The following is a 57,671-nucleotide window of genomic DNA, read 5'->3' as shown; positions in this document are numbered from 1 at the left end:
GCTCGATTCCGCCGGTATCAATCATGGTAAAATCCTTGTCCAGCCAATTTACATCCGCATATATCCTGTCACGTGTGATGCCCGGTGTATCCTTTACAATAGAAATCATCTCACCTGCCAGGGCATTGAATAATGTAGATTTACCGACATTTGGCCTTCCTACAATCGCTACTACTGGTTTACTCATATTTATCTGCTGCCTTTCTATCTTCTCAAATCTCAATTTATTTCAATATTATTCATTCATTACTTTCCAAGTTTACCATATTTCCAATTAAAATGGTAGAGATTTTTCAGGTCCTGCAATCGCATACTTGAATTTATTCTGGAAAAATGATATAACCATATGTGTAAAAGAACTGAAGTTTCCAGCTGCTCAAACTTCGTTAAACATAGGAGAAAAACATGTCAAACATCAATTTATTAGAAAACACTCTTCCTGTCGCCCCACTGAAAATCATAGCCATGGAAAGCTGCAGGGCTCTGGGTGAGAAGGTCAATGACTATATTGTATCTTTCCGTGAAAATACAATATGTGAAATTAAGTCCCCTTCCCCTCTTTACGTTAACTACGAGTCCAGAAATTATCTGGTGGACTGCAGTTGTCCCAGGTTTGGTTCCGGTGAGGGAAAGGGAATTCTCAAAGAGACAATCCGTGGAACAGATTTGTTCGTTATGACGGATGTGTGTAATTATAGTTTAACCTATTCTCTGAATGGACATACCAACCATATGTCACCTGATGACCATTATCAGGATCTCAAACGTATCATCTCCGCTGCCACAGGTAAAGCTCGGCGCATCAACGTTATCATGCCTTTTCTGTACGAAAGCCGCCAGCACAAGCGTACCAAGAGAGAATCTCTGGATTGTGCACTGGCGCTGGAAGAATTAAAAGACATGGGCGTTGCGAATATCCTCACCTTCGATGCACATGATCCGAGAGTCCAGAATGCAATTCCCTTAAGTGGATTTGACAGCTTCAATCCGCCCTACCAGTTCATGAAAGCCTTGTTCCGTGCAGTGCCGGATTTAAAAGTAGATAAAGATCATTTAATGATTGTCAGCCCTGACGAAGGTGCCATGCACCGGGCTGTTTACTTTTCTAACGTTCTCGGTGTGGACATGGGTATGTTCTACAAGCGTCGGGACTACTCCACTGTAGTGAATGGCAAAAACCCTATCGTAGCCCATGAATTTCTGGGTGATAATGTAGAAGGTAAGGATGTAATCATCGTAGATGATATGATTTCTTCCGGTGAGAGCATGCTGGATGTTGCCAGACAGCTCAAAGAATTCCATGTGAAGCGGGTCTTCGTATGTACCACTTTCGGACTATTCACGGATGGTTTTAACAAATTCGATGAATATTACGAAAAAGGATATATAGACCGGGTTGTGACAACGAATCTCACCTACCTTCCTCCCACATTATATGAAAAACCGTATTTTGTAAAAGCGGACATGAGTAAGTTCCTGGCCCTGATCATTGACTCTCTAAATCATGATACAAGTATCGGTGCAGTTATGAATCCCACCGATAAGATACATGCTCTTTTGGAAAGGAAACACATGAGCCGTTAAAAATAAAAACTCCTCAATTTCAGGTCTCTTTCTGAAGCTGAGGAGTTTTTTATCTTTTATTTTATCGTCAATATAATTTTGCACTGATTAGTTTAGGCCGGAACCCTTTCTTCTCCAATGCCTCCATAATCTGATGTTTGTGCTCCGTTCCAAATGCTTCCATTGTGATTCTCAATTCCACTGCCGCATTCCTGTTTGTACTTACAAACTGATTGTGCTCCAGCTTAATAACATTGCCCTGAGCATCGGCAATGGTTGAAGCAACGCTTACCAGTTCGCCCGGTTTATCTGGTAAAAGTACCGATACAGAGAAGATACGATCCCTTTTTATCAACCCATGCTGCACAACCGAGGACATAGTAATAACATCCATATTTCCGCCGCTTAAGATACACACTACCTTCTTCCCTGTACAGTTCAGCTGCTTTAAAGCTGCAACAGAAAGAAGTCCTGAATTTTCAACGATCATTTTGTGGTTCTCTACCATATCCAGAAAGGCACCGATAAGTTCGTCGTCATCCACTAAAATAATATCATCCACATTCTCCTGCACATAAGGGAGATTCTGAGCTCCCACTGCTTTTACTGCAGTACCGTCCGCTATCGTATTGGCACTCTCAAGTTTCACTACCTTGTTTGCCTTCAAAGCCGCACTCATGCTGGCTGCCTCCGTAGGTTCCACACCGATTACTTTTATTGTCGGATTCAGCATCTTTGCCAGAGTAGCAACCCCGGTGATAAGTCCGCCTCCGCCGATTGGTGCCAGAATGTAATCCACAGTAGGAAGCTCCTGCACAATCTCCATAGCAATGGTTCCCTGCCCGGTAGCTACATCCAAGTCGTCAAAGGGGTGTACAAAAGTATATCCATGTTTCTCGGCAAGCTTATATGCATAGGCACAGGAGTCATCATACACATCCCCATAAAGAATTACCTCGGCCCCATAACTCTTGGTACGGTTCACTTTTATGAGCGGCGTCACCGTAGGCATGACAATAGTTGCTTTGCATCCAAACTTTTGAGCCGCATATGCCACACCCTGCGCGTGATTTCCGGCTGATGCGGTAATCAATCCCTTTGCCCGTTCTTCTTCAGTCAGTGTACTGATTTTGTAATATGCGCCGCGAAGTTTGTAAGCTCCGGTATGCTGCATGTTCTCCGGCTTTAAGTACACCTTTGCTCCATACATATCACTGAGATAATCACTGAATATCAGCTTGGTGGGATTGGTCACTTGTTTTACAATTTCACTGGCTTCTTCAAATTTTTCTAATGTCAGCATTTTACCCCTTCTTTCTTCTTTTGCTATTCTTCCTCGATTCCACTACTATAGAATAATGCGTTTACAAACTCTTCTGCATCAAACTTCTGCAAATCGTCAATTGCCTCTCCGACACCGATATATTTGACCGGAAGTCCCAGCTCCGACTGTATCGCCACGGCAATGCCGCCCTTTGCGGTGCCGTCCATTTTTGTCAGGATAACTCCTGTGATATCTGCCACATCATTGAACTCTTTTGCCTGTGCCAGCGCATTCTGCCCGGTAGTTGCATCCAATACTACAAGAGTCTCTTTGTAGGCTTCGGGATATTCTCTTTCAATGACACGGTTGATTTTACGCAATTCTTCCATAAGGTTCTTTTTGTTGTGCAGCCGCCCTGCTGTATCACACAAAAGAATATCTGCTTTTCGTGCCTTTGCCGCAGCTACTGCATCATATACCACCGAAGCCGGGTCTGCCCCCTCCTGTCCTCCGATCATATCAACTTCCGCACGGTTTGCCCATTCTTTCAGCTGTTCTCCCGCCGCTGCCCTGAATGTATCGGCTGCAGCCAATATTACTTTTTTGTGCTGCACATGAAACTTACCGGCCAATTTTCCAATGGTTGTTGTTTTTCCGACTCCATTGACTCCGATCACGAAAACTACGGATGTCCTGTTTTCATATTCATAGGCAGTATCACCCGTCTTCATTTGCTCCCTAATGCTGTCAATCACAAGCTGCCTGCATTCTATAGGTTCTTTAATATGCTGTTCTTTCACCTTTACCTTCAGATCATCAATAATCTCCATGGTGGTTTTTACACCCAGATCCCCCATGATCAGTATTTCTTCCAGCTCCTCATAAAATTCATCATCTATTTTAGAAAACCCAGAAAACACACTATCCATGCCGGAGACAATATGATCTCTCGTTTTCGTCAGTCCGGCCACCAGCCGCTTAAAAAACCCCTGTTTTTCTTCCATCTTCTTCCTCCTGCTTATGCCACCTGGACCTGGTCTTTTCAGGCCCTCGTGGAAAAGTACATCCTATCGACTTAGACGGGATCCTTTCACGTCTTAGTGACATGGGTGTTTCGTTATTATTTATCTAGCTCCTCTTCCAGCAAATCCACGGAGACGAGTGTAGACACACCTTTTTCCTGCATTGTAATACCGTATAGCCTGTCTGCGGCTGTCATGGTGCCTCTTCTGTGTGTAATAACAATAAATTGAGTATGCTTTGTCAGTTTGTGCAGATATTGCGCAAACCGCATTACGTTGTTATCGTCCAGAGCAGCTTCAATTTCATCCAGCAGGCAAAAGGGGGATGGCTTCAGGTTCTGGATGGCAAACAACAGAGAAATTGCTGTCAGTGCCTTTTCCCCGCCGGAAAGCTGCATCATATTCTGCAGTTTCTTTCCAGGCGGCTGTGCAATGATTCTGATTCCCGCTTCCAGTATGTCCTCGTCCTCCATAAGTTCCAGGGTTCCCTTTCCCCCTCCGAAAAGTTGTTTGAATACACTGTCGAACTCCTTGGAGATTAGAGCAAATTGTTCCTCAAACTGCTTTCTCATGGCCTCATCCAGCTCATCAATAATCTTAAGCAGTGTACCTTCAGCCTCCACAAGGTCATCATGCTGCCCTTTTAGAAACTCATAGCGCTCAGAAATGTTTTTATAATCATCGATTGCGTTGACATTTACATCACCCAGTTTCCGTATTTCGCCTTTTAATACCTGAATCTGCCGCTTGATATATGCAAGATCCATTAGATTTGTATTCCGCAGTTCCAGAGCATGATTATAAGTCAGCTCATACTCCTCCCACATATAATTAATCTGCTTTTCTGACGCTTCTTCATAAGACTCTTTCTGGCTGTTTAATCTGTAACATTCTTTATCCAGCTCTGCCATGTGTCTGGACAATTCCTCTCTTTGTCCAAGAAAGTCTTTATGCTTCTGATTCAGTATATCTCTTTGTGCCATCTGGTTCTTGATCTCTACATTGATTTCTTCAAAAAGTTCTTTTGAATTTTCAATGGTATCCCGCAAATCCTTTATTTTTACTTCCTTTTCCTTAATTTCCTCTGATGCATTTCCCTTATTGGTATCCAGATCCTTTAGTTCTGTTTCAAACTTTATGATTTCTTCCTGAATACGTTCCATATTTTCTGAAACAAATGTATTATGCTGCTCTAATCCCGCAAAAGTAAGGTGAACCTCTTCCGAATGTTTCTGTGAAATAGCTTCCTTTTCTCTGTCAGCCTCCAGACACTTCTGCAGTTCTTCAATGTGAGCGTTCAATTCTTTTTCCAGAGTCTCGGAAGTTTCCAGCTCCATATGAACAGAATCTTCATTATCAAGAAGCTCCTGCATTCTCCCTCCCAAATCTGTCTGTTCCTTCAAACAGTTCTCATAGCGTCGGGAGACTTCTCTCTGTCTGGCCTGTACCTGCTCCACGTTCATCCTTGCAGTATTTTCAACAACAGATGCATTTCTCAGCTTTTTCTGCAGTTCATCGATTGTACTGTAGCATGCAGCCCGTTTTACCTTGACCTCCTTCACTGCCTGTTCACAGTCATCCATCTCCTTCTTCAGCATCTTCACAGTCTTCTCGAACTCTTCTATTTCCCGCCGTCTGCTTAAAAGATTGCTGGAACTTTTGAATGCTCCGCCTGTCATGGAGCCTCCGGGATTCATGAGTTCCCCGTCCAGTGTCACCAGACGGAGAGACTGTCTATATTTCCGTGCAATTCGGATTCCGTTGTCAATGTGATCTACTACAAGTGTTCTGCCCAGAAGCTGGTCTGCCAGTCTCTGAAACTGTGGTTCCACATGTACAAGCTTATTCGCGGGACCGATGACTCCCTTTTCATTCATAACCTCTTTCTGCCGAATATCAGCACCCCCGTGCATACTCGTCAAGGGAAGAAATGTGGCCCGTCCAAACTTATTCTGCTTCAGATATGCAATCATACGCTTTGCAGTATCCTCATTATCTGTGACAATATTTTGTATGCTTCCTCCCAGAGCTGTTTCTATAGCAATCTCATACTCTTTATCTACCTTAATAATATCGGCCACAACACCTATAAGACCTTTTTCCCTGTCCTTGTTACTCATCACCTTACGTATGCTGTTGCCGTAACCATCGTAGCGCTCTGTAATGTTCTTTAAGGATTCCAGTCTGGAAGACTCCCGATGATACGCTGTCTGCCCAATACGCAGCTGTTCCTGTTTTTTTGACAGTTCTTGCTGAAAGTTTTCAATTTCCTTTTCATTTTCATTGATTTTTTCAGCATAGACGGCAATCTCGGATGATATCCGCTTTAGCTCACTCTCATATTCAGCCAGAAGGCTTGCCTGTTTTTCAGTCTCCCCGGACATTTCAAGAATCATCCGCCCCAGCTCTGCCTTTCTGACACTTAGCTGCTCCTGAGTGGTTGTATAATGCTGGATTTTTGCTCTGGTGGATGCCCGATTATTCAAAAGTTCTATAACTTCTGCCTTGCTTTGCTCAATCTCAGCGGTCTCGGAGGCGATTCTTGTCTGCACATGAATCAATTCTTCTTTTGCCTTTGCATTACTTTTGGAAATCTCCTCCAGTTTTGCTTTTGCTGTCGCCTGCTCAGCCACAAGCTTGTCCCTTTGATTCTGTCTAGTCTCAATTTCCACCCGAATTGTGGCAAGACGCTTGTCGTAGTGCTCGTCATTTATCCGTATAGTGTTAATTTGTTCTTTCAGAAGATCTATCTGCCCCTCCAACTGCTGCTTCAGCAGCGTGGTTTCATTTAACTGGCTTCTTGCTTTCTCAATGGAGAGCTCTATCTCATCCACCTCATGTTCAATGGCCTCATATTCGGTTTTCATATCCGCATATTTGGCATTTGCCTCTTCCAGCTCATCAGAAACAATTTTAAATTTCCCTTCCAGGTTATTTATTTGATCTTTGATGCGTTGCGTCTCCAGCAAAAACATGTTAATGTCGAACGCTTTAAGCTCTTCTTTTTTCTTTAAATACTCCTTCGCCGCCTCAGACTGCCGCTTCAGAGGTCCTATCTGTTTTTCCAGTTCTGCCAGAATATCATTGACACGGGTCAGGTTCAGCCGTTCTTCTTCCAGCTTCTTCACAGAGAGATTCTTGCGGCGCTTAAACTTTACAATTCCTGCCGCTTCATCAAAAAGCTCCCTGCGCTCTTCCGGTTTTCCACTTAAGATTTTGTCAATCTGGCCCTGTCCGATAATAGAATATCCTTCTTTCCCTATTCCGGTGTCATAAAACATCTCATTGATATCTTTCAGACGGCACCCCGCACCATTGATTAAATATTCACTTTCACCGGAACGGTAGAGTTTCCTGGTCACAGTAACCTCTTCAAATTCCACGGGCAGCTTATGGTCTGCATTGTCCAGCGTAATAGCAACTGATGCATAGCTTAAAGGTTTGCGGTTCTCCGTTCCCGAAAAAATAACATCCTGCATAGTTCCGCCTCTGAGCTGTTTAACTCGCTGCTCACCGAGAACCCAGCGCACAGCATCTGCCACATTGCTCTTTCCACTGCCGTTTGGTCCCACTATGCCTGTTATTCCATTGTGGAATTCAAACTTAATTTTATGAGCAAAGGACTTAAAGCCCTGTACTTCAATGCTTTTTAAATACATATAACACCTACTTTTCTTTTTTCAGCTCCAGTATTGCCTTATATGCCGCTTCCTGCTCGGCTGCTTTTTTTGTCCTGCCCTTTCCCAGGCCCAGACTGCGGTCTCCAACCAGAACTTCTACAAAGAAAGCCTTATTGTGATCCGGCCCCTCTTCCTTTACAAGACGATAGGAAATACCCTCATCTAGCTTCGCCTGTACGATTTCCTGCAAAATGGTCTTGCTATCAAAAAAGAGCTTTTTATTTTCCAGATCCGTCAATATAAACCGATGGATGAACTCTTTTGCATTAGTAAAACCACCGTCCAGATAAATTGCACCAATTAAAGCTTCCAGTGCATCTGATGTGATGGACTCCCTGTGTCTGCCTCCGGTAGCCTCTTCCCCTTTTCCAAGGAGCAGATAGGATCCCAGATTTATATCCCGGGCACAAAATGCCAGCGCCGGTTCACACACCATACTTGCTCTCGTCTTCGTCAGTTCTCCCTCCGATACTTTCGGGGATTCCAGATACAAATACTCGCTGGAAATTAATTCCAATACCGCATCTCCCAGAAATTCCAGTCTCTCATTACAGTAGTATTTCTCCAAATGCTTCTCATTTGTATATGAACTGTGCATCATAGCCTGTCCCAAAAGAGAAAAGTTCTGAAACTTGTATCCTATTTTTTTCTCCAGTTTTTTTAAATCTTCACTCATACACTCATCCTTTCAAAAAAGTTCCCGTGATCGGGACTTCCTCTCATTAAAATGAAAAAGCCCAAAAGGGCTTTTTCGCTTTAATATAACATTTATTCTACAGCCTTTTTTATCTGATCAACGGCGTCCTGTACTGTCGCAATTTTCTCAGCTTCGTCATTGTCAATCTCAATGTCAAATTCTTCTTCAATACCCATGATTATCTGGAAAATATCCAGTGAATCTGCTCCCAAATCATCTACAAATGTAGTATCTGGACGAATATCATCTTTCGAAACGTTCAACACATCTGCAATAATATCCTGTAATTTTTCAAACTCCATAACTTTATTCCCTTTCTTAGCTACATTAATCTTCTTTTCTTTCTTTCTCCAACCGGAGGGCAGCTTTTATCTTTTCATTTATTTGCTGCTCTTTAAAAGTGACACACTGGATGATGGAAGTGCACACCTCCTTCGCCTTGGAACTGCCATGTGTCTTAACAACCAGCCCATTCAATCCTAACAGCGGAGCGCCGCCATACTCGCTGGCATCGAAATCTTTCAGCGTGCTTTTAAGTGCCGGTTTCACAAGAAGTGCTCCTATCTTACTCCTTAGTGAACCCATCATGCCTTCTTTAACCTTACTGATTAAAGTGCCGCCCACACCCTCATATAGCTTCAGGATTACATTTCCCACAAAGGCTTCACAGACCACTACATCTACAACGCCTGCCGGAATATCTCTTGCCTCCACACTTCCCACGAAATTAATTCCCCTGCACTCTTTCAGAAGAGGAAAAGTCTCTTTTACAAGTGCATTTCCTTTTTCTTCCTCGGCACCGATATTTACAATTCCTACTGTGGGGTTCTTCTTCCCAATGATATTCTCCATGTATATGGAGCCCATATTTGCAAACTGAACCAAATGAGAGGGTCTTGCATCCACATTCGCTCCACAGTCTATCAGCAGTGACACACCCCTGGCAGTGGGTATCAGAGGTGCAAGAGGCGGTCTTTCCACTCCTTTGATCCTGCCCACCAGTACTTGGCCTCCTACCAGAATCGCGCCTGAACTTCCTGCGGATACTAATGCATCGGCTTCTCCATTCTTCACCAACTTCATAGCTACTACAATAGAGGAGTCTTTTTTCCTGCGGATTGCCATAACCGGCGGCTCTGCCGTATCAATGACTTCTGTGGCATTTACAATCTCTATCTGTTCCTCCGGGTAAGTGTATTCTGATAATGTCTTCTTCAGCAGTGCTTCCTGCCCTGTCAGCAGAATCTTAATATCGCTTCTCTGCCTGGCGGCTTCCACAGCACCCCGAACAATCTCTCCGGGTGCGTTATCACCGCCCATGGCATCTAGGGCAACTCTTGTAATATTAGACATTCTTCTTCCTCCTAACGCTACTGCATTAATTCTACTAAACATCAATACAAAAATCAATAAGAAAAAATATTATTTCCTATTTATCTACCAGCAGATTCACAGCAATATTTACTTTTATCTCCATTTGTTGTAAAACTACCGTAAATCCAATTGATTTGAAAAAAGGCTCCCCGGTTACCCGGAAAGCCTTGTCTTCTCTGCATTAGTCAACAGAAATGATTTCTTTTTTGTTGTAAGAGCCACAAGCTTTGCAAACTCTGTGGGGCATCATAAGTTCTCCACACTTGCTGCATTTTACAAGGTTGGGAGCACTCATCTTCCAATTAGCTCTTCTCTTATCTCTTCTACCTTTAGAAGATTTATTCTTTGGACAGATAGACATAGGTTACACCTCCTTAAAATTCTTAAACAAATCTCGGACAACTGACATTCTCGGGTCGGCTCCTGTGTCTTCACAGTCACAAGTACCCTGATTTAGGTTCTGACCACAAACGCTGCATATGCCCTTACAGTCTTCACTGCATAGAACTTTCGTCGGCCATCCTATCAATATCTCATTAAAGAGCAATTTGTCCACATCAAGATGATATCCATCAATAAAGTTCGACTCATCTAAATCTTCTCTCAAATCAGCATCAGAAACATTCAAATCCACGCGCTTCACAAAATCAAGTACAAATTCCTGATCCACATCCTCGGCACACCGATCGCATGGGATTCTTATATTGACTTTTGATTCTGCCTGAATCTGTAATTCCTTATCCTTTACATGAGTGACGATAATGTGCACAGGTTCACTGCATGTAATCGCGAAGGAACCTGACTTTAATTTAATCTCTTCCAATTCAAATGGCACTGTCGTCTCTATCGTCTTATGCTGTTCTGACAGAACGTCTGATAGGTTAATTAACATCCTTAACACTCCTATTCATACCTAAACTATTATATCATGTAAAATAAGATTGTCAACAAAAAATTACAGAAAGGGGTCTGACCCTTTTGCGTTTCATTTTCTGAATATTCTAACATATGCATGATTCAGATTTATTTTATAAGAGCCTCTGTTTCTCTGGCGATTGCAAGTTCCTCGTTTGTCGGAATTATAAAAACTCTTACCTTGGAGCCCGGTTTAGAAAGTTCGACTTCCTGGCCTCTTGTATTGTTGGCATCCTCATCAAACTCTATTCCAAGATATTCCAGATAGCTGCATACGGCCGCCCGGACTAAATCATCATTTTCACCGATTCCTGCTGTGAAGGCAATGACGTCCACTCCATTCATGGCTGCAACATAACTTCCTATATACTTAGCAACTCTGTATGAGAATACATCCAGAGCAATCTTTGCGCGTTGATTTCCTGCCAGGGATGCGTCCGTTAAATCCCTGAAGTCACTGGATAATCCGGAGATTCCCTGTACGCCGGATTCCTTGTTCAGCATGTTCATCAGACCATCAATATCCAGATTTTCTTTCTTTGCAATGAATTCCAGAATAGCCGGGTCGATATCACCGGAGCGAGTTCCCATCACAAGACCTTCCAATGGTGTCAGCCCCATAGATGTATCAATAGATTTACCGTTTTTCACTGCACATACGCTTGCACCGTTGCCAAGGTGGCATACGATTGTCTTCGTTTCGTCGTAGGGCTTACCCACAAGTTCTGCAGCTCTCTTGGAAACAAAGCTGTGGCTTGTTCCGTGGAAGCCGTAGCGTCTCACTTTATATTTTTCATAATATTCATATGGCAGTCCGTACATATATGCTTTTTCCGGCATTGTCTGATGGAAAGCTGTGTCAAATACTGCCACCATAGGGGTTCCCGGCATCAGTTTCTCGCATGCATTTATTCCAACTAAATTTGCAGGATTATGCAGCGGAGCCAGGTCGTTGCACTCCTCAACAGCTTTCTTTACCTCTTCTGTAATAACGACAGAGGAGGCAAACTTTTCACCGCCGTGTACCACACGGTGTCCGACGGCCCCAATCTCTTTCAAACTCTTTATTACCCCTGTCTCAGGGTTCGTCAGAGCTTCAATAACATACTGAATTGCCTCAGTATGTGAAGGCATATCCTTCTTTGTTTTTACCTTTTCTTTACCAGCTGCCTGATAAGTGAGACTCCCGTCAATTCCAATTCTCTCACAAATACCTTTTGCGAGCACTTTCTCGGATTCAGAATTAATTAACTGGAATTTTAAAGAAGAACTTCCACAATTGATTACTAAAATATTCATTTCCTTATCCCCCAATTTTACTTTATTATATTATGATAACAATTCAGAACCAAGCTCAAAAACCCGTAATTTCTTCGCTTATTTGGTTCCAAACAGTTACATATTTATGAATATGACTGAGCCTGTACAGCTGTAATGGCTATAACACCTTCGATGTCTGCTGCATTGCAGCCTCTTGATAAATCATTGACCGGAGCCGCAATTCCCTGAGTAAGTGGGCCGTAGGCTTCCGCTTTGCCAAGTCTTTGTACCAGCTTATATCCAATATTACCGGCATCCAGATCTGGGAAAATCAATACATTGGCACGTCCTTTTACTGGGCTTTCTGGTGCCTTGGATGCTGCAACCTCCGGTACAATTGCTGCGTCTGCCTGCAATTCTCCATCCAAAACTAAATCCGGTGCCATTTCTTTAGCAAGCTTTGTAGCTTCCACTACTTTATCCACATCTGCGTGTTTCGCACTTCCCTTTGTGGAATGTGACAGCATGGCAACAATTGGTTCCTTTCCTGTCAGGACCTGGAAAGATTCCGCTGAGGACAGTGCAATATTGGCCAATTTTTCGGGATCAGGATTCTGTTCCAGACCTGCATCTCCGAAAATAAATGTTCCCTCTGCACCCATATCGCAGTCAGGTACAACCATAAGGAAGAAAGCAGAAACCAGTTTTGTTCCCGGTTTTGTCTTCAGAATCTGCAGACACGGACGAAGTGTGTCCGCTGTAGAATGGCATGCACCGGATACCATACCATCTGCATCGCCCATCTTCACCATCATCACTCCGTAATACAGGTAATTGTTCAGAAGCAGTTCTTTCGCCTGCTCTTGAGTCATTCCCTTTTTTTTCCTGAGTTCTACCAGCTTGGCAATGTAGCCTTCCGTTTTTTCGCTTGTTGCAGGGTCCACCACCGCAGCGCCCGAAATGTCAAAACCCTTTCCATTCTTTTCAATTTCCTCTTGGCTTCCCACAAGAATCAGGTTCGCTACTCCCTGCTTAAGCACCGCCTCCGCTGCCTGATAAGTTCTTATGTCCTCCGTCTCCGGCAGCACAATTGTCTTCTTATCGGCCATCGCTCTTTCTTTGATTTTGTCGATAAATCCCATGACTTAAATCCACCTTTCGTTTTTTCTCACTTTTTCCATTATACCTCAAAGAATTATTGTATACAAGCCTATATAATGTGTATTTTTGTGTACAATGTTCTGTCCCATAGCTGAGTCAAGCTTATGGCTGAACTGTGCACCGCCTAAGATCTGAGATGAAATATTGCTGTCACTATATTGAAATAAACCAGAATCGTACATGTGTCCAGAATTGTGGATATCAGAGGCGCTGCCATGATTGCCGGATCCAGCCCCAGTTTTTTTGCAGCAAGGGGAAGTGTACAGCCCACAGTTTTTGCTATAACTACCACTGCAATCATGGTAATTCCAAGTGCAACAGACAACATAATACTATGATTATACATGATATAAATCCGGGTTCCGTTTACTATTGCCAATAAAGCACTTACAACCAATGCGACACGAACTTCCTTGAAAATAACCCGGAAAATATCTCTAAATTGAATTTCTCCTACAGCCAGGCCTCGAATAATCAGTGTTGAGCTTTGTGATCCACAATTTCCACCTGTCCCCATCAACATCGGAATAAAGGTAATTAGAACAGGCATGGCTGCCATAGCATTCTCGTAATGCCCCAGGAGCTCACCTGTCACGGTTGCAGAAAGCATCAGCAGCATCAGCCACAGACTCCTGTGTCTGGCATGCTGAAACACCGATGTGCCGAAATAAGAATCCTCATTGGGACTCACACCGGCCATAATGCTGATATCCTCTGTTGCCTCATCCTGCAAAACCAGCATGGCATCATCGTAAGTTACAATACCCACCAGGCAGTTCTCATGGTCTATGATTGGAATCGCAACAAGACCATACTTCTTAATCGTCTTTGCCACGTCCTCCTGGTCATCTAGGGTGGTGCCAGATAGCACATTCTCATCCATGATTTCTTCAATCAGCCTGGACTCTCCTGCTGTCAGCAGGTCTTTTACATCCACAGCACCGATCAGTTTTCTCTTTTCCGTAACATAACAGGTGTATATCGTTTCCTTATTAATACCGACCTGCCGAATTCTCAAGATTGCATCTGCCACTGTCATTTCTCTGCGCAGGCTGACATAATCCACATTCATGATACTCCCCGCGCTGTACTCCGGATATTGAAGAAGTATATTGATTTTCGTTCTGGTTTCTTCGTCCGTTGCCATCAGCAGCCGGTCCACTACATTGGCCGGCATCTCTTCCAGAACATCTACTGTGTCGTCCACATACATTTCACTCATAACCTCTTCCAGTTCAGAATCTGTCAGAGCGTTGATCAGTTCTTCACGCATGTCACTGTTCATATCCGTGAAAACTTCGGCAGCCTCCTCCTTGGCCAAAAGCCGGAAAATCAAAATTGCCTGCCTGGATCCAAAATCCTCAAGCATTTCCACAATATCGACAGGATGCATGGATTCCAGTTGTTCCTTTAGGTTTTTAAATTTGCGTTGTTCCAGAAGTTCGAGTACCATTTCTCTCTTCATTCCATGCCTCCTTCTTTGTTGTAGTTCTTATTCTTTTATAGTATAATGGTTAACAAATTGATATACAAGGAGATTCATATGAAAATTGTTGGTTTAATCGCCGAATATAATCCATTTCATAACGGCCATCAGTATCATATCGAAAAAGCAAAGGAAGTCACAGGTGCTGACACGGCCATCGTGATTATGAGCGGTGATTACGTACAAAGAGGTACGCCCGCCATCATGCCCAAATACATACGTGCCGAGATGGCTTTGAAGTGCGGAGCCGGGGCTGTATTTGAGCTTCCTGTCTGTTATTCCACCGGAAGTGCTGAATTTTTTGCCATGGGTGCCATTTCTTTCCTGGAAAGCCTGGGGATAGTAGATTCTATTTGCTTCGGGAGTGAGTCAGGGGACCTTGAGGGGCTTCAGGATGTAGCCGACATCCTGTACAAAGAGCCAAATGAATACAGAAACCTCCTGCAGGAAAATCTCAAAAAGGGCATGTCTTTCCCCTCAGCCAGACAGGATGCACTAAGCACTTATACAGGAAACCCTAACCGTGCTGCCCTGTTGGATGATCCAAATAACATTTTGAGCATCGAATATCTAAAAGCACTCAAAAGGCTGGACAGTAACATTGAGCCTTATACCATCAAGCGCCGGGGTTCTGACTACCACAATACAGAGCTGGCGTCCAATTACAGTTCCGCAACCGCCATCCGTTCCCTGCTTGCTTATTCCAGTTCTGCAATCAGTACGCACTCCGGCAGCACATTTGAGAATACACATTTTTCCGATATTTTAAGCCAGCTGGAGGATCAGGTTCCAGCCTCCTGCCTGGAACTTTTAAAAGATTACCACCGGGTCAAATATCCGGTTTATCTAAACGATTTTTCTCTCCTTATGAAATATAAGCTGCTGAACAAATCTGCCAGAGATTTGACCAATTACATGGATGTCTCTGTAGATCTGGCAAACCGAATCAGTAACCAGCTTAACAACTTTTTCAATTACAAGCAATTTTGCGAATTGCTTAAAACCAAAGAAACTACTTATACGCGTATTAACCGTGCACTTCTGCACATCATGCTGGGGATTAAAAAGAACACCGTGAAACAATACACCAAAGGCGGCTGGCACTACTATGCCCGTCTCCTGGGTTTCCGCAGAGATCGTGAAAAAATACTAAGCAATGTCGCAAAAAATGGGCGGCTTCCGCTGCTAACCAGTCTCTATGATACAGACGCAATTCCGGAGATTGGACAAAGAATGCTCTACCATGACATACTTGCCTCTAATCTGTATAAATCTGTAATCACAGATAAATTTAAGACCGTATTTGAAAACGAATACAAACAGACCATCATAAAAGTGTAACGTTAAAAAAGATGCTTCTTAGAAACAGCGGCCCCGTTTCTAAGAAGCATCTCCTATAATCTTTTCATACACGTAACCGCCATGGAACCCGGTCCGATATGGCAGGCCACGCTCAGGGACAGTGGACCTTCTATTATCTCATACCGAGGAAATCTTTCATGAATCTCCTGTCTCCACTCTTTTGCTTCTTCACGGCTGCAGGTGTATGCCATCCCAAGAACCATCTGGTCTTCTTTTCCGGCAAAACGCTCTTTGAGATCTGTCTCTATCGCCTTCAGCATTGTTCTCTTTGCAGCTTTCCACCCGCGTACTTTTGAAAATGCATCCAGTTTCTCCCCTTGAATCTGCAGTACAGGTTTCAGATTCAGTACCGTTCCCAGAGCTGCTGCCGCCGGCGTGATTCTTCCGCCCTTTTTCAAATACTTCAGTGTATCTACTGTTATATAGATACTTGCTTCCATCTTTTCTTTCTCAAGAATTTGCCTGATTTCGGCTGCAGTCTTTCCTTCTTTTGACAGTTTAATTGCATCCAGAACAGACTGCTCCTGAGTAACCGAAATCCTCTGATTATTCACCACCTGTACTCTGCCTTCATAATCCCCGGATAATGTCACTGCTGTCTCACAGCTGCTGCTTAACCCGCTGGACATAGGGATGTGCACAACTTCGTCGTATTCCTCAAGCAGGCGGTCCCAAAGTTCAAGAATGTCTCCGGGTGATGGCTGGGACGTTGAAATATCAGAATCTTCGGCCAGTCTTTTATAAAATTCTTCCTGTGTTAGTGTAATGTCTTCCAGGAAAAGTTCCCCGTCAATAAAAAATGGCATGGGAACTACATAAGTCCCCATCTCTTTCCCATGTTTTTGTGTTATTCCGCTATTACTGTCTGTTACAATTGCAATTTTCTTCATACGTTATTCCCCTGTTTTAGTTCTTAGAGCTGTGAATTGGCGCCGGGATTCTGTCTATACCGTAATAATTTCCGAAATCATATCTCTTTTGGCTACGGTCATATCCAGGTCTTCTCCCTTATAGTCATTGTCACTTAAAGTAACCTCCAGCTTCACCGTCTCATAGGCAAGTGCCGCGTAATTATTTTCCTTGCTGAGATGCCCCAGAAGGATGCGTTTCAAATTACTATGTAGTATATCACAAAGAAGCCTTCCCGACAATTCGTTGGATAAATGTCCCTTATCCCCCATTACACGCCGTTTCAGATAATAAGGATAAGTTCCCACCTCCAACATATGGATATCGTGGTTGGCCTCCAGAAGAACTGCATCCAGATTTTTCAAATTTGAAATTGTGTATTCGTCGTAAATCCCTAAATCCGTAGCAACTGCAACAGATTTATCTCCATAGTTCATTCTGTACCCGGCAGGCTCATTTGCATCGTGGGAAATCCGAAATGGATCTACTGCAATGTCTCCAATTGTAAATCTTTCATCTATATGTATAGGGTTCAAAAGACCTTCCGGCAATTTTCCCAGTGGGGCATAATGCTTAATCCCCTCAATTGTTCCCGGTGTTGCATAAATCGGCACCTCATACTTTCTGCTGAAGACGCCTAATCCCTGTATATGATCCGAATGCTCATGGGTAATCAAAATGCCATCCAGTTCTTCTCCCTTTATTTCTAGTTCCTTCAGACCGGCTTCAATCCGCTTTTTGCTGATTCCTGTATCCACAAGTAGATGCGTGTTATCATTTCCTACATAAATACAGTTCCCGCTGCTGCCGCTTGCAATGCTGCATAACCTCATAACTGTTCTCCTATTTGCTCTTTTGTCTTCTCAAATGTCCCGCTGTTGTCTATAATAGTCTGACACGCTCCACGAAACACAGATTCCGGGGACTGGGAGAGTATCATCCGGCTGATTGTCTCATCCGAGTATCCTCTTGACCTTTTCAGCCTTTCCCTTCTCACACTTTCTTCTGTATAAATATACCACAGCTCATCACAGATATCCTCATACCCGGCTTCCGGCAGAAGAGCCGCCTCAATAATATACAGCGGCACTCCCATCTTTTTCTTCTCTATAATATCCTGTTTTACCCATTTCTTTACTTCCGGGTGAACGATTTCATTAAGAATCTTTCTTTTTGTCTCATCCTGAAAAACGATTTCTGCCAGTTTCCTTCTATCCAGCTCTCCATCTTCTTTTGTAATTTTGTTTCCAAACTGTTCTATAATTTTCCCATAGCAAGCCGTCCCTTTTCTTTGGAGATTCTTTGCCACTTCATCCAGCTGACTGACAACTGCGCCATATTCTTTTTCCATATGATGCAGAACCTCGCTTTTCCCGGAGCCTACCCCGCCGGTTATTCCCAGCACTTTCATCCCCTTACTTTGCCTCATACCAGTTACTTCCTGTGTGCATATCTACAATCAAAGGCACATCCAAATCTGCAGCATGCTCCATTTGGCGCCTCAGAATCTCTTTAACCTCTTCTGCTTCCTCTTTATATGCCTCTATAAGCAGCTCATCATGGACCTGCAGAATCATCTTTGACCTGAGGCCTTTTTCCTTCAGTTCCCTGTTCACACCAATCATGGCAATTTTTATAATATCTGCGGCAGACCCCTGAATGGGTGCATTCATAGCCACCCGCTCTCCAAAGCTGCGCTGCATGAAATTGCTGGATTTTAACTCAGGGACAGGACGCCTTCGCCCGAACAAAGTCACAACATAACCTACCTCTTTTGCATGGGCTACAGTGTCATCCAAGAAACGTTTGATTCCGGGATAAGTCTCAAAATAATTTTCAATATATTGTGCAGCTTCTTTTCGTGTAATACTCAAATCCTGGCTCAGTCCAAAAGAACTGATACCATATACAATCCCAAAATTTACAGCCTTCGCATTGCGTCGCTGCAAACTGGTAACTTCCTCAAATGGTGTGTGGAACACCTGAGATGCTGTCATCCGATGGATGTCCTTGGCCTCTTTATAAGCCTGAATCAGTTTCTCATCCCCTGAGCAGTGAGCCAGCACCCTCAACTCAATCTGAGAATAATCCGCATCGATAAAAACACACCCTTCGCTTGGCACAAATACCTTTCTAATCAACCGGCCCAGTTCCATTCTCACAGGAATGTTCTGCAGATTCGGTTCTGTGCTGCTGATTCTTCCTGTAGCGGCAATTGTCTGGTTAAACTTCCCGTGAATTCTTCCGTCTGTGCTGATATAAGCCGACAGACCGTCTGCATAAGTGGACTTCAGTTTGGACAGTTGTCTGTATTCCAGAACTTTTTCTACAATAGGATAATCCGGTTCCAGTTTTTCCAATACATCTGCGGCAGTGGAATAACCGGTCTTTGTCTTCTTTCCATTTGGAATCTTCATGTGTTCAAAAAGCACAACCCCAAGCTGTTTTGGAGAATTAATGTTGAAGGTTTCCCCTGCCATTTCAAATATCTCTTTTTCCAGCTCCACAATCTTGCCCCCCAGCTGCTCCCCGTAAAAGCGCAGCGCCTCAGCTTCCACCTGAATTCCGGCCTGTTCCATATCAAACAGGGTAAAGACAAGAGGCATCTCAATATCTGTGAACAGATGATACATTCCCTCTGCCTGCATCTTTTCTTTCATTGGCTCTACACAGGCAAATGCAGTGTAGGCTTCATAGCATGCTTTCGTCATGCTGTCTGTTTTTCCGTCTACAGTAATATCCAATTGTTCTCTTGCCACATCATCACAGTCATAATGACTTGTCAGCGGATTCAGAAGATAGGCCGCTACTGCAACATCAAAGCAATTTTCCGGTTTTGTAATCTTCACCAGCGGGAGATACTTTTTTAAATCAAACATGGAAAATGCTTTTACTGATTGGGCAACTTCCGAAAGTTTGTCCAGCAGATATTCCATATCCATATCTGCGCTGCTTAATATAGAATAAATTTTATCCTTTCCATAGACAACCGTCACCCTGCCGTACCCGGAAGGATGTGCAAACAGCGGCAGCACATTTTTCAGGTCTTCCGTGACTGCGGCGCCTGCACATTGTGCCGCGGCCGCCTCAGCAAACACCCTCTCTGCCTCTTTTTTATCTGTAATTTCTTTAAAATAAGATTCCAGGTTATTGCCGGATGCTTCTACATCAAACCTATCCAGCATGTTTTTAAACTGGAGTCGCTGGAAATAAACATAAGCCTCTTGTGTGTAGGGATCTCCATAGACTGCTGCGTTTAAATCAAAGGTAATATCCGCGTGGGTATCAATGGTTGCCAGCGTCTTGCTCATGCAGGCCTGATCCCAGTATTCCTGCAGGTTCCTGCTGGCCCTGGGTGGTTTCAGTTCACTTACATGAGCGTAAGCATTTTCAATGGAGCCATATTCCTCGATAATTTTTGTAGCGGTCTTCTCCCCTATCCCGGGCACCCCCGGAATATTGTCAGAAGCATCACCCATGAGCGCTTTCACCTCAATAAATTCTTTCGGAGTAACTTTATATTTTTCCTTTACATCGGCAGCATAGTAGTCTTCCACCTCTGTCCGGCCCTGTTTTGTCTTGGGTATACGGATTTTTACATGTTCCGTGGCAAGCTGCAGGATGTCCCTGTCCCCGGAAATGATGACTACCTCCAGTCCTCGTCCCGCACAAGTGCAGGATATGGTTCCCAGAAGATCATCTGCCTCCAGGCCTGCCTGCTCGATAATCTCGATATTCATAGCTTTCAGAACTTCCTTGATCACTGGAACCTGCTGCCGTAGTTCTTCAGCCATCGGCTTCCTTGTCCCTTTGTAATCCGCGTACATCTCATGTCTGAATGTAGGGGCATGTACATCGAAAGTGACTGTCAGATACTCCGGCTTCTCCTCATCCAGAATCTTGAACATAATATTTAAGAACCCATAAATAGCGTTCGTATGAAGCCCCTCCGAATTTGTCAAGTCCGGTACTCCATAGAACGCTCTGGTTAAAATGCTGTGACCATCTATTAATACTATTTTTTCACTCATGTTCCATTCTCCACATCCTTGCTGCTTTAGAGCTTTTATAAAAGTATACACTAAAATCCTTCTTTTTAAAAGGCTCTTTTTATGATATCATGAAAAGAGCTACTGATTTTTACAAAAAGGAGTAAATACTTATGGATGGAATTATTTTTGATGTAGACGGAACTTTATGGGATGCCACTGAAACGGTTCTGGAGTCATGGACCCAGGCAATCACTGAGAATTCCGATTTGGATATTGACGTGAGCAGCCCCAGACTCCGGGGCTTGTTCGGAAAAACCATGGATGAAATATACCGCGCCCTCTTTCCCTCTTTGCCAAAAGAAGAACAGAAGCGACTGGGGGATCTTTGCTTTGAATATGAAAACCGGCTATTGGAAACAAAGCCCGGAGTTTTGTACGAGGGGGTCCAGGAAGTATTTCTCACCCTTTCTGAAAAGATTCCCCTTTTTATTGTCAGCAACTGCCAGTGCGGGTATATTGAAATATTTTTAAAGGTCAATGGCCTTGAGGACACCGTCAAAGACCACCTTTGCTTTGGTGACACGCTGACATCCAAGGGACAGACCATCTTACGGCTGATGAAGGAAAATGGACTGCAGGATGTTGTTTATGTGGGTGACACAAAAGGGGACTACCTGGCTTGTCAGGAAGCAGGAATACCGTTCATCTTCGCTGAATACGGGTTTGGAGATGTACCCGAGGCGAAAGACAGAATAAAGAAATTAACAGATTTGCTGCAGTACGCAAAGGGGGTTGCAAAGGGGGTCTGACCCCTTTGAAGTCCGTTTTCAGAATATTCTAAAAATATGTTCTGCACAGCAGGTCATGAAGTTTACATTACACAAAAAATCCGCCCCTGACATTACCTATTTAAAGTAATGTCAGGGGCGGATTGGAATTTATCGATACTTAAATTTTCCTTGACCTTCCGCCATCAAAAGTATCCGGTATGCCTATTTCCGGCAAACCCGCTCTCCTGTTTGACTCAGACAACTGGGGGCTTACCATTGCTTTTGACGTTTTCCTGCTTGCCATAGCACCCTCTTTCGTATCAAACAGTCTGTTTTCAGATAATTTTAAGGCACCGCAGGCACCGATTAACTGTACAATATAATTCTTCCCCTGCTTGCTGACAACCTTCACCTGAACCGCATCTGAATTGTCCTCCAAAATAAAACATGTATCGCCACGCTTGAACGTCATATTATTCACCTCCCTGGTAAATCAAAAAGAAACAGTAACGAGTAACGAAAAAGTGCTATACACCGCCGAAATTGGTACATAGCACTTAAAGCTTCTAATGCGGATGGTGGGACTTGAACCCACACGAGGTCGCCCCCGCAAGATTTTGAGTCTTGTGCGTCTGCCATTCCGCCACATCCGCTCATCGGATTCGAAAGGCATATTTGCTCTCCGAATTTTCCGAACCGTAGTTTATCTTATCACATTCATAAGTATTTTGCAATAGTTTTTTCCTATTTCCGTATCAGCTTTTTCCCTATTTCAAAGCAGTCAAATGTTGCAAAATAATCTGACGGGGTCTCTGCCCGTCGGATAAGCTGTGCTGTGCCATCCTCCCTCAGAAGGACCTCTGCGGATTTCAATTTTCCGTTATAATTATATCCCATGGAATAGCCATGAGCCCCTGTATCGTGAATGATCAGATAATCTCCTTTATCAATCTTCGGCAGCATTCTGTCAATGGCAAATTTGTCATTGTTTTCACAGAGAGAGCCGGTGACATCATACTGGTGGTCACAGGGCCAGTTTTCCTTCTCCATGACTGTAATATGATGATAAGCCCCATACATTGCCGGGCGAAGCAAATCTACTGCACTTGCATCCACGCCGATGTATTCTTTATGTGTGTGCTTTTCATGGATTGCTGTAGTCACCAGGCAGCCATAAGGTCCCAGCATATAGCGTCCCAGCTCTGTGTAAATAGCCACATCCCCCATGCCTGCAGGTATCATAACCTGCTCATATACCTTGCGTACTCCCTCACCGATAGCCCGGATATCATTTGGCTCCTGATCCGGTGTGTATGGGATTCCGATTCCCCCTGACAAGTTAATAAATTTAATATGAACCCCTGCCTCCTTCTGCAGGCGGACAGCTTCTTCAAACAATACCTTCGCCAGCATAGGATAATACTCGTTTGTCACAGTGTTGCTGGCAAGAAAGGCATGAATTCCGAAATCCTTTGCCCCCTTTTCTTTCAGAATTTTAAATGCTGCCATCATCTGTTTTGTGGTCATTCCGTATTTGGAATCACCCGGATTGTCCATAATGTCATTACTAATTTTAAACAATCCGCCAGGGTTATAACGACAGCTGATTGTTTCAGGAATATGCCCGATTGTCTTCTCCAGAAAATCTATATGTGTAATATCATCCAGATTAATAATTGCTCCCAGCTTATCGGCCAGAGCATATTCTTCAGCCGGTGTATCATTGGAGGAAAACATAATATCACCGCCTTTTGCTCCAATCGCATCAGAAAGCATAAGCTCCGTATAGGAGGAACAGTCACAGCCGCAGCCATATTCTCTCAAAATCTGAATCAGAAAAGGATTAGGAGTAGCCTTTACTGCAAAATATTCCTTAAATCCCGGGTTCCATGCAAAAGCTTCATTGAGAGCCTTCGCATTTTCTCTGATTCCTCTCTCATCATAGAGGTGGAAAGGCGTAGGAAATTCCTTTACTATGTCATCAAGTTGTTCTTTTGTTACAAATGGCTCCTTCTTCATATATGACTTTCTCCTTTACGTACTGTTATTTAACAGATTTCAGCTGTACTCTACTCTACGGTTGCGATTCTCATCATATTGCTGATTCCGCTTTTTTCTCTCTTCACATTTGGAGACGGAATTCCTGCAGTCAGTACAACTACATCTCCGCTTTCAACATACTGCTTCACAAGGGCAACCTCAACGGCCCCCCGGCAGATTCCCTCTGTAGTATCAACTTCTATAGATTTTAAGGGAATGACCCCCCAATAAATAGCCATTCTGCGCAGCGCTCTCTCGTTGGGTGATATGCCAAGAATCTCCTGTCTGGGCTTCAGTTTGGAGACTACCCTGGCTGTAGCCCCGGATACAGATGGTGTTATAATGCATTTTGCATTTAAGTTTGCTGCCGCAAGTACAGAGGAGTATCCGATAGCGCTAGATATTCCGGTCTTCAGGTGATCACCTGCTTTTTCCAATATATGGTCGTAATCCAGGTGCTGTTCCGAATTTTCAATAATGTGTACCATCATCTGCAGTGCTTCCAGAGGGTATTTCCCTTGTGCTGTCTCTCCAGAAAGCATAACCGCATCGGTACCGTCATAGACCGCATTAGCCACATCTGCGACCTCTGCTCTTGTAGGACGGGGATTGCGAATCATAGAATCCAGCATCTGGGTAGCCGTAATTACCGACTTAAAATTGTTATTGCACTTTTCAATAATCATTTTCTGAAGATAGGGAACTTCCTCCGCCGGAATCTCCACTCCCAAATCACCGCGGGCTACCATAATCCCGTCTGCGGCACGGATAATCTCGTCGATATTCTGGACACCTTCCGCATTTTCAACTTTCGCTATAATTGGAATATACGGCGCATGCAGCTCATTTAGATAGGCCTTAATCTCCAAGACACACTCTGCATTTCTGACAAAAGAAGCCGCAATAAAATCTATGCTCTGCTCCACACCAAATCTAATATCTTCTTTGTCCTTCTCTGTGATGGCAGGGAGCCTTACGGACACATTCGGCACATTCACACCTTTGCACTCGCCCAGCTCGCCGCCGTTTACAACTAAACAGACAATATCCCGGTCTGTCTTGCTGATTACTTCCAGGCCGATTAGTCCATCATCGATCAAAATAGTTTTCCCTTTGTCTATATCATCAACCAGACCTGCATAGGTAATGGATACCCGCTGACTGGTGCCCTCTATTTCATCCGTTGTCAATGTGAAAGTACTGCCTGTTTCCAGTGTGACTTTCTTCCCATTCTTCAATAGACCGGTACGAATCTCCGGGCCCTTTGTATCTAACAGGATAGCGACATTAGCGCGTTCTTCCTCCCTAAGCTGTTTTAGCTGATCCATTCTCCCCTTGTGCTCCTGGTGATCACCGTGAGAAAAATTAAAACGTGCAACATCCATTCCGTTTTGGATTAGTTTTCTCATTAACTCCCTGTCATTTGTATTTGGGCCCATCGTGCATACTACTTTTGTCTTCTTCATGTCTTAATCTCCTTGCTTGTATTATTGGATATGCTGATGCGTGAATAAATGATCCTGACAATATTCATAATTCCCATTGCATTTTGAACAGTAGCGAAATTGCAGAGTTGGGTCGTCCAGTTCTGTCCTTTTGCACACTGTGCATTTATGTCGCGCTCCGTTTTTGTAATTCATATGAGTTTTCGCCTGCTGCCTGAATTTGGCTTTTCGGGCCTGTTCCTTCGGAGAATAGGGCTTTATCTTTCTACTGGAGAAAAAGAACAGCACAAAATTCAAAAGGGAAGAAATAATTGCAACTCTCGTGACTATATTTCCCCTTGCAAGATCATATAAAATAAACACAGCATAGACCAGCCCCATCCATTTAATTTTGATAGGAAGGACAAAATATAGCAGCAGTTCCATGTCCGGATAGCTGGCAGAGAAAGCCAGAAAGATAGACATATTAATATAGTAAGTGCTGAAATAAACACCCAGACCCGCGACTCCGCCGGTTATCAGGTAAAGAATAAACGCACCGATGACAGTGAAAAGAATGCCGGAGAAAATATAAACATTATAACGGAACGCGCCCCAGGTGCGCTCTAATGCAGTTCCTAAAGAATAATAAAGAAACAGCATGATAACCGTTGTAATGATACTGCCGCCGGGAGGCACCAGTACCCATGTTATGATCCGCCACACCTGACCGGACAATATACGGCCCGGTTCCAGCGTCAGCCAGTTCAGAAGGCCGGGCATAAGAAAATATATTCCGTAACCGATAATGTACCCGCCAATTAAATACATGGTTAGATTATGAATAGCATAACGCCCAAATTTTCTTTCTAACTTATTCAACCAATTCACTAACATTCTTCTCCTTATTTTTGATTTACAAATTCTTTAGGTAATTGTACAGTTTGTACAGTAGTTTGTCAAATATATTATATCCACACGTATTCTGTGAAAATTTATAAGCTTTGCACAAAAATTCCAGGAACGTTTATCATTATTGCGATTGTCTTTTTACGCATCTTGTCGTATAATGTAAATTGTTGTAGATTTAGAAAATACATTTAATAGGTAGTATCTAACATATACTGTTTTTAGAAAACGAGGGATATATTTATGAATTTAAGTGAATTACATACTCTGGGAATCGATATCGGTTCCACTACCGTAAAGATAGCAATTCTGGATAAGGGCAAGAAAGTACTCTTTTCAGATTATGAGCGGCATTTCGCTAATATCCAGGAAACTCTGTCCGACCTTCTTGGAAGAGCTATCCACAAACTGGGCGAGCTGCGTGTTTCACCAGTTATCACTGGCTCCGGCGGATTATCTCTGGCTAAGCATCTGGGGGTTCCCTTTGTACAGGAGGTTATTGCTGTATCTACAGCTCTTCAGGACTATGCCCCTCAGACAGATGTGGCAATTGAACTTGGAGGTGAAGATGCCAAGATTATTTATTTTGAAGGCGGAAATGTGGAACAGCGTATGAATGGTGTCTGTGCAGGCGGTACAGGTTCCTTTATTGACCAGATGGCTTCCCTTCTGCAGACCGATGCTGCAGGACTGAATGAATACGCAAAAAGCTATCATGCACTATACTCTATCGCTGCACGCTGCGGAGTGTTTGCGAAATCCGACATCCAGCCCTTAATTAACGAGGGTGCTTCAAAGGAAGATTTGGCTGCCTCTATTTTCCAGGCTGTTGTGAACCAGACCATAAGTGGCCTTGCCTGCGGTAAACCTATCCGCGGACACGTGGCATTTTTAGGTGGCCCACTCCACTTTCTTTCGGAACTGAAAGCTGCTTTTGTCCGCACTCTGAAGCTGGATGATGAGCATACCATTGCCCCGAACCAGTCTCACTTGTTTGCAGCCATCGGCTCCGCACTAAATTCCAAGAAAGAAGTAATTCTTGCTCTACGAGACCTTCAGGAACGCCTGGCCGGAAAGATAAAAATGGATTTTGAAGTTGACAGAATGAAACCTCTTTTCGCTTCGAATGCCGAATATAACGAGTTTGCTCAGCGCCATGCACAACACCAGGTACCGGTTGGGGATTTGGCCACTTACTCTGGAAAGGCTTTTCTCGGCATTGACGCCGGCTCCACCACAACAAAGGCTGCACTTGTAGGCGAGGATGGTACACTTTTGTACTCTTTCTATCATAATAACGACGGGGATCCTCTGGGCACTACAATTGGTGCAATCAAAGATATTTACAGCCGTCTGCCTGAGGAAGTGGATATTGTACACTCCTGCTCCACCGGCTACGGAGAAGCTTTGGTAAAGGCTGCTCTTCTGCTTGATGAAGGTGAAGTGGAAACCGTTTCTCACTACTACGCTGCTTCCTTCTTTGAACCGGATGTAGACTGCATTTTGGATATCGGCGGACAGGACATGAAATGCATAAAGATCAAGAACAAGACTGTGGACAGTGTACAGTTGAATGAAGCCTGCTCCTCCGGATGTGGTTCCTTCATTGAGACCTTTGCTAAATCTTTGAATTATAGTGTAGAGGATTTTGCTCAGGAAGCTCTTTATGCAAAAAACCCCATTGACCTGGGTACGCGCTGTACAGTCTTTATGAATTCAAAAGTAAAACAAGCACAGAAGGAAGGAGCTGAAGTCTCTGATATTTCCGCTGGTCTGGCCTATTCCGTCATCAAAAATGCACTGTTTAAAGTCATCAAGGTTTCCGATGCCTCTGAGTTGGGTAAACATATCGTGGTGCAGGGCGGAACCTTTTACAATAATGCGGTTCTGCGAAGCTTTGAAAAAATTGCTGATTGTGAAGCCATCCGCCCTGACATCGCAGGAATCATGGGGGCTTTTGGTGCAGCCTTAATTGCCAGGGAGCGCTATACTGAGTGTGAAGGAACTACCATGCTTCCCATCGATGAGATTGAAGCTTTGGAATACAACACCACTATGGCCAAATGTAAAAGGTGCACGAATAACTGCCGTCTGACGATCAGTCACTTTAGCGGCGGACGCCGTTTTATTACCGGAAACCGCTGTGAGAGAGGACTCGGCAAGGAAAAATCCAAGAACAATCTGCCAAACCTGTTCGATTACAAGAGTCAGCGTTATCTCGGCTATACACCTTTAGAAGAATCAGAAGCACCACGAGGCGTGATTGGAATTCCCCGTGTTCTAAATATGTATGAGAACTACCCGTTCTGGTTCACATTTTTCACAAAGCTGGGATTCAGCGTTGTATTGTCTCCCTCCTCCTCGCGGAAAATTTATGAACTGGGCATTGAGTCTATCCCCAGCGAATCTGAATGTTATCCGGCAAAACTGGCACACGGACATGTACAGTGGCTGATTAATGAAGGTGTTTCGCGCATCTTCTACCCTTCCGTTTCCTATGAGAGAAATGAATTTGAGGATGCCAACAACCATTACAACTGTCCAATTGTAACCTCTTATCCGGAAAATATTAAAAATAATATGGATTCCATTGTACACGGGGAAGTAGATTTCATTCATCCCTTCCTTTCTTTCGCAAACGAAGAGATTCTTGGCAGGCGTCTGACAGAAGAACTGGCTGCTAAGTTTTCTATTTCGGAATATGATATAAAGGCTGCAGTTCACGACGCGTGGACAGAGCTGGAAGCCTGCAGGGAAGATATACGCAAAAAGGGTGAAGAAACGATAAAGTTTCTTGACGAGACAGGCAACCGCGGCATTGTGCTGGCAGGCCGTCCATATCACATTGACCCCGAGGTCAACCATGGATTGCCCGAACTTATCAATTCATATAATATTGCTGTGTTGACCGAGGACTCTGTTTCCCACCTCCAGCCTGTAGAACGTCCGTTAAATGTTATGGACCAGTGGATGTACCATTCCCGCCTCTACGCTGCTGCAAATTACGTGAAAACAAAAGATAATCTGGATCTGATACAGCTGAATTCCTTTGGGTGCGGCCTTGATGCTGTTACCACCGACCAGGTTGCCGATATCCTGAACCGCTCGGACAAAATATATACTTCTCTGAAAATCGATGAAGTCAATAACCTGGGGGCAGCCCGTATCCGTGTTCGTTCTCTTCTTGCAGCTATCCGCGTCAGAGAGCAGCATGCCACTCAGCGTAAAATTCAGCCGGCTGCTATTAAGAAGGTACCCTTTACAAAAGAAATGCGCAAGACATACACGATTTTGTGTCCCCAGATGTCACCTATGCATTTTGAATTGTTGGAGCCCGCATTCCAGGCTTCCGGCTACAAAGTAGAGGTTCTGCCGAACGACAATAAGCAAGCCGTGGATGTAGGATTGAAATATGTCAATAATGATGCCTGCTATCCGTCTCTAATGGTGGTGGGACAGATTATGGAAGCCATTTTATCAGGAAAATATGACACCGACAGGCTGGCCGTTATTATCAGCCAGACAGGGGGCGGATGCCGTGCATCCAACTACATAGGCTTTATACGCCGGGCACTAAAGAAAGCAGGATATTCACAAATCCCTGTTATCTCCATTAATTTAAGCGGGCTGGAAGGAAACCCGGGCTTTAAGATTACACCGGCCATGGTCGTCCGCGGAGCCTATGCCGCTGTATTTGGGGATATATTCATGAAATGTGTTTATCGTATGCGGCCTTACGAAAAAGTACCGGGAACAACCAATGCTGTCCACAGGAAATGGGCGGAAGAGTGCAAGAAATTTATTTCCACAGGATACCCATCCAGACGTAAATTCAAAAAACTCTGCAATGATATTATTCATGATTTTGATACAATAGAAACATTAAATGTGAAAAAACCACGGGTCGGTGTCGTGGGGGAAATCCTTGTTAAATTCCTGCCTGCGGCAAATAATCATCTTGTAGATCTGTTGGAGAGCGAAGGCGCAGAAGCTGTGGTTCCTGATTTGCTGGACTTCATGCTATACTGCTTCTACAATCAGAACTTCAAAGTATCCAATTTGGGATTTCCTAAAGCAAAGGCAGTTCTAGGAAACCTTGGAATTAAAGGTTTGGAATGGCTTCGGTCACCGGCTTCCAAAGCCTTTGAAGAAAGCAAACATTTTGCACCACCTTCACACATTGAGGATATGGCAAAAATGGCTTCCGAGATTGTATCTATCGGCAATCAGACCGGTGAGGGTTGGTTCCTGACCGGGGAGATGCTGGAACTGATTCACGGTGGAGCCGGAAATATTGTGTGTACACAGCCATTTGCCTGCCTTCCCAATCATGTGGTAGGAAAAGGTGTTATTAAGGAACTGCGCAGGATATATCCGAAATCTAATGTGGTCGCCATTGACTTCGACCCGGGCGCAAGTGAGGTAAATCAGCTGAACCGTATTAAGCTGATGCTCTCAACAGCCAATAAGAATTTGGAGAATGAAATAGAGGAAGCTAAAAAAGAAGAAGCTGCCGAGTCCCATGCGATAAAAGCACTGGGAAAGGCTGTGGCAAGCGGGATTTAAAACCAGTATGATTTAGGCAGTCTATTAGATTAGGATAAAGAAAATGGAGGCACAACTTTTTTAAGGGTTCTGCCTCCATTTTCTTTATCTTTGCTATTTTATGATATATTCCGCTGCCTCCGCAGGTTCCTTTATGATAATATCTGCCCCTGCATTTTCCAGTTCTTCTCGGCTCCCATAGCCGTACAACACTCCCATAGAGCCAACCTTTGATTCTTTTGCTCCCTTGATATCGTAGTCTCGGTCTCCTATCATCAGTGCGCTGTCCCGGTCCTGTATTCGGCATTCCCTCAGAACATATTCTATAACTTCAGATTTCCTTGCCCGGGTTTCATCCATCAGACTCCCGCCGATAAAGTCAAAATACTCCGAGAGATGGTAGTAATCCGCTATGATTCTGGCAAAGTACTCCGGCTTGGAGGTAGCCATAATTATAGTCTTTCCCGCATTTTTCAAGGTTTGGAGCAGCTCGGGGATTCCCTCATAAACCTCATTTTCAAAAATCCCTTTTTCAGCGTAATACTCCCGATAAAACTTGACAGCTCTGCTACTCTCTTCTGGGGAAAAGCCGCAGTATCTTCCGAACTGTTCCTTTAAGGGCGGTCCAATAAAGCTGCGGAGCCCGGCTGGATCATCTGCTTCTACCCCACATTTTTTCAGGGCGTATTTTACACTGTTTATAATTCCCGGCCCGGAATCCGTCAGGGTTCCGTCCAGATCAAACAAAACAATTTTGATTTCCATATATCCTCCCGCTTGATATCTGACTCTTTTCATTCTATTACATCATTCTCGGAGTTGTTTGAAACAACTAGGAAAACGATCCGCAAAAGGGTCAGTCCCCTTTGCGAAACAATTGCGAAAACGGACCGCAAAAGGGTCGGTCCCCTAATACTCTCGGATTTTATCGTTTTCTTCGCTCTGGGTTTTTATGATTTTACGGATTACTACGTAATAGCCGAAATCATTTTTTACTTTTACGTAGACTCTGTCGTTTAATTTATGTCCCAATATTGCTTTTCCGATAGGGGATTCGATACTGATGCGGCCGTCAATGGAGTTTCCCCGCACAGATGTGACCAGGCGGTATGTTTCCACCTCGTCATCATCTTCGCAGTACAGTTCTACTGTGTTATTGATTCCGACCTCATCCTCACAGGAGGTGTCTTGCACAACCACTGCGGTCTTGAGCATTCTCTCCAGATAGCGGATACGGCTCTCATTTCTGTTTTTATCCTTTTTTGCCGCATGATATTCAAAGTTTTCGCTTAAATCTCCGTGGGCACGTGCCTCTTTTACAGCTTCTATAGCCTGTTTGCGCACCACCAGTTTACGGTGCTCGATTTCCTCTTCAATCTTTTTTACATCACTTTTGGTCAGTTTCTCATACATTTACTTTATCAGTCCTTCTTCAACAAAGATTTTCCTGCCATTTCATTTGGTTGTCTCATTCCCATCAATTCTATTAATGTCGGTGCAATATCTGCCAGACAGCCGCCTTCTCTCAACGTGTACTCTGGGTCAGCGTTTACAAGGATGAATGGAACTGGGTTGGTTGTATGGGCAGTGAAAGGCTCTCCGGACTCATAGTCAGTAAGCTGCTCTGCATTTCCGTGATCTGCACAGATGAACATTTGACCGTCTGCCTCTTTTACAGCTTCAACAGTTCTTCCCACGCAGTCGTCCACAGCCTCTATGGCCTTAACTGCTGCTTCCTCAACTCCGGTATGGCCAACCATATCCGGGTTTGCAAAATTGACAACAATCACATCATACTTATCAGCTTTAACTGCATCTACCAGTTTGCCGCATACTTCGTAAGCACTCATCTCCGGTTTTAAATCATAGGTGGCAACCTTAGGAGACTTTACAAGAATTCTGTCTTCCCCCTCATTTGGTTCCTCCACTCCACCGTTGAAAAAGAATGTAACGTGGGCATATTTTTCTGTTTCGGCAATACGGGCCTGTGTTTTATGATTTTTAGCAAGGAATTCTCCAAATGTATTTGTAATTTTTTCCTTTTCAAAAGCGACCAGTTTATTTTCGATTGTTACATCGTAATCTGTAAAGCATACAAACGTGGTCTTCACACGGGTTCCCCTGTCAAATCCCTGAAAATCATCGTCACAGAACGTCCTTGTAATCTCCCTTGCTCTGTCAGGGCGGAAGTTAAAGAAGATAACTGAATCATCATCTTTAATTGTAGCAACAGGTGCACCATCTTTCACAACTACAGCAGGCAGTACAAATTCATCTGTGGCATCCTTATCGTAGGAAGACTGAATTCCGGATGGCCCTGATTTTACAGCCTCTCCTTCACCCTTTACAAGGGCCACATATGCCTTTTCTACGCGGTCCCAGCGGTTATCCCGGTCCATTGCGTAGTAACGTCCCATAACACTTGCGACTTCCCCTATGCCAATTTCTTTCATCTTTGCTTCCAGCTGCTCCACATATTCTTTTCCGGAAGCCGGTGGTGTATCACGTCCATCAAGAAAGCAATGCACATAAACCTTCTCGACTCCCTGCCCTTTGGCAAGCTCAAGCAGTCCATAAATATGTTCGTTGTGACTGTGTACTCCACCATCGGAAACCAGACCCATGAGATGCAGTGCCGAATTATTTTTCTTTACATTCTCACAGGCTGCAAGTAATGCCTTATTTTCAAAAAAATCACCGTCGTGGATTGACTTTGTAATTTTCGTCAATTCCTGGTACACAATACGGCCGGCACCCATATTCAAATGCCCAACCTCAGAGTTTCCCATCTGTCCATCGGGAAGTCCTACTGCCATACCGCTGGCATAGCCCTTCACAAATGGATACTTTGCCATCAGTTCATCCATAACGGGCGTGCGGGCTTCAGCCACAGCATTTCCCTGCACTTTATCATTTAACCCATATCCGTCCAATATCATTAACACCGTAGGTTTTTTACTCATATCAATCTCCTTCATTTATATACCCTGTACTGCTATTCAGTAAAATCGAGCTTGGCTGCTATATTACAAATTCAGCCAAGCTCGATTTTCTCTCGTGTGAGTTTCCTCTAAGCCTTATTTATAGTGCACGATTTTTCCAAAATCAGCTTTTAGAGATGCTCCGCCTACAAGTCCGCCGTCTATGTCGGGCTGCTCGAATAATTCCGGAGCTGTAGCTGCATTTACGGAGCCGCCGTACTGAATGCGGATTGCCTGTGCTGTTGCTTCATCATAAACTTCTGCGATACATGCACGGATACCTGCGCAAACCTCCTGTGCCTGAGCCGTAGTTGCTGTCTTTCCTGTTCCGATTGCCCAGATTGGCTCATAGGCAATGACTGCAGACTTAGCCTGGTTCGCAGTTACGTTCTGAAAACCTACCTTTACCTGCTGACGGATAAAGTCCATGGTCACGCCCTGCTCTCTCTGCTCTAATGTCTCGCCGCAGCACATAATCGGTGTAATATTGTGCTCAAATGCTTTTAACATCTTTTTGTTTACATCTTCATTTGTCTCACCAAAATACTCTCTTCTCTCAGAATGTCCGAGAATAACATATTTTACACCTGCATCTACAAGCATTTCCGGAGAAATTTCTCCTGTGTAAGCGCCGCTCTCCTCAAAATACATGTTCTCGGCTCCAACCTTGATGCTGCTTCCTTTTACCGCCTCAGCAACAAGAACAATGTCGATTGCCGGCACGCAAAACACAACATCTACATCTCCATTTGCTACTAATGGCTTTAATTCTACCGCCAGTGCCACTGCCTCGCTGGGGGTTTTATTCATTTTCCAGTTTCCTGCAATAATTTTTCTTCTTGCCATAATATGGCCTCCTTTTTTACTTATCGTTAGCTGCTGCTACGCCCGGAAGTTCTTTACCTTCCAGAAATTCAAGGGATGCGCCGCCGCCTGTGGAAATGTGTGTCATCTTGTCTCCATACCCCAGCTGATTTACTGCCGCCGCAGAATCTCCGCCGCCGATAATTGTAATAGCGTCTGTCTCAGAGAGTGCCTTTGCCACTGCCTCTGTGCCTGCTGCAAATTTTGACATTTCAAAACAGCCCATAGGTCCGTTCCAGACAACTGTCTTAGCGTTCTTTACTGTGTCAACATATAATTTTGCTGTCTCGGGTCCGATATCCAGTCCCATCCAGCCATCCGGGATAGTTCCCTCTTTTACTACCTGCACATTTGCATCATTGGAAAATGCATCTGCAACCACATGATCGGCAGGAAGAAGAAGTTTTACGCCCTTATCTTCTGCTTTTTTTATCATATCAAGTGCATACTTGCAGTAATCTTCCTCTAAAAGAGAACTTCCAACGCTGCCGCCCTTTGCCTTGCTGAATGTATAAGCCATTCCACCGCCGATGATAAGTGTGTCCACCTTATCCAGAAGATTCTCAATGACAGAAATCTTGCTGGATACCTTGGAGCCACCTAAGATGGCAACAAATGGTCTCTCCGGATTCTCGACTGCGTTGCCAAGGAAATCAATTTCCTTCTGCATCAGATATCCAACTACAGCTGTGTCAACGAACTTTGTAACCCCCACATTAGAGCAGTGTGCGCGGTGAGCTGTTCCAAATGCATCATTCACAAATATATCGCAGAGAGAAGCCAAATCCTTGCTGAACGCCTCTTTGTTCTTTGTCTCCTCCGCTCTGTAGCGTGTGTTCTCCAGAAGAATAACATCTCCGTCTCTCATAGCTTCCACCGCAGCCTTCGCATTCGGTCCCACTACATCAGGATCCGCTGCAAACTTTACTTCCTGTCCGAGCAGTTCAGATAACCTGACTGCCACCGGTGCAAGTGACAACTCCGGAAGGGGTTGTCCCTTGGGCTTCCCAAGATGAGAGCAAAGAATAATCTTACCGCCGTCTGCAATCAGCTTCTTGATTGTAGGCAGTGCCGCCACAAGGCGGTTCTCATCTGTAATCTTACCGTCAATCAAGGGCACATTAAAGTCACATCTTACAAGAACTCTCTTGCCCTTTACATTAATATCATCCACCGACTTTTTATTGAGCATATTGTGTTTCCTCCTGTTTTCTTGTTAAACAAAGAAAAGGTCCGGTCCTATATCAGGCCGGACCCTCATGAGTCTTTTTTTTAGTTTTACAGTAATGTTCCAAAGTGTTTAATTGTTCTTACCATCTGGCTTGTGTAAGAATTCTCATTGTCATACCAGGAAACAACCTGTACCTGTGTTGTTCCGTTGTCCAATGGAAGTACCATTGTCTGTGTGGAATCAAACAGGGAACCAAATCTCATTCCAACAATGTCGCTGGAAACAATTTCATCTGTGTTATAGCCGAAAGATTCGTCAGACGCCGCCTTCATAGCTGCATTCACATGATCAACTGTTACATTTCCTTCTACTACTGCTGTCAGGATTGTTGTAGATCCTGCCGGAGTAGGAACACGCTGTGCAGATCCGATCAGCTTTCCGTTCAGTTCAGGAATAACAAGTCCGATTGCTTTTGCTGCGCCTGTGCTGTTTGGCACGATGTTGATAGCACCTGCGCGGGATCTTCTTAAATCACCTTTTCTCTGTGGTCCGTCCAAGATCATCTGATCACCTGTGTATGCATGGATTGTGCACATGATACCTGATTTAATCGGCGCAAGATCATTCAGAGCTTTTGCCATAGGTGCAAGACAGTTTGTTGTACAGGAAGCTGCAGAAATGATATTGTCATCCTTTGTCAGTATTTCATGGTTTACATTGTATACGATAGTAGGAAGATCATTTCCGGCCGGTGCGGAGATAACAACTTTCTTAGCGCCTGCTTTGATATGAGCTTCTGCTTTTGCCTTGGATGTATAGAAACCTGTACACTCCAGAACTACATCTACGCCAATCTCTCCCCATGGAAGTTCTTCAGCGTTAGCCTTTGCGTAAATTTTGATTTCTTTTCCGTCTACTTTGATGGAATCCTCTCCTGCTGAAACTGTGTCAGCCAATGCGTATGTTCCCTGTGTAGAGTCATATTTTAATAAATGAGCCAGCATAGCGGGAGATGTCAAATCATTGATTGCAACTATCTCATACCCCTCTGCTCCGAACATCTGTCTAAATGCAAGACGTCCGATACGACCAAATCCATTAATCGCTACTTTTACTGCCATGATTAATTCCTCCTAAAGTTTGAAAGTTATCAACTGTTATACAGTCATAATATTGTGAAATCCCTAGACAAAACAGCTACTTGTTAAAGATTCATCAACTACAAATCATTGTACTAAATCGAAAACAAAAATTCAAGTGATAAATACATTTTTATGGAAGTTGTTTAAAAATCGGTTTTCTGTCTTTAAATTCTGTATAGTATTTAAAACCAGACTTCCTTAAGATGCCGGCGGCCTGCTGGAACTCATAAGCGATGTGCTCCGGCTTGTGGGCATCCGCCCCGATGGTAATGATTTCTCCTCCTAATTCATGGTAACGTCTGATAATATCCGGATGGGGATGACCAAAACCAAGTCCATACTTAAACCCCGACATATTCAACTCGATTCCTTTTCCCATTTCAATAATCCTTTTTATAATCTCGTCCAGAAGGTCTGCATATTTCCTGCAACTGTAGTCCCGAGCTTGATACCGCCCGTAACGAACTACATAATCAACATGTCCCAGAACATCGAAAGCTGCTACCTTGTTCAGATTCTTGAGGGTCACAAGAAATGCTCTCCGATAAAACTCTTCATCCGTATATCTGTCCAGCGTCTCCTTATAATAAGGGTCTTTTCCATCAATCAAATGCACAGAACCAATCACAAAGTCGAACGGATATCTTCTAGTAAGCTCCTCAAAATATTCCCCAAGGTGGGGCTGCAGACCAATTTCAATGCCTATGCGCACATTGATTCTGCCAGCATACTCCTCTTTTAGGCTGCTTAATACCTCAAAGTACCTGTCAATATCAAAAATAAATTCCGGAGCTTTTGCATGTTCATAGATTGGATAATCCTTATCATTGTGATCCGTAATGCATATTGTATGAAGTCCCTTTTGGACAGCACCTTCTATCATGTCTCTTGGTGGGGTGCTGCAGTCGGAGGAAAAACTGGTGTGCATATGAAAATCGCAGTCGATCATAAGATGGTTCCTCCTCCCAGTATATACTCTCCGTTATAAAACACAACAGCCTGACCAGGAGTCACTGCCCGTTGTGGTTCCTCAAATGTGCAGAGTACCTCATCATCTCCCGTCTTTTCTACTGTACACCAGGCTCCCTTGTGGTTGTATCGAATCTTGGTCCAGACACGCAAAGGTTCTGTCAAATCTTCCACAGACATAAAATTCAGCTGATTTGCCTTCAACGTATCGGCCATGGATTCTTCAGCTGTTCCCAGTACTACCTCATTAGTGCTGGGATGTATCTCCAGGACAAAAGCCGGATAGCCCAGGGCAAGTCCCAATCCTTTTCGCTGTCCCACTGTGTAATGAGTGATGCCTTTATGTCGGCCCAGGACATTTCCGTTCCTGTCCACAAAATTCCCTTCCGGTATAGATGCCTCTGCATTTTCCTCTATATAAGCGGCATAGTCCCCATCGGGCACAAAGCATATGTCCTGACTGTCCGGCTTATTTGCAACTCTCAAATTGATTTTTTCCGCAATGCGGCGCACTTCATCTTTGGAATATTCCCCTACAGGCATCAGGGTATGTTTTAACTGCTCCTGGGTCAGGTTATAAAGTGCATAGGTCTGATCCTTTTCAAGCGTAGCGGACTGACGCAGAGTATAACGCCCATTTTCAAGCTTCACAACTCTGGCATAGTGGCCAGTGGCTATATATTCAGCTCCAATAGACATACTGCGTTTGTAAAGTGATTCCCATTTCACATAACGGTTGCATGCAATGCAGGGATTGGGAGTCTTCCCCTGTAAGTATTCCTCTACAAAATAGTCAATAACATGCTCTTTAAATTCCTGTTTGAAATTCATGACATAATAGGGAATCCCGATGTCTGCAGCCACTCTTCTAGCGTCGTCCACTGCACTTAAACCACAGCAGCCTCCGTTTTCTTCCTGAACAGCCTGCTCCTCATCCTGCCATATCTGCATGGTTACCCCAGTCACATCAAATCCCTGTTCTTTCAAGAGATATGCCGCCACTGAAGAGTCCACCCCACCGGACATCCCGACTACTACCTTGCTCATTAGTACTCCTCTTCCTCTGCTTCCTCGCCTTCATGGATATCTGATTTTGGTTTTTCCAATCCTTCAATCTTAATCCCGTTTTTTTCTGCATAGTCCCAAAGTGCAGCATGGATAGCCTCCTCTGCCAGTAGAGAACAGTGTACCTTTACCGGTGGAAGCCCGTCCAGTGCTTCCATAACTGCCTTGTTAGTAATCTGCATTGCCTCCTGGATATTCTTTCCCTTTACAAGTTCCGTCGCCATGCTGCTTGTTGCTACCGCTGCTCCGCAACCGAAAGTTTTAAACTTTACATCCCTAATGATATGGTTGTCATCAATATCCAGATAAATTCTCATGATGTCTCCACATTTTGCGTTGCCCACAGTTCCGACACCGCTGGCATCCTCTATCTCTCCTACATTTCTCGGATGCTGAAAATGATCCATTACTTTTTCTGAGTACATTTATTTTCCCTCCAACTTATTATTTTTGTTTCTTTATAAAGTCTTCATATAAAGGAGACATTCCACGCAAATTATCTATGATTCCCTTCAAGGACTCTACGACATAATCCAAATCTTCTTTTGTGGTGTCTTCTCCCAGTGTCATGCGCAGTGAACCATGGGCAATTTCATGAGGCAGTCCGATTGCCAGCAATACATGTGAAGGATCCAGAGAACCTGATGTACATGCAGAGCCGCTGGATGCGCAAATGCCCTTCATGTCCAGCATAATCAGAAGAGATTCCCCTTCCACAAACCGGAAACTGAAATTTACATTATTCGGGAGCCGCTTTTCTCTGTCCCCGTTGAGCCGGCAGTATGGAATTTCATTCTCCATTTTCTCGATCAGATAGTCTCTGAGTTTTCTTTCCTTCCCGGTGCGCTCTTCCATAGAAGTAACCGCTCTCTCTACAGCCTTTCCAAGGCCCACAATTCCCGGTACGTTCTCTGTACCTGCACGGCGCTTCCGTTCCTGAGCTCCTCCGTGTACGAAGGAGCGAATCTTCACACCGGTTCTGATATAAAGAAAACCTATGCCCTTTGGCCCGTTCAGCTTGTGGCCGCTGGCACTGAGCATATCTATATGACAGGCGTTTACATCGATAGGTACCTGGCAAAATGCCTGTACTGCATCCGTATGGAAGAGGATACCGTGTTCATGGGCTATCTCACCAATTTCCTTGATTGGCTGAATGGAGCCGATTTCATTATTTGCATACATGACAGAGATCAGGATAGTATCCGAGCGGATTGCCTTTTTTAGTTCATCCAACTTTATAATCCCATTCTCATCCACATCCAGATATGTGACCTCATATCCCTTTTTCTCCAGATATTCGCAAGTGTGCAGGATTGCATGGTGTTCTATCTTAGTTGTAATAATATGTTTACCTTTGCTTTCATAAGCCTCTGCAGTTGCTTTCAAAGCCCAGTTATCAGATTCAGAACCACCGGCAGTAAAATATATTTCATTGCCTCTGGCACCAATTGCATCTGCTATAATGTCTCGCTGCCTTGTTATGACATCTTTATTTCCCGCCGCAAAACTGTACACGCTGGAGGGATTTCCGTAATTCTCTGTGAAATAAGGAAGCATTGCTTCCACGACCTCCGGTGCTGTTCTTGTTGTAGCAGCATTGTCCAAGTAAATCAGCTTATCCATTCTTTTTATCCTCCTAAATTTAAAACTTTATACCACGGCACTTTTTTGCCGATCGGGTAAATTCCAACTAATTCTTGCAGCCGGCCCGCCCCTGCATATCCTGGCTGCTCATTCTGCTTTGTTCTTTCACCAGCTGGTCCAGTCTTATCTCATCCACTGTCTGGTTGATACTATCATTGATGCGCTGCCATACATATTTAGTAACGCAGACATCGGCAGACTTACAGCCTTCCTCTGGATTTAAACCCGAACACTTCACAGGGTCCAGACTTCCTTCCAGTGCTCTTAATACATCACCTACAGATATCTCTGACAGATCCTTCGCCAGCACATATCCTCCGCCGGCTCCTCTGATGCTTTTCACAAGTCCGGCTTTTTTTAGTAAAGCCATCAGCTGTTCCAGGTAACGTTCGGAAATCTCCTGTCTGCCTGCAATACTGGTAATGGAGACAGGCTCATCTCCGCTATATTGCGCCAGATCAATCAGTGCCCGCAGTCCATACCTTCCTTTTGTAGACAACTTCAAATTATCACCTTCTTATAATTATTGTTTCAATTCCCAACAAATATAATTCCTATAACTTCAATCCCTATTCTTTTACTAGGATTTAATGCATTTGTAGAATACCACCTGGTTTCAGTTCTGTCAACCCGGGAAGAAGAATATGTTGTAAAAATATGTTTTTTAGGAGATACAACACGCGTGTCCAGAAAACAGACTATTATACGAGGAACCTTTGTTCTCACTGCCACCGGTTTTCTATGCCGTTTCATGGGATTTTTCTACCGTATTTTCTTAAGTCATACATTTGGCGAGGAGGGTGTAGGTCTCTACCAGCTTATTTTTCCGGTTTATTCATTGTGTTTTGCACTTACGGCGGCAGGCCTTGAAACAGCCATTTCAAGAACTGTTGCACAGAAAGTTTCTTTAGGAAAGCAAAAAGAAGCTCGGGAAATCCTTGTTCTTGGGCTTTTCTTTTCCTTTTTATTATCCTGCGCATGTGCACTTGTCCTGCAGGGGAATGCCGCCTACATTGCCGAAAAATTTTTAGGGGACGCCCGCTGTGAACCATTGCTCATCCCATTATCCTATGGACTTCCTTTTGCCGCCATACACTCCTGCATCTCAGGATACTGTTATGGCATGAAGGAAACTAAAATCCCTGCTGTTTCTCAGCTGGTTGAGCAGATTGCCAGGATTCTCTCGGTTTATGTCTTTTACATGATTATCATTAAAAAGGGGAGTGATGCCACAATTACAATTGCCGTGCTTGGTCTGGTTATTGGAGAAATGGCTTCGGCCTTCTATTCTGCAAAATCTCTCTCTCGAAACAGACATCCCTTTGCGCGCCTGCATTTTACATACACCGATATAGTATCCCGGTTTGGGGAGTTGATTCCTCTCTCCCTGCCCCTTACTGCAAACAGGGTACTGATCAACCTGCTTCAGAGTATAGAAGCAATTTCTATCCCTGCCCGGCTGCAGCTGTACCACCACACTAACTCAGAGGCGCTCAGTATGTACGGCGTGCTCACTGGAATGGCCCTGCCCTGTATTTTGTTTCCTTCCGCAATCACCAGCTCTGTCTCCATTATGCTTATGCCTACAGTTGCGGAAATCCAGGCCACAGACAACTATAATGAAATGGGGAATATTATAAAAAAAGTAGCAGGCTCCTGCTTTATACTTGGTCTCGGATGCTGCTTTATTTTCCTTGTTTTCGGAAACTGGATAGGAACTGTCTTATTCGGAAGTTCAATTGCAGGAAAATTTATCATCACCCTATCCTGGATGTGCCCTTTTTTATACACCAATTCTGCTCTCTTAAGTGTCATCAACGGGCTTGGAAAAACCACCTTCACATTTTTAATCAACTCCTTTGGGCTGATCATACGAATTGCAGGTGTATTCTTTGCCATCCCCCTGTTTGGAATTCAAGGATATCTCTGGGGCATGCTGGTAAGCCAGCTGGCGGTCAGCGCCTGTGCAATAGGCGTTTTGCATAGAAACTTAAAGGGGGTCTGACCCTTTTGACCTCCGAATTCTCAATTGTTTGAATCAATTAAGAAAATAGACCGAAAAAAATAAGAATCCGGCTCGCCGGACTCTTATTTTTGTATTTTATTATATTATGATATAGGGGGCAAAAGATATTTTTCCCCTCTGATGCCTACGGCTTGCTACGCACTTTTACTCCTGGCATCATAATGTTGACAAAAACGCCTGCATCAAAATAGGATTTACATACGCCTCCAGTACTATACCTATCACCATCGCCACACCCGCAAATACGGTTTTCTGCATATTCCATCTATTCTTAGGATATGTATAACCGTACCATATAACCACCATATATGCAGGCACATAAAGAAGGAATTGCGGAAGAATACCGACAAAACAGAGAATACTCCCTTTCACGCCCATCCCAAGAACCGCCATTGACAAAAGCATTCCACAAGAAAAGCCCGTCCAAATCAGAAATGCTATGGATGAAAATTTTCTCAGTTTTGTAAAACTCAGTCCCAACAGAAGCAGAAACGGCGTTACACGAATTTTAATCAAATACCAGATATATTCCTGAGCAACAATCTCCGCAGTCTGATATTGCTTCAAGAAATAATCACTGAATATTCCCGGCTCTGCCGTATATTTTTTCATTATCAGATTCACATACAAAATTCCCAACAAAAACCCCGGCATAAAGAAAGCAAATAACTGCTTCCTCGTTTGAAGTATCTTCACAAACTCTCCTCCCTTAGTTCAGATACATTATATATATGCCGGTTACAGTCCAGCCATGCAAATTTTCGGCAACATATGTAGAAGAAAGCTTGCTTTCGTATACATATGCTGTTGAAAATTTATATGGCGCTCTGCCGCAGCGAGATGCAGCGAAGCGGAGTCGAGCTGCATGGCTGGACTGTAACACACCTCCCTTGCCATATTTTCGGCAACATATGTAGAAGAAAGCTTGCTTTCGTATACATATGCTGTTGAAAATTTATATGGCGCTCTGCCGCAGCGAGATGCAGCGAAGCGGAGTCGAGCTGCATGGCTGGACTGTAACACACCTCCCTTGCCGTATTTTCGGCAGCATATGTAGAAGAAAGCTTGCTTTCGTATACATATGCTGTTGAAAATTTATATGGCGCTCTGCCGCAGCTTAGTGTCATACGCGAGCAGCGCAGATATTGTCTTCCCGTCTTCTATCTCGCCGGAAAATATTTTTTTCTTTAATTCTTCCATCGTATAAGCCTTTAAATCAATAAATTCATCGTCATCCAGATTCTGCTTTGATGGTATCAGATTCTTTGCAACAAAAACTTCAATCTTCTCATTACAGAATGCTACTGTTGTCCGCAATGTGATTAGCCACTCTAAATCATCACTGCGATATCCGGTTTCTTCCTCGAGTTCGCGACCCGCACAGATTATTACAGGCTCATCTTCTGTATCCAGACATCCAGCCGGAATCTCCAAGGTGTTTCGCTCCAGTGCATTTCGGTACTGTTTTACCATCAGTATTCTGCCGTCATCAGTTACCGGAACAACTGCTGCGGCGCCCTTGTGATGAATATAATCCCATACCACAATATGATCTTTGTCAATTTCCATCGTATCCTGATAAAAATCAATTATCCTTCCCCGGAACTTCAGCTCTCGTTTCAGTCTTTTAATTTTTTCGCTCATACTACGCTCCTTCTCATCTCCTCTACAGAGAGGAAACAAATTCTTCGATTCTGTTAAGGCCCTTCTCAATGGCCTCTAATGAAATAGCATAGGATAAACGTACAAAATTGTCAAATCCAAAATCCGCACATGGAACAACCGCCACTCGGTAATCTTCCAAAAGGATCTCTGCCGCTCTTGCTGCCGTTCCTATTTTCCCGCCTTTATAAGATTTTTCCAATACATGCGAGAAATCCACAAATACATAAAAGGCACCTTCCGGTTCCAGAGTCTCAAGTAAAGGCATCTGAGAAATTCTCTCATAAATGTATTTTCTTCTCTTATCAAATTCTTCTCTCATGACAGCAACTGCAGCCTGGTCTCCTGTTAAAGCCTCCAACGCCGCCTTCTGGGCGATGGAATTGGGATTGGAGGTTTGATGGCTTTGCACACTTCCCATCATCTTTGCGATTTCTGCACTTGAGCCTGTATATCCGACTCTCCAGCCTGTCATAGAATAACTTTTTGATACACCACTGCATGTAATCGTTCTCTTATATATTTCATCCCCCAGTGAAGCGATGCTCACATGCTTCTTCTCACCGTAGATTAAATATTCATACATCTCATCCGCTACAACATAAAAGTCCTTTTCCACTGCAATATCAGCAATTGCGCGCAGCTCTTCCTCAGAATAAACCATACCTGTAGGATTGCTCGGTGTATTTAAAATCAATGCCTTTGTCTTGTCAGTAACAGCATCCCTTACCTGCTCTGCGGTTACCTTGTAACCATTAGATTTTTCACCGTAGAGATATACAGGTACACCGTCGGACAGCTTCACAATCTCAGGATATGTGAGCCAGTAAGGTGCCGGAATGAGCACTTCATCCCCTGGATTAAGTATTACTTCAAAAACATTTGTCAAGGAGTGTTTTCCCCCATTACTGATTACAATCTGATTAGACTCATAGTGAACACCATTAAAACTCTCAAACTTATCACAGACAGCTTTCTTTAATTCTGCTGTCCCCGACGCAGGTGTATATTTTGTAAATCCATCTCTAATCGCTTTTATTGCGGCTGTATTAATATTATCAGGAGTATTAAAGTCGGGTTCTCCGGCTCCGAATCCGACTACATCAATTCCTTCCGCTTTCATTGACTTTGCTTTAGCTGTAATTGCTAATGTTGATGACGGCTTCACACCTGACGCTTTTTTCGATAATGTAAGTGGCATATTCTCTTCCTCCAATTTCTTTCACTCTGATTTTTTATTATAATATAAGATTTTGCGTTTTGCAAGTTCATTCTTTAAATTATTCTTATTATACTTTCTAATCTATATATTTTGTTATATTCTATGCGTTTTTGCAATTATGTTTCCACCTACATTCATTTTTTCGGTAATGCACTCACTTCATACATATACTTATCTTATATTGATTTGAAATCGGAAGGTTTTCTTTTTATTCCCGCGAGTAACGAGCCAAGCGGAAAAGCAGACATTTCCATTTGACTTACAGGCACAGAAAAGCCCTTGTCCTAAGACAAGGGCTGTACTTTCGTTTCCTATCTGATCTGGATTATTTCGCATAATCAGTAACACGTGACTCACGAATTATATTTACTTTAATCTGCCCCGGATATTCCAACTCAAATTCAATCTGCTTTGCAATATCCCTGGCCATAAGTACCATGTCATCATCAGATACTTGGTCCGGAACTACCATAACTCGAATCTCTCTACCTGCCTGAATAGCAAAAGACTTCTCGACACCTTTAAACTGGTTCGATATTTCTTCTAGTTGTTTTAATCTGTTTGTATATGTTTCAATTGTTTCCCGTCTGGCTCCCGGTCTTGCTGCAGAAATGGTATCAGCAGCCTGTACCAGACATGCAATCAATGTCTGTGGTTCCACATCTCCATGATGAGCTTCAACTGCATTAATTACCGTTGCAGACTCCTTATACTTTCTGCAAAGATCTGAACCAATCTGGATATGTGACCCTTCCACATCATGATCAATGGATTTCCCAATGTCATGCAGAAGTCCCGCACGCTTTGCCATCCTGACATCCACGCCGATTTCACCTGCCAGAAGGCCTGACAGCTGAGCCACTTCAATAGAATGTTTCAATGCATTCTGTCCATAACTTGTCCGGAACTTCATACGCCCAAGCAGGCGAATAAGTTCCGGGTGAATTCCAGGTACACCAACTTCAAGAGCGGCTGCCTCTCCTTCTTCCCTGATCATTGTATCCACTTCTTTTTGAGCCTTTTCAACCATCTCCTCAATTCTGGCCGGATGGATACGTCCATCCACAATCAACCTTTCAAGGGCAATTCTGGCAACTTCTCTCCTGATAGGATCAAATCCTGACAATACAACCGCCTCCGGCGTATCATCAATAATCAGCTCAACACCGGTCAGAGTTTCAAGGGTTCTGATATTACGTCCCTCCCGGCCTATGATCCTTCCTTTCATCTCATCATTTGGAAGCTGCACTACGGAAATTGTGGTTTCAGCCACATGATCTGCTGCACATCTCTGGATTGCATTGACAACATACTCTTTTGCCTTCTTGTCCGCTTCTTCCTTTGCCTGTGTCTCCAGCTCTCTGATCATTCTGGCTGTGTCATGTTTAACATCTTCTTCAACAGTTTTCAACAAATACTCTTTTGCTTGTTCGGAGGTAAGTCCTGAGATTCTTTCTAGTTCCTGTACTCTTTTCTGATTAAGATTCTCTACTTTAGCTTCACGCTGTTTCAGTTGCTCTTCTCTTGCTGTAAATTTTACTTCACGCTGTTCAATCGTTTCAGATCGTTTATCGACTGCTTCTTCTTTTGCAAGCACTCTTTTCTCATAGCGCTGCAATTCATTTCTTCTTTCTTTAGTCTCTTTTTCCAGTTCGTTCTTTGTCCTGATGGACTCTTCCTTCACCTCTAAAAGAGCTTCTTTCTTTGTCGTCTCAGCAGTTTTTACGGCATCGTCAATTATTTCCCTTGCTTTTGTTTCCGCATTTCCAATCTTGGATTCTGCATCGTTCCTCAATTTAGAAATAGTAGCATAACGAGTAATAATACCAACTATCAACGCGAGGGCTACAGCAATAACAATACTTATCATTGTCGGCACAGGAGCACCTCCTTATTCAATTTTCATTGTACATTTTCACTTAAAAATACAACACTTAAATTTTATACTGTTTTCACAATTCTGTCAAGCATTGTCATTATGATTTTGTATCACTTGACGGATGTCTTCATAACGGAAACCTTTCCTGGCCAGATACCCATATAACTTCTGCATCTCCGCGGGGTCCGGTTGTGAGAGATTGACCCTTTTTTTTCGGATAAGCTGCTCTATGGCAGCCTTCTCACTCTCATCTTGGTAACATTCTTCAAAGGCAAGATCAATCTTGTCTGCCGCCACACCTTTGCCGCGCAGCAAAGCATAAATCTCTTTTCTGCTTTTCAGTGACTTCCTGCTCTCAATAAACTGCTCTGCATACCTAAGGTCATCTATATAATGAAATGACTTCACGTACTGAACAGCCGATTCTATTGCTGCCTCAGGATAAAGTCCACGCTTCAGCTTCTCACGTAGTCCTGCCTCCGTGCGGTCCATGTCCTCCAGCAGATGCATCGCCCTGGCTTTGGCGCGCTTTAGAATAACTTCATCCCATATCTTTTGCCTGGTCTCTTCTTTCAGCTCTGCACCACTTTGAATTCCATATCGCGTCAGTTCACCTTTATACAAAACAAAAGCAAATTGGTCATCCAGAAAAACTTTATATTTTGTTTTTGTCACAGACTCTAATTTCGTAACTTTCACTTTAAGCTTCCTCTTCGCGGGTTCCTCCACTCGTCAGATTTTCCTTTTCTGCCGGCTTCCCTGATCGTTTTCCCTTTTTCTCAAGCTTCAGGTCTTCTGGGTTATCGGATTCATTCTCTTTACCATCCAGATTGTAATGAGCACGCACTTTATGATCAAGCTCGTCCATCAATTCCGGGTGTTCTGTCAGATATGCTTTTGCATTCTCTCTGCCCTGACCGATTTTCTCGCCGTTATAGGCATACCAGGCCCCGCTCTTTTTTACCGCGTCAATGCCTACTGCAAGATCCAGAATATCTCCCTCTTTAGAAATCCCCTTTCCAAACATAATATCAAACTCAGCCTCTTTAAAAGGAGGGGCAATCTTATTCTTTACAATCTTGATACGAGTACGGTTGCCGACCATCTCTCCACTCTGCTTGAGAGTCTCTATCTTTCTCACATCCATTCTCACGGAGGCATAAAATTTCAAGGCACGTCCGCCTGTTGTTGTCTCCGGACTGCCGAACATTACCCCAACCTTCTCACGGAGCTGATTAATAAAGATCACAATACAATTTGATTTGCTGATAACCGGAGTCAGCTTTCTAAGAGCCTGGGACATCAGCCTGGCCTGCAGCCCCACATGACTGTCCCCCATATCTCCCTCAATCTCCTGACGTGGCACCAGGGCAGCTACAGAGTCTATGACAATAATATCGATGGCCCCCGACCGTACCATGGTCTCAGTAATCTCCAGAGCCTGGTCTCCACTATCCGGCTGGGAGATATACAGCTCATCGATATCAACACCTATGTTCTTCGCATATGCCGGATCCAGTGCATGTTCTGCATCGATAAAGCCTGCGATCCCGCCTCGCTTCTGTACTTCCGCAACCATATGTAAGGCAATCGTGGTCTTACCGCTTGATTCAGGCCCATAGACCTCTATCACACGACCCTTGGGGACCCCGCCCAGGCCCAGTGCCAGGTCCAGGCTCAGGCATCCGGTGGGTACTGTCTCCACTGACGCATGGGCACCCGGTTCTCCCAACTTCATGACTGTTCCTTTTCCGAAATCTTTCTCTAACTTCGCAATCGCCGCATCCAGCGCTTTTTTCTTATCACCATTTGCATTTGCCATAATACGTTACTCTCCTTCTGATTTTCGAACAGTTGTTCGTTTTCCTAATAATATACTATTATACTTGCTTTGGAATGTCAACAAAATTCCGTCATATCCTACTTTAACTTTAATTTTAACCATACACCGGAAATCTTTTTGACGAATGTCGAGATTACAACTAAAAAGAGCTTTTAGACTTTCAATTGATATAGTTATATTAGCATTACTTTCCCAATAAAACAATCCCCTTTTTAAAAACAAAGGTAACTGTTACAACTATTTAGAACCAGGCAGCTTTGCCGGGTGGGTGACTGCACCTCTGACAAAGCTGCCTGTTTATTATTGCTTTTCTGCAATTTCTCCTTGTTTCTTATAAATGCTTTTTCCAGGTACATATCCCCTCACAGATGACAGGGGATAAATGTTTGTGTGGCTTCCCACAACAGTCCCCGGATTCAGAATACTTCCACACCCCACTTCTACCTCATCTCCCAGCATGGCACCAAACTTCTTCCTGCCTGTCTCAATGTTTCCCTCAGGTGTCTTTACTACAACCAGTGTTTTATCTGATTTTACGTTGGATGTAATGGAGCCCGCCCCCATGTGGGACTTGTATCCTAAAATAGAATCCCCGACATAATTATAATGAGGCACCTGCACTTTATTGAACAGGATTACATTTTTCAGTTCTGTGGAATTACCAACTACTGCGCCTTCCCCCACAATCGCATTACCTCTGATAAAGGCACAGTGTCTTATCTCTGCATTTTTACCAATAATGGCAGGTCCGGTGATGGACGCCGTAGGCGCTACCTTTGCGCTTTTGGCAATCCATACATTTTCGCCCTGCTTTTCATATTCATCTTCACTCAAAGCCGCCCCAAGCTTCAAAATAAATCCGCTGATTGCCGGCAAAACTTCCCACGGATAAGTTACTCCGTCAAAAATGTCCCGGGCAATGGTTTCCTCCAGGTTATAAAGGTCTTTTACAGTAATTTCTTTCATTTCATTTCCTCCTGTTTTCCTGCCGGTTCACAGAACTTCCTGTATCCGGTCTGAAAATCCACTTCATTTTTTATATGACCACCCGAAAATATTTGTCTCAAATTATATGCCGCGATTTCCACTATACTTTCCAGAATCTGGACTGCATGATAATTTCCGGACACATGGGGTGTAACCAGCAAATTCGGAGCATCCCACAAAGGAGAGTCTGCCGGGAGAGGCTCTGTCTCGGTTACATCCACTGCTGCCCCGCCCAGTCTACCGCTTTTCAGCGCCTCACATAAATCTTCTGTGGGTATCAGGCTGCCCCTTCCCACATTTAGAAGAATGGCTCCTCTTTTCATCTTAGACAGGCGTTCCTTACGGAACAGATGATCTGTCTCCTTCGTCCCCGGAAGTGAACAGGCCACAATATCTGCCCTTCCCAGCAAATCATCCAGTGCATCCATCTGATACATGCCCTCTAGAAAGTCGGGCTTTGAAACTTTATTTCTGCGAATACCCAGAACATGACTGCCCAGAGCATTCATTTTCCGGGCAAACTGCCCTCCGATGTCCCCCATACCCACAACCAGAGTTACAGAATCTACTATTGTTTTTACCGGGCCTTCATCCTTCCAATCATGTGTCTTCATATTGTCCTGATAATGGTTGAGCTTTTTCATTAGCATCAGCGTCATGCCCAGCATATGTTCCGAAATTGCCGGACCATAGGCCCCTGTCGCATTGGCAAGCCTGGCCCCTGAAGGCATAACCCCAGGATGTGTATATTCAACTGCTCCGGCGCTGCTTAACTGCACCAGTTCCAGATGCTTTGCCCCTTTTAAGTACTTTGCAGGAACTGTGCCTATAATAACATCTGCATTTTCTACCATTTTCTGTGTTATGTTCTCGTATAACTCATACAGGAAATGTACATCCCCACTGCCTGGGATATCCGCCACAGTATTTTCTAAGTATGCCTTATGCCGCTCTTTCACCGGAATTGAAACCAGAATTTCCTTCACTTTAATATCCTCCTTCAACTGTAAATTTTCGTCATTATTTTTTGCTTCGGCCTTTCTTATAGAACTGAGCCGCTCTATCATAACAGCTCCTGAGCTGATATTGATTATTCAGTCCCTTTACACCATTTGTCCGGCTGATGATAAAATGATCTAACTTCTTCATATATTCATCCGGAGTGATGTCGCCCTCTGCCACGTAATTCAGCCCCTTTTCCCAGCTTGCCGTCAGTTCAGGATTAAGGAGAGATTTGATGGAGTTGTTAACCACATCATAGACCATCTCGCCTTGTAGGGTGGGAGTAATAATCTGGGTCTTTTTATTCAGCGATAAATACTTATTATTTACGAGCTTTTTCAATATTTCTGCACGGGTTGCACTGGTTCCGATCCCACTTCCCTTTATCTGAGCCCTAAGTTCCTCATCTTCAATGAGCTGACCTGCATTTTCCATAGCCAGAATCATAGAGCCGGAATTATATCTTTTAGGCGGAGAAGTTTCTCCCTCCTTAATATCCAATGAACGGACAGTTAGGACAGCTCCCTTTTTTAAGCTCTGTATAACCCGAAAAAAGCTTAGGTCCATGTTCTGACCACCCTGATTTCCTCCATCGCCGCTTTCATCATTTTCATTATCCGCAGTATCTCTGCCGGTCTTTTTCTTTGTCTGAGGGTTGCCTGTCACTTTTAGGTATCCTTCTTCGGCAAGAACTTTAAAGCTGGAAAAAAAGCTTTCCTCCTTTATCTTTGTTGTGATCGCTACTTTCTGATAAACAGCAGGCGGATAGAAAATGCTCAGGAACCTCCTTACAATGCAGTCGTAAACTCTTCCCGCTGTGGCAGAAACGGATTTCAGAGCATTTAATCCCTGTCCGGTGGGAATTATAGCGTAATGATCTGTAATCTGTTTGTCGTTGACATATCTTGTCTTTGTCAGGCCTTTGTGGCTTCCAAAGGACAATATATCCTCCAGATAGGGCACTGCCATTGGATACTTCGCAAGGCCGTTTAAATTCCTGCTGATTTCCTTTGCCACAGCAGTAGACAGCACACGGGCATCAGTCCTGGGATACGTGACAAGTTTTTTTTCATAGAGCTCCTGTACGATCCTGAGTGTTTCATCCGGACTGATTTTGAACCGCCTGGAACAGTCATTTTGCAATTCTGCCAGGTTGTAAAGCAGAGGCGGATTTTTCTTTTCCTTTTTCTTCTCGATGGATACTATCTGACAGGTCACAGGCTGAGGCTCTCCAAGGTATGTCACCAGATCCTCTGCCTTCTCTCTTTCCTTAAAACCGTTTTCTTTATATAAATCAAAGGATTCAAAGTAGCGGGAACCCTGTACGGCCCGCCACTCTCCCTCAAAAGTCTGCTCTTTTGTTTCAATGGTACTCATGACACGGTAAAAAGGCGTTTTTACAAAATCGCGGATTTCCCGTTCTCTTCGCACAATCATCCCCAGTACACAGGTCATAACACGTCCTACGGAAATAACCGCATACTTGGTATTCAGATAATTTGAAATGCTGTTGCCATATTTTAGGGTCAAAAGACGGGAAAAGTTTATTCCCATGAGATAGTCCTCTTTTGCCCGCAAATAAGCAGAGGCGCTAAGATTATCATACTCTGATAAATCTTTCGCGTCCCTGATTCCGCGCAAAATTTCTTCCTCTGTCTGTGAATCAATCCAGACCCGCCTTCTTTGTTTGTCCTTAACATGAGCTTCCTGCTCCACCAGACGATAAATATATTCCCCTTCTCTTCCAGAGTCAGTGCACACATAAATCGTGTCCACGTCATCCCTGGTCAGCAGGCCACTTACTATTCGAAACTGCTTTTCCACTGCCGGAATAACCTCATATTTGAATTTTTCCGGGATAAAGGGTATCGTGTTTAAACTCCACCGCTTCAGTGCAGGGTCATATTCTTCCGGATAGCTCATTGTAACTAGATGCCCTACACACCAGGTCACAATTGCCTCTTCCGATTCCAAATACCCGTCTTTTCGCCTTGTATTCAATTTTAATGCTTTTGCGAATTCCTGAGCCACGCTGGGCTTTTCTGCAATATATACTGATTTTCCCATAAAAATATTATATTACCTGTTCCTTTTTTATTGCAAAACGATATTCCGTAATGGTCTCATAGTTCTCACCGGCACGACATATCGGACTCCTAAAATTTTCATGGTGAATAGAATCCGGAAAGTACTGCGTTTCAAAGCAGACTGCTGAACGTCTTCCATACACTGCCCCATCCTTGCCCGGCTCCTGATTCAGGAAATTGCCCGTATATACCTGCACTCCTGGCAAATCCGTCCATACTTCCATAGCAATACCGCTGACATCTCCGGCTGCTTCAGCTGCCTTAGCAAATTTCCCATCATTTTTCAATACCCAGTTATGGTCATACCCATTTCCCAGACGGATGGCTTCATAGTCTGCGTCAATTCCTGCACCTATCCTCTTAAATGTCCGAAAATCCATAGGAGTTCCGGACACAGCAGCAACCTCTCCAGTGGGAATGGATTGTGCATCTGTTTTTGTAAAATAATCAGCATCAATCATGATCTGATGATCCAAAATGTTCCCGCTTCGGTGTCCGTCCAGATTGAAATAACTGTGATTTGTCATATTGATAATTGTGTCTTTGTCGGGTATGGCCTGGTATTTAATCCGCACTGTATTATCCTCTGTCAATTCGTAGGTAACCCTCATATCAAGGCTCCCCGGATACCCCTGATCTTTGTCAGGACTGTGGAGAAGGAAGGTGATAGTATTTTTTTCTTCTTTCTCTGCCTGCCACATACGTTTGTTGTAATAGTCAGTTCCACTGTGTAGGTTGTTGCCATTTTCATTTTTCTCTAATGAGTAATGGACGCCATTGATTTCAAATGAAGCTTCCCCAATTCTGTTGGCATTTCTGCCTACAGTTGCTCCAAAAGATGCACTGCCCTTTTCATATCCACCGGCATTGTCATAACCAAGAACCACATCCACAGGATTTTCTTCCCTGTCCGGTACGAGCAGGGAAACAAGTGATGCACCGTAATCCGTAACTGCAAGTTTCATACCTTTGCTGTTGCCTATTATATAAAGAGTGGTGTTCCTTCCATCTTTTAGCTTTCCAAAATCTCTTTTTTCTGACATAATATTTACCTCCTCCATCTTCTGTTAAATCTCTTTCTAAGCCTTTCTAGAATAGACAGCTTTCTTTTTCCATACTGATATTAAAAACGGGGTCAGACCCTTTTGCCCTCCATTGTCAGAATATTCTTAACCTTTCAGAAAAATTCAAGCTGTTCTCCTGGTAAGTCACTAAAACATTTTCTTTAAGATTCAAGATACTTCATCAATCTCTCATATTCTTTCTTCATAAGATCATAGCCGTGATTGTAAAATGCGGTTAAATTCTCTTTCTTCTTTTCCATTCTCGCCACAGGCTTTGCAAGGGGACGCAGCACAAATATCTTTCCCTGTCTCTCCAGAGCCTCCAGATAGTTCATTGTATGGTTATAATAAAGGCTTCTTGTCAAAATTGCCTTTACCAGATTTGGATAGGATTGGTAGGCTCTGCGATATATTTTTATCATGCCATTGGAAAGTTTCTTCTTCCTGTAACCTGCATTTCTCGTAAGAATTACCACAATCTTCTCGTTTTCTGCTTCCATAGCATGCCTGACCGGCACACTATCTGCAAGACCTCCGTCCAGGTAGGGTGTATCATCCACATTTACAATAGGCGTAACCAAAGGCATGCTTGAAGAAGCACGGCATATTTTCATCAGTTTGTCACGATCAGAGCGTTCATCAATATACTCTGCCTGTCCGGTCAGACAATTTGTAACCACCAGCTCGCACTTTATCTCAGACTGCAAATATGTTTCATAGTCAAATGGATATATCTGATTTGGAAATATGTCAAAAATCAAATCCATATTCATTAAACTTCTTTCTTTCATAAACTTTCCAAAACTATAGAAATAACTTTCACTTTTGTTGGAAGGTATCATGCAATCTCTCGTCCTGCCGGGCTGCCTGGATACATAGTCTACCGCATTACAAGACCCGGCGGAAACCCCAATTACATGGGACATATATAAATCCTGTTCCATTAAATAGTCCAGGACTCCTGACGTAAATACTCCTCTGGTCGCCCCGCCTTCCAAAACTAACGTTGCTTTTTGCATTATTTTTCCTCACTTTCTCTCTTATTATATAACGGTTTTCATTTTTGGGAAACACCCTTATTTTAATTTTTCCGTTGAAACTGCTGTAAACCTTGCCATTTTGCTGTAACTCATGTTAAGATAACCGTTGGGATTACAGATTATATATAGCTATATGAACAGATAAAGGAGAAAAACTATGATCAGTGCAAATAATGTAACATTACGCGTAGGGAAAAAAGCGCTGTTTGAAGATGTAAATATTAAATTTACCGGCGGAAACTGCTATGGAATGATTGGTGCCAACGGTGCAGGAAAATCTACTTTTCTAAAAATCTTATCCGGGCAGCTGGAGCCGACGAAAGGTGAGGTGATCATTACCCCGGGAGAACGTCTTTCCTTTCTGCAGCAGGATCATTTCAAATATGACGAGTACGTGGTACTCGATGCCGTCATTTTGGGCAACGCCCGCTTATATGAAATTATGAAGGAAAAGGAGGCAATTTACGCCAAAGAAGATTTTACAGACGAAGACGGAATCAAAGCAAGTGAGCTGGAAGCAGAATTCGCTACAATGAATGGCTGGGAAGCAGAATCTGATGCCGCAATTCTTCTGAACGGACTTGGTATTGACACAGAGCTGCATTCCAAATATCTTAAAGACCTGACCGGGGCAGAGAAGGTCAAGGTTCTACTGGCCCAGGCCCTGTTCGGCAATCCGGACATCCTGCTTCTGGATGAGCCTACCAACCATCTGGATCTGGATGCCATTGCCTGGCTGGAGGAGTTTTTAATCAACTTTGAAAATACCGTTATTGTGGTATCACATGACCGTTATTTTTTAAATAAGATATGTACCCAGATTGCAGATATCGACTACGGCAAGATTCAGCTCTATGCCGGAAACTATGACTTCTGGTATGAATCCAGCCAGCTATTAATCCGCCAGATGAAAGAGGCAAACAAGAAAAAGGAAGAAAAAATCAAAGAACTGCAGGATTTTATTTCCCGCTTCAGCGCCAATGCCTCCAAATCTAAACAGGCTACTTCCCGTAAGAAAGCACTGGAGAAAATTGAGCTTGACGAAATAAAACCTTCCAGCAGGAAATACCCATATATCGATTTCCGTCCAAAACGTCAAATTGGGAATGAAGTTCTGTCTGTAGAAGGTCTTTCTAAAACCATGGACGGAGAAAAGATTCTGGATAATATTACGTTTACATTAGGACATGATGACAAGGTTGCCTTTGTCGGCAGCAATGAACTGGCTAAAACCGTATTGTTTAAAATATTAATCGGAGAAATGGAACCCGACGAAGGAACCTACAAATGGGGAATCACAACCTCCCAGTCATATTTTCCAAAAGATTTCGGAAGAGAATTTGACAGTGACTATACCATCACAGAATGGCTGACCCAGTATTCAGATGATAAAGATGTTACCTATGTCCGGGGATTTCTCGGAAGAATGCTTTTTGCCGGAGAAGACGGTGTGAAACGCCTAAAAGTACTTTCGGGTGGAGAAAAAGTCCGCTGTCTGCTATCCAAGATGATGATTTCCGGCGCCAACGTTCTGCTGCTGGATGAACCCACCAACCATCTGGACATGGAATCCATCACCGCACTGAACAACGGAATGATAAAATTCCCCGGTGTACTGCTTTTCACTTCTCGTGACCACCAGATTGTACAGACCTGTGCAAACCGCATTATGGAAATTGTGCCGGGCGGAAAGCTGATCGACAAGATCACCACATACGATGAATATCTGGAAAGTGATGAAATGGCAAGAAAACGCCAGACTTACACAATTCAAACCGAAGAAAATGATTAAGAAGAACAACGGAGCAAAAAGGAGGTTTTAGTATGGAATTTGTACACAACGCAAATCAGATTGCAGTATATACCCCCGATTACCTGGTAATAGCAGAAGTCACATTTCCCAACATAGACGATACAACGGTAGATGTGAACCACACATATGTAGATAATGTTCTCCGTGGCCAGGGCATAGCCGGGAAACTTATGGAAGAGCTGATTCAGGACCTCAGAGAAAGTGGCAAAAAGGCAATACTGACTTGCCCTTATGCCATAAAATGGTTCGAGAAACATCCCGAATGCTCAGATGTCATAAAAGCATAAAGGGGGTCAGACCCTTTTGCGGGCCGTTTTCAGAATATTCTTAAGATTTAAAATGCAAGCAGCCGCCGGATTTTCTTTAACATATTGAAAATCTGGCGGTTTCTTCTAGTCGGAGGCTGTGCGTGCAGAACTGCTCTTATGTCACTTAATCCATAGGTATCAAGGGTCAAAATACCTTTTGACCCCTACGTCATTATATTAATTCTATATAGGCTTGTCAATTACACATCCACTACTATTGACAGGATATTCTAAAAACATCCTGCAAAATAATCAGTCCCCTTTCTGTGATCCCCTTTATTTAGCAAAAAAAAAAAATCCATAGTATTTAAATTCAAAATACTTACGAACTGTCTTGCACACTATATTTTAATAATATTCTGATAATGAACTGCAAAAGGGTCAGACCCCTTTTGATACACCTTCAAAACTACATACAAAGAATCATCCTTATTATCTCCTATCACCTTGTCTGGTTATGCCCTCGACCTATTAGTAACAGTCAGCTCCATGCATTGCTGCACTTCCACCTCTGCCCTATCTACCT

General features: G+C 43.6%; 49 protein-coding genes and 1 tRNA gene (1 of these 50 running past the window's edge). 7 read left to right on the top strand and 43 right to left on the bottom strand.

Translation table 11 applies throughout. From position 1 onward, the window contains the following. On the bottom strand, positions 1-187 hold the start of the coding sequence (gene der / locus BN3456_RS11340) for a ribosome biogenesis GTPase Der (protein ID WP_089984253.1). Its footprint begins 1,142 nt before the window's first position; 187 of the gene's 1,329 nt are visible here — the first part of the coding sequence; it begins with the start codon at positions 185-187; its stop codon lies off the left edge, out of view. 218 nt (positions 188-405) lie between these two features. Between der and BN3456_RS11335 the strand changes: the two genes are divergently transcribed. Then, on the top strand, positions 406-1,584 hold the full coding sequence (locus tag BN3456_RS11335) for a ribose-phosphate pyrophosphokinase (RefSeq protein ID WP_089984252.1): 1,179 nt from the start codon (positions 406-408) through the stop codon (positions 1,582-1,584). A 67-nt stretch (positions 1,585-1,651) separates the two neighbouring features. Here the strand turns inward: BN3456_RS11335 and ilvA are convergent, their stop codons facing one another. The 11 genes from ilvA to mgtE form a co-directional block, all read right to left on the bottom strand. Further along, positions 1,652-2,866: a threonine ammonia-lyase gene (gene ilvA, locus BN3456_RS11330; protein WP_089984251.1), complete on the bottom strand. Its 1,215-nt coding sequence runs from the start codon at positions 2,864-2,866 to the stop codon at positions 1,652-1,654. Positions 2,867-2,889: 23 nt separating this feature from the next. Continuing rightward, complete coding sequence (gene ftsY, locus BN3456_RS11325; protein WP_089984250.1) at positions 2,890-3,831, bottom strand: signal recognition particle-docking protein FtsY; 942 nt, start codon at positions 3,829-3,831, stop codon at positions 2,890-2,892. A gap of 116 nt (positions 3,832-3,947) precedes the next feature. Continuing rightward, positions 3,948-7,508 carry a chromosome segregation protein SMC gene (smc, locus tag BN3456_RS11320; protein WP_089984249.1) on the bottom strand — a complete coding sequence of 1,187 codons (3,561 nt, stop codon included), beginning with the start codon at positions 7,506-7,508 and terminating at the stop codon, positions 3,948-3,950. Positions 7,509-7,515: 7 nt separating this feature from the next. Then, positions 7,516-8,205, bottom strand: a complete 690-nt coding sequence (rnc, locus tag BN3456_RS11315) for a ribonuclease III (RefSeq protein WP_089984248.1) — start codon at positions 8,203-8,205, stop codon at positions 7,516-7,518. Positions 8,206-8,297: 92 nt separating this feature from the next. Next, complete coding sequence (gene acpP, locus BN3456_RS11310; protein WP_089984247.1) at positions 8,298-8,528, bottom strand: acyl carrier protein; 231 nt, start codon at positions 8,526-8,528, stop codon at positions 8,298-8,300. 25 nt (positions 8,529-8,553) lie between these two features. Continuing rightward, on the bottom strand, positions 8,554-9,579 hold the full coding sequence (plsX, locus tag BN3456_RS11305) for a phosphate acyltransferase PlsX (protein ID WP_176699177.1): 1,026 nt from the start codon (positions 9,577-9,579) through the stop codon (positions 8,554-8,556). A 202-nt stretch (positions 9,580-9,781) separates the two neighbouring features. Further along, a complete protein-coding gene (gene rpmF, locus BN3456_RS11300) occupies positions 9,782-9,961 on the bottom strand; it encodes a 50S ribosomal protein L32 (RefSeq protein ID WP_089984246.1) in 180 nt (59 codons plus the stop codon). A gap of 3 nt (positions 9,962-9,964) precedes the next feature. Then, on the bottom strand, positions 9,965-10,492 hold the full coding sequence (locus BN3456_RS11295; RefSeq protein WP_089984245.1) for a YceD family protein: 528 nt from the start codon (positions 10,490-10,492) through the stop codon (positions 9,965-9,967). A gap of 131 nt (positions 10,493-10,623) precedes the next feature. Beyond that, on the bottom strand, positions 10,624-11,814 hold the full coding sequence (locus BN3456_RS11290; protein ID WP_089984244.1) for an acetate/propionate family kinase: 1,191 nt from the start codon (positions 11,812-11,814) through the stop codon (positions 10,624-10,626). 104 nt (positions 11,815-11,918) lie between these two features. Next, the gene (gene pta / locus BN3456_RS11285; protein WP_089984243.1) at positions 11,919-12,917 is read right to left on the bottom strand and encodes a phosphate acetyltransferase; all 999 of its coding nucleotides are present in this window, start codon (positions 12,915-12,917) and stop codon (positions 11,919-11,921) included. 143 nt (positions 12,918-13,060) lie between these two features. Further along, positions 13,061-14,401, bottom strand: coding sequence for a magnesium transporter (gene mgtE / locus BN3456_RS11280; protein ID WP_089984242.1), 1,341 nt, complete (start codon positions 14,399-14,401; stop codon positions 13,061-13,063). Positions 14,402-14,479: 78 nt separating this feature from the next. On the opposite strand from mgtE, the gene BN3456_RS11275 reads away from it, so the two are divergent. Further along, a complete protein-coding gene (locus tag BN3456_RS11275; protein WP_089984241.1) occupies positions 14,480-15,763 on the top strand; it encodes a nucleotidyltransferase in 1,284 nt (427 codons plus the stop codon). A gap of 53 nt (positions 15,764-15,816) precedes the next feature. Here the strand turns inward: BN3456_RS11275 and BN3456_RS11270 are convergent, their stop codons facing one another. The 4 genes from BN3456_RS11270 to polA are packed head-to-tail and all read right to left on the bottom strand — an operon-like array spanning position 15,817 to position 20,724. Beyond that, a complete protein-coding gene (locus BN3456_RS11270; RefSeq protein WP_089984240.1) occupies positions 15,817-16,674 on the bottom strand; it encodes a DegV family protein in 858 nt (285 codons plus the stop codon). A gap of 54 nt (positions 16,675-16,728) precedes the next feature. Continuing rightward, positions 16,729-17,526: an MBL fold metallo-hydrolase gene (locus BN3456_RS11265; RefSeq protein WP_089984239.1), complete on the bottom strand. Its 798-nt coding sequence runs from the start codon at positions 17,524-17,526 to the stop codon at positions 16,729-16,731. After that, positions 17,523-18,122, bottom strand: a complete 600-nt coding sequence (gene coaE / locus BN3456_RS11260) for a dephospho-CoA kinase (protein ID WP_347458046.1) — start codon at positions 18,120-18,122, stop codon at positions 17,523-17,525. Before coaE ends, BN3456_RS11265 begins: the two co-directional genes overlap by 4 nt. Further along, positions 18,109-20,724 (bottom strand): DNA polymerase I, encoded by a 2,616-nt coding sequence (polA, locus tag BN3456_RS11255; RefSeq protein WP_089984238.1) that lies wholly within the window; start codon positions 20,722-20,724, stop codon positions 18,109-18,111. Before polA ends, coaE begins: the two co-directional genes overlap by 14 nt. A 131-nt stretch (positions 20,725-20,855) precedes the next feature. On the opposite strand from polA, the gene BN3456_RS11250 reads away from it, so the two are divergent. Next, a complete protein-coding gene (locus tag BN3456_RS11250) occupies positions 20,856-21,494 on the top strand; it encodes an HAD family hydrolase (RefSeq protein WP_089984237.1) in 639 nt (212 codons plus the stop codon). Positions 21,495-21,633: 139 nt separating this feature from the next. On the opposite strand, the gene BN3456_RS11245 is transcribed toward BN3456_RS11250, so the two are convergent. The 5 genes from BN3456_RS11245 to BN3456_RS11225 all read right to left on the bottom strand — a co-directional run bounded on the left by BN3456_RS11245 (position 21,634) and on the right by BN3456_RS11225 (position 25,816). After that, positions 21,634-21,927: a hypothetical protein gene (locus BN3456_RS11245; protein WP_089984236.1), complete on the bottom strand. Its 294-nt coding sequence runs from the start codon at positions 21,925-21,927 to the stop codon at positions 21,634-21,636. Between the two features lie 98 nt (positions 21,928-22,025). Further along, positions 22,026-22,108, bottom strand: a tRNA-Leu gene (locus tag BN3456_RS11240). Positions 22,109-22,199: 91 nt separating this feature from the next. After that, complete coding sequence (locus BN3456_RS11235) at positions 22,200-23,474, bottom strand: diaminopimelate decarboxylase (RefSeq protein ID WP_089984235.1); 1,275 nt, start codon at positions 23,472-23,474, stop codon at positions 22,200-22,202. Between the two features lie 50 nt (positions 23,475-23,524). Further along, the gene (pyk, locus tag BN3456_RS11230) at positions 23,525-24,961 is read right to left on the bottom strand and encodes a pyruvate kinase (RefSeq protein ID WP_089984234.1); all 1,437 of its coding nucleotides are present in this window, start codon (positions 24,959-24,961) and stop codon (positions 23,525-23,527) included. 21 nt (positions 24,962-24,982) lie between these two features. Then, positions 24,983-25,816 (bottom strand): hypothetical protein, encoded by an 834-nt coding sequence (locus BN3456_RS11225; RefSeq protein ID WP_347458045.1) that lies wholly within the window; start codon positions 25,814-25,816, stop codon positions 24,983-24,985. Between the two features lie 255 nt (positions 25,817-26,071). Between BN3456_RS11225 and BN3456_RS11220 the strand changes: the two genes are divergently transcribed. Further along, on the top strand, positions 26,072-30,394 hold the full coding sequence (locus BN3456_RS11220) for a 2-hydroxyacyl-CoA dehydratase (RefSeq protein WP_089984232.1): 4,323 nt from the start codon (positions 26,072-26,074) through the stop codon (positions 30,392-30,394). Between the two features lie 93 nt (positions 30,395-30,487). On the opposite strand, the gene BN3456_RS11215 is transcribed toward BN3456_RS11220, so the two are convergent. The 11 genes from BN3456_RS11215 to BN3456_RS11165 all read right to left on the bottom strand — a co-directional run bounded on the left by BN3456_RS11215 (position 30,488) and on the right by BN3456_RS11165 (position 40,717). After that, complete coding sequence (locus tag BN3456_RS11215) at positions 30,488-31,138, bottom strand: HAD family hydrolase (RefSeq protein ID WP_089984231.1); 651 nt, start codon at positions 31,136-31,138, stop codon at positions 30,488-30,490. Positions 31,139-31,282: 144 nt separating this feature from the next. After that, positions 31,283-31,786, bottom strand: coding sequence for a GreA/GreB family elongation factor (gene greA / locus BN3456_RS11210; RefSeq protein ID WP_089984230.1), 504 nt, complete (start codon positions 31,784-31,786; stop codon positions 31,283-31,285). Positions 31,787-31,794: 8 nt separating this feature from the next. Next, positions 31,795-33,336, bottom strand: a complete 1,542-nt coding sequence (gpmI, locus tag BN3456_RS11205; protein WP_089984229.1) for a 2,3-bisphosphoglycerate-independent phosphoglycerate mutase — start codon at positions 33,334-33,336, stop codon at positions 31,795-31,797. A gap of 114 nt (positions 33,337-33,450) precedes the next feature. Next, complete coding sequence (gene tpiA, locus BN3456_RS11200) at positions 33,451-34,200, bottom strand: triose-phosphate isomerase (RefSeq protein ID WP_089984228.1); 750 nt, start codon at positions 34,198-34,200, stop codon at positions 33,451-33,453. A 16-nt stretch (positions 34,201-34,216) separates the two neighbouring features. Continuing rightward, positions 34,217-35,410: a phosphoglycerate kinase gene (locus tag BN3456_RS11195; protein WP_089984227.1), complete on the bottom strand. Its 1,194-nt coding sequence runs from the start codon at positions 35,408-35,410 to the stop codon at positions 34,217-34,219. A gap of 86 nt (positions 35,411-35,496) precedes the next feature. Continuing rightward, positions 35,497-36,510, bottom strand: coding sequence for a type I glyceraldehyde-3-phosphate dehydrogenase (gene gap, locus BN3456_RS11190; RefSeq protein WP_089984226.1), 1,014 nt, complete (start codon positions 36,508-36,510; stop codon positions 35,497-35,499). Positions 36,511-36,661: 151 nt separating this feature from the next. Then, the gene (locus BN3456_RS11185) at positions 36,662-37,480 is read right to left on the bottom strand and encodes a histidinol-phosphatase HisJ family protein (protein WP_089984225.1); all 819 of its coding nucleotides are present in this window, start codon (positions 37,478-37,480) and stop codon (positions 36,662-36,664) included. Then, entirely contained in the window at positions 37,477-38,547 is a 1,071-nt protein-coding gene (mnmA, locus tag BN3456_RS11180) for a tRNA 2-thiouridine(34) synthase MnmA (protein WP_089984224.1), read from the bottom strand. The genes BN3456_RS11185 and mnmA overlap by 4 nt, the downstream gene beginning before the upstream one ends. After that, positions 38,547-38,990: a Fe-S cluster assembly scaffold protein NifU gene (nifU, locus tag BN3456_RS11175; RefSeq protein ID WP_089984223.1), complete on the bottom strand. Its 444-nt coding sequence runs from the start codon at positions 38,988-38,990 to the stop codon at positions 38,547-38,549. The genes mnmA and nifU overlap by 1 nt, the downstream gene beginning before the upstream one ends. A gap of 19 nt (positions 38,991-39,009) precedes the next feature. Next, on the bottom strand, positions 39,010-40,191 hold the full coding sequence (gene nifS / locus BN3456_RS11170; protein WP_089984222.1) for a cysteine desulfurase NifS: 1,182 nt from the start codon (positions 40,189-40,191) through the stop codon (positions 39,010-39,012). Between the two features lie 67 nt (positions 40,192-40,258). Then, positions 40,259-40,717, bottom strand: coding sequence for an RrF2 family transcriptional regulator (locus BN3456_RS11165; protein ID WP_089984221.1), 459 nt, complete (start codon positions 40,715-40,717; stop codon positions 40,259-40,261). A 177-nt stretch (positions 40,718-40,894) separates the two neighbouring features. On the opposite strand from BN3456_RS11165, the gene BN3456_RS11160 reads away from it, so the two are divergent. After that, positions 40,895-42,217 carry a putative polysaccharide biosynthesis protein gene (locus BN3456_RS11160; RefSeq protein WP_089984220.1) on the top strand — a complete coding sequence of 441 codons (1,323 nt, stop codon included), beginning with the start codon at positions 40,895-40,897 and terminating at the stop codon, positions 42,215-42,217. A gap of 177 nt (positions 42,218-42,394) precedes the next feature. Here the strand turns inward: BN3456_RS11160 and BN3456_RS11155 are convergent, their stop codons facing one another. The 11 genes from BN3456_RS11155 to BN3456_RS11100 form a co-directional block, all read right to left on the bottom strand. Continuing rightward, positions 42,395-42,934, bottom strand: a complete 540-nt coding sequence (locus BN3456_RS11155; RefSeq protein ID WP_089984219.1) for a stage II sporulation protein M — start codon at positions 42,932-42,934, stop codon at positions 42,395-42,397. A 399-nt stretch (positions 42,935-43,333) separates the two neighbouring features. Beyond that, entirely contained in the window at positions 43,334-43,882 is a 549-nt protein-coding gene (locus tag BN3456_RS11145) for an NUDIX hydrolase (protein WP_089984217.1), read from the bottom strand. Between the two features lie 22 nt (positions 43,883-43,904). Then, a complete protein-coding gene (locus BN3456_RS11140; protein ID WP_089984216.1) occupies positions 43,905-45,101 on the bottom strand; it encodes a pyridoxal phosphate-dependent aminotransferase in 1,197 nt (398 codons plus the stop codon). A 346-nt stretch (positions 45,102-45,447) separates the two neighbouring features. Beyond that, positions 45,448-46,992: a ribonuclease Y gene (rny, locus tag BN3456_RS11135; protein WP_176699188.1), complete on the bottom strand. Its 1,545-nt coding sequence runs from the start codon at positions 46,990-46,992 to the stop codon at positions 45,448-45,450. 93 nt (positions 46,993-47,085) lie between these two features. Then, the gene (locus tag BN3456_RS11130) at positions 47,086-47,700 is read right to left on the bottom strand and encodes a regulatory protein RecX (RefSeq protein WP_089984214.1); all 615 of its coding nucleotides are present in this window, start codon (positions 47,698-47,700) and stop codon (positions 47,086-47,088) included. 1 nt (position 47,701) lies between these two features. Beyond that, the gene (gene recA / locus BN3456_RS11125) at positions 47,702-48,823 is read right to left on the bottom strand and encodes a recombinase RecA (RefSeq protein WP_089984213.1); all 1,122 of its coding nucleotides are present in this window, start codon (positions 48,821-48,823) and stop codon (positions 47,702-47,704) included. Between the two features lie 321 nt (positions 48,824-49,144). Further along, positions 49,145-49,810, bottom strand: coding sequence for a UDP-N-acetylglucosamine pyrophosphorylase (locus BN3456_RS11120; RefSeq protein WP_089984212.1), 666 nt, complete (start codon positions 49,808-49,810; stop codon positions 49,145-49,147). Further along, positions 49,807-50,817, bottom strand: a complete 1,011-nt coding sequence (locus BN3456_RS11115; RefSeq protein ID WP_207644101.1) for a D-2-hydroxyacid dehydrogenase — start codon at positions 50,815-50,817, stop codon at positions 49,807-49,809. The genes BN3456_RS11120 and BN3456_RS11115 overlap by 4 nt, the downstream gene beginning before the upstream one ends. 34 nt (positions 50,818-50,851) lie before the next feature. Continuing rightward, entirely contained in the window at positions 50,852-52,900 is a 2,049-nt protein-coding gene (locus tag BN3456_RS11110) for a DNA topoisomerase (RefSeq protein ID WP_089984210.1), read from the bottom strand. A 7-nt stretch (positions 52,901-52,907) separates the two neighbouring features. Beyond that, complete coding sequence (locus tag BN3456_RS11105; protein ID WP_089984209.1) at positions 52,908-53,963, bottom strand: aldose epimerase family protein; 1,056 nt, start codon at positions 53,961-53,963, stop codon at positions 52,908-52,910. 182 nt (positions 53,964-54,145) lie between these two features. Beyond that, positions 54,146-55,003 carry a patatin-like phospholipase family protein gene (locus BN3456_RS11100; RefSeq protein ID WP_089984208.1) on the bottom strand — a complete coding sequence of 286 codons (858 nt, stop codon included), beginning with the start codon at positions 55,001-55,003 and terminating at the stop codon, positions 54,146-54,148. Between the two features lie 178 nt (positions 55,004-55,181). Here BN3456_RS11100 and BN3456_RS11095 point away from each other — a divergent pair, with 178 nt between their 5' ends. Both BN3456_RS11095 and BN3456_RS11090 read left to right on the top strand, forming a co-directional pair. Continuing rightward, positions 55,182-56,816 (top strand): ABC-F family ATP-binding cassette domain-containing protein, encoded by a 1,635-nt coding sequence (locus tag BN3456_RS11095; RefSeq protein WP_089984207.1) that lies wholly within the window; start codon positions 55,182-55,184, stop codon positions 56,814-56,816. Between the two features lie 32 nt (positions 56,817-56,848). Then, positions 56,849-57,124, top strand: a complete 276-nt coding sequence (locus tag BN3456_RS11090; RefSeq protein WP_089984206.1) for a GNAT family N-acetyltransferase — start codon at positions 56,849-56,851, stop codon at positions 57,122-57,124. Positions 57,125-57,671: the final 547 nt, after the last annotated feature.

It is taken from the genome of Clostridium sp. C105KSO13 (assembly GCF_001517425.1).
Classification (GTDB): Bacteria; Bacillota; Clostridia; order Lachnospirales; family Lachnospiraceae; genus Muricomes.
Note: the sequence above shows the minus strand (reverse complement) of the source record. Positions and strands in the feature narration are given on the sequence as shown.

Excerpts from the sequence above, each read along its gene's own strand:
- BN3456_RS11335 (WP_089984252.1), top strand. The coding sequence starts at position 406 with ATGTCAAACATCAATTTATTAGAAAACACTCTTCCTGTCGCCCCACTG.
- ilvA (WP_089984251.1), bottom strand. The coding sequence starts at position 2,866 with ATGCTGACATTAGAAAAATTTGAAGAAGCCAGTGAAATTGTAAAACAA.
- ftsY (WP_089984250.1), bottom strand. The coding sequence starts at position 3,831 with ATGGAAGAAAAACAGGGGTTTTTTAAGCGGCTGGTGGCCGGACTGACG.
- smc (WP_089984249.1), bottom strand. The coding sequence starts at position 7,508 with ATGTATTTAAAAAGCATTGAAGTACAGGGCTTTAAGTCCTTTGCTCAT.
- rnc (WP_089984248.1), bottom strand. The coding sequence starts at position 8,205 with ATGAGTGAAGATTTAAAAAAACTGGAGAAAAAAATAGGATACAAGTTT.
- acpP (WP_089984247.1), bottom strand. The coding sequence starts at position 8,528 with ATGGAGTTTGAAAAATTACAGGATATTATTGCAGATGTGTTGAACGTT.
- plsX (WP_176699177.1), bottom strand. The coding sequence starts at position 9,579 with ATGTCTAATATTACAAGAGTTGCCCTAGATGCCATGGGCGGTGATAAC.
- rpmF (WP_089984246.1), bottom strand. The coding sequence starts at position 9,961 with ATGTCTATCTGTCCAAAGAATAAATCTTCTAAAGGTAGAAGAGATAAG.
- BN3456_RS11295 (WP_089984245.1), bottom strand. The coding sequence starts at position 10,492 with ATGTTAATTAACCTATCAGACGTTCTGTCAGAACAGCATAAGACGATA.
- BN3456_RS11290 (WP_089984244.1), bottom strand. The coding sequence starts at position 11,814 with ATGAATATTTTAGTAATCAATTGTGGAAGTTCTTCTTTAAAATTCCAG.
- pta (WP_089984243.1), bottom strand. The coding sequence starts at position 12,917 with ATGGGATTTATCGACAAAATCAAAGAAAGAGCGATGGCCGATAAGAAG.
- mgtE (WP_089984242.1), bottom strand. The coding sequence starts at position 14,401 with ATGAAGAGAGAAATGGTACTCGAACTTCTGGAACAACGCAAATTTAAA.
- BN3456_RS11275 (WP_089984241.1), top strand. The coding sequence starts at position 14,480 with ATGAAAATTGTTGGTTTAATCGCCGAATATAATCCATTTCATAACGGC.
- BN3456_RS11270 (WP_089984240.1), bottom strand. The coding sequence starts at position 16,674 with ATGAAGAAAATTGCAATTGTAACAGACAGTAATAGCGGAATAACACAA.
- BN3456_RS11265 (WP_089984239.1), bottom strand. The coding sequence starts at position 17,526 with ATGAGGTTATGCAGCATTGCAAGCGGCAGCAGCGGGAACTGTATTTAT.
- coaE (WP_347458046.1), bottom strand. The coding sequence starts at position 18,122 with ATGAGGCAAAGTAAGGGGATGAAAGTGCTGGGAATAACCGGCGGGGTA.
- polA (WP_089984238.1), bottom strand. The coding sequence starts at position 20,724 with ATGAGTGAAAAAATAGTATTAATAGATGGTCACAGCATTTTAACCAGA.
- BN3456_RS11250 (WP_089984237.1), top strand. The coding sequence starts at position 20,856 with ATGGATGGAATTATTTTTGATGTAGACGGAACTTTATGGGATGCCACT.
- BN3456_RS11245 (WP_089984236.1), bottom strand. The coding sequence starts at position 21,927 with ATGACGTTCAAGCGTGGCGATACATGTTTTATTTTGGAGGACAATTCA.
- BN3456_RS11235 (WP_089984235.1), bottom strand. The coding sequence starts at position 23,474 with ATGAAGAAGGAGCCATTTGTAACAAAAGAACAACTTGATGACATAGTA.
- pyk (WP_089984234.1), bottom strand. The coding sequence starts at position 24,961 with ATGAAGAAGACAAAAGTAGTATGCACGATGGGCCCAAATACAAATGAC.
- BN3456_RS11225 (WP_347458045.1), bottom strand. The coding sequence starts at position 25,816 with ATGTTAGTGAATTGGTTGAATAAGTTAGAAAGAAAATTTGGGCGTTAT.
- BN3456_RS11220 (WP_089984232.1), top strand. The coding sequence starts at position 26,072 with ATGAATTTAAGTGAATTACATACTCTGGGAATCGATATCGGTTCCACT.
- BN3456_RS11215 (WP_089984231.1), bottom strand. The coding sequence starts at position 31,138 with ATGGAAATCAAAATTGTTTTGTTTGATCTGGACGGAACCCTGACGGAT.
- greA (WP_089984230.1), bottom strand. The coding sequence starts at position 31,786 with ATGTATGAGAAACTGACCAAAAGTGATGTAAAAAAGATTGAAGAGGAA.
- gpmI (WP_089984229.1), bottom strand. The coding sequence starts at position 33,336 with ATGAGTAAAAAACCTACGGTGTTAATGATATTGGACGGATATGGGTTA.
- tpiA (WP_089984228.1), bottom strand. The coding sequence starts at position 34,200 with ATGGCAAGAAGAAAAATTATTGCAGGAAACTGGAAAATGAATAAAACC.
- BN3456_RS11195 (WP_089984227.1), bottom strand. The coding sequence starts at position 35,410 with ATGCTCAATAAAAAGTCGGTGGATGATATTAATGTAAAGGGCAAGAGA.
- gap (WP_089984226.1), bottom strand. The coding sequence starts at position 36,510 with ATGGCAGTAAAAGTAGCGATTAATGGATTTGGTCGTATCGGACGTCTT.
- BN3456_RS11185 (WP_089984225.1), bottom strand. The coding sequence starts at position 37,480 with ATGATCGACTGCGATTTTCATATGCACACCAGTTTTTCCTCCGACTGC.
- mnmA (WP_089984224.1), bottom strand. The coding sequence starts at position 38,547 with ATGAGCAAGGTAGTAGTCGGGATGTCCGGTGGGGTGGACTCTTCAGTG.
- nifU (WP_089984223.1), bottom strand. The coding sequence starts at position 38,990 with ATGTACTCAGAAAAAGTAATGGATCATTTTCAGCATCCGAGAAATGTA.
- nifS (WP_089984222.1), bottom strand. The coding sequence starts at position 40,191 with ATGGATAAGCTGATTTACTTGGACAATGCTGCTACAACAAGAACAGCA.
- BN3456_RS11145 (WP_089984217.1), bottom strand. The coding sequence starts at position 43,882 with ATGAGCGAAAAAATTAAAAGACTGAAACGAGAGCTGAAGTTCCGGGGA.
- BN3456_RS11140 (WP_089984216.1), bottom strand. The coding sequence starts at position 45,101 with ATGCCACTTACATTATCGAAAAAAGCGTCAGGTGTGAAGCCGTCATCA.
- rny (WP_176699188.1), bottom strand. The coding sequence starts at position 46,992 with ATGATAAGTATTGTTATTGCTGTAGCCCTCGCGTTGATAGTTGGTATT.
- recA (WP_089984213.1), bottom strand. The coding sequence starts at position 48,823 with ATGGCAAATGCAAATGGTGATAAGAAAAAAGCGCTGGATGCGGCGATT.
- BN3456_RS11120 (WP_089984212.1), bottom strand. The coding sequence starts at position 49,810 with ATGAAAGAAATTACTGTAAAAGACCTTTATAACCTGGAGGAAACCATT.
- BN3456_RS11110 (WP_089984210.1), bottom strand. The coding sequence starts at position 52,900 with ATGGGAAAATCAGTATATATTGCAGAAAAGCCCAGCGTGGCTCAGGAA.
- BN3456_RS11105 (WP_089984209.1), bottom strand. The coding sequence starts at position 53,963 with ATGTCAGAAAAAAGAGATTTTGGAAAGCTAAAAGATGGAAGGAACACC.
- BN3456_RS11100 (WP_089984208.1), bottom strand. The coding sequence starts at position 55,003 with ATGCAAAAAGCAACGTTAGTTTTGGAAGGCGGGGCGACCAGAGGAGTA.
- BN3456_RS11095 (WP_089984207.1), top strand. The coding sequence starts at position 55,182 with ATGATCAGTGCAAATAATGTAACATTACGCGTAGGGAAAAAAGCGCTG.
- BN3456_RS11090 (WP_089984206.1), top strand. The coding sequence starts at position 56,849 with ATGGAATTTGTACACAACGCAAATCAGATTGCAGTATATACCCCCGAT.